Annotated in this window: 44 protein-coding genes and 2 pseudogenes (1 of these 46 running past the window's edge); 28 read left to right on the plus strand and 18 right to left on the minus strand. The window is 36.9% G+C overall.

The window, feature by feature from the left end; all coding sequences use genetic code 11:
* The 8 genes and pseudogenes from ACODST_RS16845 to ACODST_RS16880 form a co-directional block, all read left to right on the plus strand.
* Positions 1-281: pseudogene (locus tag ACODST_RS16845) on the plus strand (glucosamine-6-phosphate deaminase); the annotation flags it as partial.
* A 161-nt stretch (positions 282-442) separates the two neighbouring features.
* Positions 443-1,825, plus strand: coding sequence for a phosphoglucosamine mutase (gene glmM, locus ACODST_RS16850; RefSeq protein WP_488933271.1), 1,383 nt, complete (start codon positions 443-445; stop codon positions 1,823-1,825).
* Between the two features lie 613 nt (positions 1,826-2,438).
* Positions 2,439-5,687, plus strand: a complete 3,249-nt coding sequence (locus ACODST_RS16855; RefSeq protein WP_488933272.1) for a SusC/RagA family TonB-linked outer membrane protein — start codon at positions 2,439-2,441, stop codon at positions 5,685-5,687.
* A 10-nt stretch (positions 5,688-5,697) separates the two neighbouring features.
* A complete protein-coding gene (locus tag ACODST_RS16860; RefSeq protein ID WP_488933273.1) occupies positions 5,698-7,170 on the plus strand; it encodes a RagB/SusD family nutrient uptake outer membrane protein in 1,473 nt (490 codons plus the stop codon).
* Positions 7,171-7,235: 65 nt separating this feature from the next.
* Positions 7,236-8,597, plus strand: coding sequence for a DUF4832 domain-containing protein (locus tag ACODST_RS16865; protein ID WP_488933274.1), 1,362 nt, complete (start codon positions 7,236-7,238; stop codon positions 8,595-8,597).
* 26 nt (positions 8,598-8,623) lie between these two features.
* Complete coding sequence (locus tag ACODST_RS16870) at positions 8,624-9,496, plus strand: PKD domain-containing protein (protein ID WP_488933275.1); 873 nt, start codon at positions 8,624-8,626, stop codon at positions 9,494-9,496.
* A 157-nt stretch (positions 9,497-9,653) separates the two neighbouring features.
* On the plus strand, positions 9,654-10,751 hold the full coding sequence (locus tag ACODST_RS16875; protein WP_488933276.1) for an acyltransferase family protein: 1,098 nt from the start codon (positions 9,654-9,656) through the stop codon (positions 10,749-10,751).
* Positions 10,752-10,806: 55 nt separating this feature from the next.
* A complete protein-coding gene (locus ACODST_RS16880; protein WP_488933277.1) occupies positions 10,807-12,177 on the plus strand; it encodes a Gfo/Idh/MocA family protein in 1,371 nt (456 codons plus the stop codon).
* 93 nt (positions 12,178-12,270) lie between these two features.
* Here the strand turns inward: ACODST_RS16880 and ACODST_RS16885 are convergent, their stop codons facing one another.
* The 9 genes from ACODST_RS16885 to ACODST_RS16925 all read right to left on the minus strand — a co-directional run bounded on the left by ACODST_RS16885 (position 12,271) and on the right by ACODST_RS16925 (position 21,821).
* Positions 12,271-13,062, minus strand: coding sequence for an SDR family NAD(P)-dependent oxidoreductase (locus ACODST_RS16885; RefSeq protein WP_488933278.1), 792 nt, complete (start codon positions 13,060-13,062; stop codon positions 12,271-12,273).
* Positions 13,063-13,111: 49 nt separating this feature from the next.
* Positions 13,112-13,693, minus strand: a complete 582-nt coding sequence (locus ACODST_RS16890) for a TetR/AcrR family transcriptional regulator (protein ID WP_488933279.1) — start codon at positions 13,691-13,693, stop codon at positions 13,112-13,114.
* 82 nt (positions 13,694-13,775) lie between these two features.
* Positions 13,776-13,910 (minus strand): helix-turn-helix domain-containing protein, encoded by a 135-nt coding sequence (locus tag ACODST_RS16895; RefSeq protein ID WP_488933364.1) that lies wholly within the window; start codon positions 13,908-13,910, stop codon positions 13,776-13,778.
* A 128-nt stretch (positions 13,911-14,038) separates the two neighbouring features.
* Complete coding sequence (locus ACODST_RS16900; RefSeq protein WP_488933280.1) at positions 14,039-14,590, minus strand: HD domain-containing protein; 552 nt, start codon at positions 14,588-14,590, stop codon at positions 14,039-14,041.
* A gap of 73 nt (positions 14,591-14,663) precedes the next feature.
* Positions 14,664-15,035: a hypothetical protein gene (locus tag ACODST_RS16905; protein WP_488933281.1), complete on the minus strand. Its 372-nt coding sequence runs from the start codon at positions 15,033-15,035 to the stop codon at positions 14,664-14,666.
* Positions 15,036-15,047: 12 nt separating this feature from the next.
* Positions 15,048-18,653 (minus strand): DUF4132 domain-containing protein, encoded by a 3,606-nt coding sequence (locus ACODST_RS16910; RefSeq protein ID WP_488933282.1) that lies wholly within the window; start codon positions 18,651-18,653, stop codon positions 15,048-15,050.
* Positions 18,654-18,658: 5 nt separating this feature from the next.
* Positions 18,659-19,093 (minus strand): hypothetical protein, encoded by a 435-nt coding sequence (locus ACODST_RS16915; protein WP_488933283.1) that lies wholly within the window; start codon positions 19,091-19,093, stop codon positions 18,659-18,661.
* A 405-nt stretch (positions 19,094-19,498) separates the two neighbouring features.
* Entirely contained in the window at positions 19,499-21,190 is a 1,692-nt protein-coding gene (gene ilvD / locus ACODST_RS16920; RefSeq protein ID WP_488933284.1) for a dihydroxy-acid dehydratase, read from the minus strand.
* 61 nt (positions 21,191-21,251) lie between these two features.
* Entirely contained in the window at positions 21,252-21,821 is a 570-nt protein-coding gene (locus tag ACODST_RS16925; RefSeq protein WP_488933285.1) for a Crp/Fnr family transcriptional regulator, read from the minus strand.
* A 256-nt stretch (positions 21,822-22,077) separates the two neighbouring features.
* Here ACODST_RS16925 and ACODST_RS16930 point away from each other — a divergent pair, with 256 nt between their 5' ends.
* From ACODST_RS16930 to ACODST_RS16940, 3 genes and pseudogenes are all read left to right on the plus strand, one after another.
* Positions 22,078-22,455 carry a hypothetical protein gene (locus ACODST_RS16930; RefSeq protein ID WP_488933286.1) on the plus strand — a complete coding sequence of 126 codons (378 nt, stop codon included), beginning with the start codon at positions 22,078-22,080 and terminating at the stop codon, positions 22,453-22,455.
* Between the two features lie 121 nt (positions 22,456-22,576).
* Positions 22,577-23,023, plus strand: a pseudogene (locus ACODST_RS16935) (IS1595 family transposase); the annotation flags it as partial.
* A 129-nt stretch (positions 23,024-23,152) separates the two neighbouring features.
* Entirely contained in the window at positions 23,153-24,271 is a 1,119-nt protein-coding gene (locus tag ACODST_RS16940) for an acyltransferase family protein (protein ID WP_488933287.1), read from the plus strand.
* A 7-nt stretch (positions 24,272-24,278) separates the two neighbouring features.
* Here ACODST_RS16940 and ACODST_RS16945 read toward each other — a convergent pair whose 3' ends face one another.
* From ACODST_RS16945 to gndA, 5 genes are all read right to left on the minus strand, one after another.
* Positions 24,279-25,190, minus strand: coding sequence for a helix-turn-helix domain-containing protein (locus ACODST_RS16945; RefSeq protein ID WP_488933288.1), 912 nt, complete (start codon positions 25,188-25,190; stop codon positions 24,279-24,281).
* A gap of 95 nt (positions 25,191-25,285) precedes the next feature.
* On the minus strand, positions 25,286-26,101 hold the full coding sequence (locus tag ACODST_RS16950) for an SDR family oxidoreductase (RefSeq protein WP_488933289.1): 816 nt from the start codon (positions 26,099-26,101) through the stop codon (positions 25,286-25,288).
* 222 nt (positions 26,102-26,323) lie between these two features.
* Positions 26,324-27,040, minus strand: a complete 717-nt coding sequence (gene pgl / locus ACODST_RS16955; protein WP_488933290.1) for a 6-phosphogluconolactonase — start codon at positions 27,038-27,040, stop codon at positions 26,324-26,326.
* Positions 27,021-28,562 carry a glucose-6-phosphate dehydrogenase gene (gene zwf, locus ACODST_RS16960; protein WP_488933291.1) on the minus strand — a complete coding sequence of 514 codons (1,542 nt, stop codon included), beginning with the start codon at positions 28,560-28,562 and terminating at the stop codon, positions 27,021-27,023. Before zwf ends, pgl begins: the two co-directional genes overlap by 20 nt.
* 30 nt (positions 28,563-28,592) lie before the next feature.
* A complete protein-coding gene (gndA, locus tag ACODST_RS16965; protein ID WP_488933292.1) occupies positions 28,593-30,002 on the minus strand; it encodes an NADP-dependent phosphogluconate dehydrogenase in 1,410 nt (469 codons plus the stop codon).
* A gap of 508 nt (positions 30,003-30,510) precedes the next feature.
* On the opposite strand from gndA, the gene ACODST_RS16970 reads away from it, so the two are divergent.
* Positions 30,511-31,158, plus strand: coding sequence for a hypothetical protein (locus tag ACODST_RS16970; protein ID WP_488933293.1), 648 nt, complete (start codon positions 30,511-30,513; stop codon positions 31,156-31,158).
* Between the two features lie 156 nt (positions 31,159-31,314).
* Here the strand turns inward: ACODST_RS16970 and ACODST_RS16975 are convergent, their stop codons facing one another.
* Positions 31,315-32,208, minus strand: a complete 894-nt coding sequence (locus ACODST_RS16975; protein WP_488933294.1) for an AraC family transcriptional regulator — start codon at positions 32,206-32,208, stop codon at positions 31,315-31,317.
* 225 nt (positions 32,209-32,433) lie between these two features.
* Here ACODST_RS16975 and ACODST_RS16980 point away from each other — a divergent pair, with 225 nt between their 5' ends.
* From ACODST_RS16980 to ACODST_RS17030, 11 genes are all read left to right on the plus strand, one after another.
* Complete coding sequence (locus ACODST_RS16980) at positions 32,434-35,496, plus strand: SusC/RagA family TonB-linked outer membrane protein (protein WP_488933295.1); 3,063 nt, start codon at positions 32,434-32,436, stop codon at positions 35,494-35,496.
* A gap of 12 nt (positions 35,497-35,508) precedes the next feature.
* Entirely contained in the window at positions 35,509-37,002 is a 1,494-nt protein-coding gene (locus ACODST_RS16985) for a RagB/SusD family nutrient uptake outer membrane protein (RefSeq protein ID WP_488933296.1), read from the plus strand.
* A 17-nt stretch (positions 37,003-37,019) separates the two neighbouring features.
* Positions 37,020-37,958: a hypothetical protein gene (locus ACODST_RS16990; RefSeq protein WP_488933297.1), complete on the plus strand. Its 939-nt coding sequence runs from the start codon at positions 37,020-37,022 to the stop codon at positions 37,956-37,958.
* Between the two features lie 228 nt (positions 37,959-38,186).
* On the plus strand, positions 38,187-39,662 hold the full coding sequence (locus ACODST_RS16995; RefSeq protein WP_488933298.1) for a cellulase family glycosylhydrolase: 1,476 nt from the start codon (positions 38,187-38,189) through the stop codon (positions 39,660-39,662).
* A 17-nt stretch (positions 39,663-39,679) separates the two neighbouring features.
* Positions 39,680-40,870: a glycoside hydrolase family 26 protein gene (locus ACODST_RS17000; protein WP_488933299.1), complete on the plus strand. Its 1,191-nt coding sequence runs from the start codon at positions 39,680-39,682 to the stop codon at positions 40,868-40,870.
* Between the two features lie 22 nt (positions 40,871-40,892).
* Entirely contained in the window at positions 40,893-41,924 is a 1,032-nt protein-coding gene (locus tag ACODST_RS17005; RefSeq protein WP_488933300.1) for a glycoside hydrolase family 130 protein, read from the plus strand.
* On the plus strand, positions 41,908-43,437 hold the full coding sequence (locus tag ACODST_RS17010; protein ID WP_488933301.1) for a hypothetical protein: 1,530 nt from the start codon (positions 41,908-41,910) through the stop codon (positions 43,435-43,437). Before ACODST_RS17005 ends, ACODST_RS17010 begins: the two co-directional genes overlap by 17 nt.
* A gap of 2 nt (positions 43,438-43,439) precedes the next feature.
* The gene (locus ACODST_RS17015; RefSeq protein ID WP_488933302.1) at positions 43,440-45,077 is read left to right on the plus strand and encodes a sodium:solute symporter; all 1,638 of its coding nucleotides are present in this window, start codon (positions 43,440-43,442) and stop codon (positions 45,075-45,077) included.
* 195 nt (positions 45,078-45,272) lie between these two features.
* Complete coding sequence (bglX, locus tag ACODST_RS17020) at positions 45,273-47,507, plus strand: beta-glucosidase BglX (protein WP_488933303.1); 2,235 nt, start codon at positions 45,273-45,275, stop codon at positions 47,505-47,507.
* A gap of 4 nt (positions 47,508-47,511) precedes the next feature.
* Positions 47,512-48,789: a glycoside hydrolase 5 family protein gene (locus ACODST_RS17025; protein ID WP_488933304.1), complete on the plus strand. Its 1,278-nt coding sequence runs from the start codon at positions 47,512-47,514 to the stop codon at positions 48,787-48,789.
* Between the two features lie 16 nt (positions 48,790-48,805).
* On the plus strand, positions 48,806-49,825 hold the full coding sequence (locus ACODST_RS17030; protein ID WP_488933305.1) for a LacI family DNA-binding transcriptional regulator: 1,020 nt from the start codon (positions 48,806-48,808) through the stop codon (positions 49,823-49,825).
* Positions 49,826-49,954: 129 nt separating this feature from the next.
* On the opposite strand, the gene ACODST_RS17035 is transcribed toward ACODST_RS17030, so the two are convergent.
* Both ACODST_RS17035 and ACODST_RS17040 read right to left on the minus strand, forming a co-directional pair.
* Entirely contained in the window at positions 49,955-50,854 is a 900-nt protein-coding gene (locus ACODST_RS17035; protein ID WP_488933306.1) for a helix-turn-helix domain-containing protein, read from the minus strand.
* Positions 50,855-50,872: 18 nt separating this feature from the next.
* Positions 50,873-51,871, minus strand: coding sequence for an aldo/keto reductase (locus ACODST_RS17040; RefSeq protein ID WP_488933307.1), 999 nt, complete (start codon positions 51,869-51,871; stop codon positions 50,873-50,875).
* Positions 51,872-52,124: 253 nt separating this feature from the next.
* Between ACODST_RS17040 and ACODST_RS17045 the strand changes: the two genes are divergently transcribed.
* The 5 genes from ACODST_RS17045 to ACODST_RS17065 all read left to right on the plus strand — a co-directional run bounded on the left by ACODST_RS17045 (position 52,125) and on the right by ACODST_RS17065 (position 56,029).
* Positions 52,125-52,913: an SDR family NAD(P)-dependent oxidoreductase gene (locus ACODST_RS17045; protein ID WP_488933308.1), complete on the plus strand. Its 789-nt coding sequence runs from the start codon at positions 52,125-52,127 to the stop codon at positions 52,911-52,913.
* A gap of 230 nt (positions 52,914-53,143) precedes the next feature.
* Positions 53,144-53,950: a phytanoyl-CoA dioxygenase family protein gene (locus ACODST_RS17050; RefSeq protein WP_488933309.1), complete on the plus strand. Its 807-nt coding sequence runs from the start codon at positions 53,144-53,146 to the stop codon at positions 53,948-53,950.
* A gap of 154 nt (positions 53,951-54,104) precedes the next feature.
* The gene (locus ACODST_RS17055; RefSeq protein WP_488933310.1) at positions 54,105-54,791 is read left to right on the plus strand and encodes a CDP-alcohol phosphatidyltransferase family protein; all 687 of its coding nucleotides are present in this window, start codon (positions 54,105-54,107) and stop codon (positions 54,789-54,791) included.
* A 1-nt stretch (position 54,792) separates the two neighbouring features.
* A complete protein-coding gene (locus ACODST_RS17060; protein ID WP_488933311.1) occupies positions 54,793-55,224 on the plus strand; it encodes a GtrA family protein in 432 nt (143 codons plus the stop codon).
* Positions 55,225-55,450: 226 nt separating this feature from the next.
* The gene (locus tag ACODST_RS17065; protein ID WP_488933312.1) at positions 55,451-56,029 is read left to right on the plus strand and encodes a DUF4833 domain-containing protein; all 579 of its coding nucleotides are present in this window, start codon (positions 55,451-55,453) and stop codon (positions 56,027-56,029) included.
* Between the two features lie 509 nt (positions 56,030-56,538).
* Here the strand turns inward: ACODST_RS17065 and ACODST_RS17070 are convergent.
* Positions 56,539-57,671: the 3' portion of a type I restriction endonuclease subunit R gene (locus ACODST_RS17070; protein WP_488933313.1), read on the minus strand. It continues 1,897 nt past the right edge of the window; only the last 1,133 of its 3,030 coding nucleotides appear in the window; its start codon lies beyond the right edge, outside the window — the gene reads right to left on this strand; its stop codon occupies positions 56,539-56,541.

A 57,671-nucleotide genomic window follows, 5' to 3' on the forward strand; every position in this document is an offset into this window, starting at 1 on the left:
TGAACGACTGCTGGTTATGGCTTTATAGAGGCGCATGGCAGGAATGGGGTATCGACGAAGTAGAAATGGCAGTTCCGATGAGCCCGGATCAGGTTCTGGCCAAACGCCACGGAATCTTCAAACACCAGTCACAGAAAGACGGCGTGGTATTTCAGGGAACTGATGCAAGAGAGTTCTGGCAGAGAGCCGAGGATAGAAACAGAGAAACCGCTCAGGTATATCAGCAAATGGGACTGTCGAGTTATGCGGCTATGGAAGCTTTCGTGAGATGGCATTATTAGTGTTCAGTTTACAGTCGCAGTCTCAGTTTACAGCCGCGGTGTTCAGTGTTCAGTCACAGAAAGCTGGCCGTCAAATAACGTATGCAAACTGTGACTGTAAACTGAATACTGACCACTGAGACAACGACTGAAAACTAAAAAATATAAAATAACAGAAAAAAATGACTTTAATAAAATCAATTTCGGGAATAAGGGGCACTATTGGCGGTAGGGTAGATGAAAACCTGACTCCGGTAAATGCCGTGAAATTTGCCGCGGCTTACGGAATGTGGCTTAAAGAAGAAAATCCCAATAAACCGTTAACCGTCATGATAGGCCGTGATGCCAGGATTTCAGGGGAAATGATCAGTAATCTGGTTTCCAATACACTTACAGGTTTAGGAATTAATGTGGTAGACATTGGATTGTCAACTACACCAACGGTAGAAACAGCCGTGATATTAGATCATACCGACGGCGGGATTATCATAACCGCAAGCCATAACCCAAAACAGTGGAATGCCTTAAAACTGCTGAATCAAAAAGGAGAATTTCTGAATGCTGCTGCCGGAGAAAAAATACTGGAGATTGCGGCCAATGAAAACTTTTTGTTTGCAGACATAGATAACTTAGGCAGTTATGAAAAAAAAGAAGGTTATATCGAAAGACATATCGACGAAGTTTTAAAACTCGCCTTAGTTGATGTTGAAGCGATTAAAAAAGCCAATTTTAAAGTAGTGGTGGATGCCGTTAATTCGACGGGTGGAATTGCGATTCCGGCTTTACTGGAAAGACTTGGAGTGGAATGCATCCGTTTGTATTGTGAACCCAACGGCCATTTTCCGCATAATCCGGAGCCTTTAAAAGAACATTTGACCGATATCTCAGAATTGGTAGTAACCGAAAAAGCAGATCTGGGTATTGTAGTAGATCCGGATGTAGACCGTCTGGCTATTATCTGCGAAGACGGTTCGATGTTTGGCGAAGAATACACGCTTGTAGCCTGTGCCGATTATGTTTTAGGACAGACAAAAGGTAATACGGTTTCTAATTTGTCTTCTTCAAGAGCTTTACGCGATATTACTTTGAAACACGGCGGTCAATATGAAGCCAGTGCTGTTGGTGAAGTCAATGTAGTCGAAGTAATGAAAACAACAGACGCTGTTATAGGCGGAGAAGGGAATGGCGGGATTATTTATCCGGCAGCTCATTACGGACGTGATTCGCTAGTAGGCACAGCCCTGTTTTTGTCGCATCTGGCAAAAGAAAAAGTTTCCTGTAAAACACTTAGGGAAAGTTATCCGGAGTATTATATGAGCAAAAATAAAATCGAACTCACACCCGAAATTAATGTTGACGAAGTTCTGGAGAAAATAACGCAGAAATTTCAAAACAATAACCCTAATGGTATTGATGGTGTTAAAATAGATTTTGAAAAAGAATGGGTACATCTGAGAAAATCAAATACAGAACCTATTATCAGGATTTATACCGAAAGTGATTCACAGGAAACCGCCGATAAACTGGCCCAAAATTTTGTTACGGTGATTGAAGATTTACTGTAAGAATTGAAGTTGAAATAACGAAACAGGCACAATAAAGAATTTACTGGAAAAGAATTAAGTTGTTGATTTTAAAATAAGAATAAGAGCATTTTACTGCAATAAATAATTAAATGAATAGTAAGGCAAATGATTTTATTTTTAAGAAATAACAAAATTTTTTAAGCCATTTTTTAAATTCTTACATAAGAAAAAGTAAAAAAGGATAAGAATTTAACAATACTTTTTTTTAAAAATGTGCTCGAAAACACTTTTTTCATGTGCACGAACACATTTTTTTGATTTTGCCATTGTTTATTAAAAAATATTATTTAGTTTAGCCATAAGTAAGTCGAAAAACAGCCTTTTTTTATCCATTTTTTCAGCTGGAATTCAGATTAAAAACCACGAAAAAAAGGACTCTTTAAATACATCGATCAGCTGATTATTAAAAGAAAAAAAATACCAATTAGAAAAGACAACCAAAAACAAAACAAGAACAAAAAAACAGACAAAATTATGAAACCAAAAAAACGTGACTGATCCCTTTCGCTTTGTGTTTGATAAAATGCGTAACCAGATTTTTGCTCACACAAAGTATGCTTTTTACCATTAACCATTAACTAACCAAAACGATATGAAAAAAAGTAATAAGTTACCGGACAGTAACTATCAGGAATTAAAGTTTAATTTTAGGACCTTACTCACCGTCTTATTTTTGATAGTCTCTGTTGTTGAAGTAAATGCAGCTTCATTTACAGAAAACGGAGAAAAAACAGAAACAACAGGTACAAAATCAGAAGCAGATATTACCATAAAAGGAGTTGTTTTAGATGAACTTGGACAACCTATGATTGGAGTAACCATTGTACCAAAAGGTTCACCAAGAGGAACTACTACAGATTTTGACGGAACCTTTACCATCACAGTTCCTTCTACAACCGAAGCCCTTTTATTTTCTTACGTAGGATACGAGCCCAAAGAAGTAGCCATCGCAAACAACACGAACATGAAAGTGTCTATGGCGCCTTCATCCAAAAGCCTTAATGAGGTTGTGATTGTAGGATACGGAACCCAGAAAAAGAAAAACGTATTAGGAGCAATGTCTTCGATAAAAGGAGAAACATTAACCCTGTCTTCGGCTCCTTCTGTTTTAACAGCACTTCAGGGAAAAGTGGCCGGTTTACAAATTGTTCAGAACAGTGCACAGCCCGGAGGGGGATTTAATATCCAGATTCGTGGTGCGGGTTCCGTAAATGCCAGTAATGACCCTTTAGTAGTTATTGACGGATTTCCAATTACCAATCTGCAGCAGCCCGGAACCGGAAACCGTTACGACGGTGGAACACAAAGTATCTTAAATTCATTTAACCCCAACGATATTGAATCTATCGAGGTTTTAAAAGATGCGAGTGCTTCGGCCATCTACGGTGCCAGAGCAGCCAACGGGGTAATTATGATTACCACGAAAAAAGGAAAAGAAGGTGACGTAAGAGTGGATTATTCCGGTTCGTATTCGTACCAAAAATACAATGATGCCTATGATGTTCTGAACCTGCAGGAATGGATGCAGTTACGTAATGATGCGGCAAAAGAAAACTGGGAATTTATTAACAGAGTATATCCGTATTCTTCCAAAACACTGGAAGAAGCCAATGCAGCTCCGGTTAACGGAATTCCGTACAAAAGAATCTATTCTGATGAGCAGATCAGAAATGCCGGAAAAGGAACCGACTGGCTTGGACTGGTTACCCGTGATGGTATGATCGAGCAGAATAACCTTTCTCTAAGAGGCGGAACAAAATCAACGAAATACTTCTTATCCGGAAACTTATTTAACCAGGAAGGAGTTATTAGAAATTCCGGTTTAAAAAGAACCACACTTCATTTCAGTATCGATCAAAAGTTAACTGATTATGTGAATTTTGGAATGAACATGACCAAAAGCCGTATTAAAAACCAAAACTCACAGTTAGGCGGTGACCAGTTTGAAAATTCAGGAATCATCAGATCGGCCATTCAGCAGAGCCCAAACATTGCGGCGATTGATGAATATGGAAATTATCCGATCAATCCTGACAATGCCCTGGAGCCTAACCCGTATTCCTTGTTAACGATTACAGATCAGGGGGTGATTGACAGAACCATGACTAACTTTTATGCTGAAATAAAACCACTAAAAGGACTTACAGCAAGAGTTCAGGCCGGTTTTGACCAGGGGAATACCAGCAGAGGAACTTACCTGCCAAGAACGACACTATACGGCGCTTTGGAAAATGGTAAAGCCTCTTTTAATACGCAAAAAAAGGATGATGATTTATTAGACATTATCTTAACCTATAATACCAAGTTAGGAGACGACAATTCATTTACTTTTATGGCAGGTTATTCACAATCTACATTCAGAAATGAAACGGCATCTTTAGGAAACAGTAATTTTATTACCGATTCGTTTTTATGGAATAACATGAATGCCGGAGCCGGAACAAAATTAACCACATCATCTAAAAATGAAGATTCTTATCGTTCCTACTTTTCAAGGATAAACTATTCGTATAAAGATAAATACATGTTAACTTCTACGATTCGTCGTGATGGAGCCAGTATGTATGCAGAAAACAATAAATATGCTTTGTTTCCTTCTATTTCGGCGGGCTGGGATATATCAAGAGAATCGTTTATGAACGGTATCAGCGATTATGTATCACAGCTTAAAGTAAGATTTGGCTATGGTTCGGTTGGAAATTCATCCGGACTTTCTAAAGGAGCATTTTATGCTCAGCCGGCATACCTAAATCCGGATGAATCCATTTGGACAGGAGTATTTGCCAGCAGGTTAAACAATCCTGATTTGAAATGGGAAACCACAACCGAAAAGAATTTAGGTATTGATTTCGAAGTGCTTAACAGAAGAATTTCAGGTTCGGTTGAGATATACAACAGAGAAGTTTCAGATTTATTGGTAGAAAAACCAATTAACAGTTATAATGAAATAAACACTGTTTGGGCCAATATAGGAAGCACGCAGACAAAGGGTGTTGAGGTTACCGTGAGTACTGTAAACATTAACAATCCTGACTTTAAATGGAACACTACGTTTACCTATTCGCAATACAAAACGAACTGGAAAGAAAGAGCTCCGGACTGGAAACCTTCCGTATACATGGGATACAACGATCCGGTACGTGCACAATACAGCCAGATTGCCGATGGTGTAATGCAGATTGGAGAAGTAGTTCCGGCACAGCCTGATCTATATCCGGGGCAGATCAAAATCAAAGATCTTAACGGTTTTGTGAGAGATGCGGCAGGAAATCCGGTGACGGATGAAAACGGGGTATTTTTAAGAACAGGGGCTCCGGATGGAAAAATTGACGAAGCCGACACCGTTTTATTGGGTTCATCAGATCCTGATTTTACAGCAGGTTTAAGCAACACGATAATCTGGAAAAATTTCCAGTTGAATTTTCAGTTCAACGGAATGTTTGGACGTGAAATCGTAGATCAGACAGATTTTGCTTACGGTGTAACAGCAGTAGGAGTAGCACAGAACGGAAGAAATGCCTTAAGAAATGTATACAACAGATGGACACCGGATAATCCAACCAACACACGTCCGGGTTCGCATTTTGGATATACCCAGTATGGTTCAGGTGATTTCTTTATGCAGGATGCTTCATTTGTTCGCTTACAGAGTGTTTCTTTAAGCTACAATTTCCCTAAAAAATGGTTTGGTAAATACATGCAGGGCGCTGCTATCCGATTAGACGGGCAAAACCTTTTTACTATTACCAAATATGATGGTATCGATCCTGAAACAGACGGTTATGCAGCGGCTTATCCAAATGTTAAAACATACACAGTAGGAATTGATCTTAAGTTCTAATAAAAAAGATATGAAAAATTTAAAAAATTATACATTAGTTTTACTGTTACTGGTTTTTTCAGGCTGTAACGAAGATATAGAGTCGGTTAATTACGATGAAATTAACCCAAGTATTTTTCCAAGCTCAGAAGCAGATATTCAGGCTATAGTGGCTTCGGCTTATTATCCGCTGCGAGGATCTTACGGAAACGGAATTCATTCTACTTCAGAAAACGGATTAATGTTTATGCTGGATGCTACTACCGAAATTCTTCAGGGACCTTACGGTGTGCAGCAGGAAGCCTCATTACACAGTTACAAACCAAGTTCTGTTGCTTTTACCCGATTCTATGATGTATTCTATAACAAGATAAGCAGTATGACTTTGAGTATCGACCGAATCGAAAAGTCAAATGTAAGTGAACTGGTTAAAAAACAGGCTATTGCCGAAATTAGATGTGCCAGAGGATTATTGGCTTACGAGCTTTTTGACTTGTACGGACCGCTTGTAGTAGCTCCTCTTGAAATACTGCAGAATCCTTTAAAAGAAGAACCGCTGGCAAGACTTTCTAATGCAGCGATGGTAAGTTTTATCGAAAATGATCTTAAAGCGGCAGCCGAAGATTTAAAAGCACCTGCCGAAACGGCTTACGGACGATTCAGCAGCGGTATGGCCAGAATGGTATTGATACGTTTATACCTGCATGAAAAAAGATGGGCAGAAGTAGAAGAGCAGTCCAGTGCTATCATAGACATGAATTACTACGGATTAGAAGAAGATTACGCAGGTTTATGGGATGTAACTGCTCCGGTTGACAGCAAAGAAGTAATTTGGGCTGTTCCGGCAGATTATGCAGGTACCAGTGAAAACCAATGGCAGTTAATGGCACTGCCAAACAATTATCCGGGCCGAGGCGGTTACGGAACGATTCAGAGTTCATGGACTTTCTACGATTCTTTTGAAGCGACTGATATTCGTAAAACAGCACTTATTGCCGAATTTGCAGGAACAGACGGGGTAACCTATAACCGACAAAATCCGGCCAATTATATGCAGTTAGGACCAATTCCGTTAAAAATTCATCCGGATGCTGCCAGAACAACAGCCTTATCAACCGTAGATATAATTGTGTACCGTTATGCTGATGTGCTTTTATCAAAAGCAGAAGCACTGGTTAACAAAACCGGAACCCCAACTCAGGAAGCGATTGATTTAGTAAATATTGTGAGAAGAAGAGCAAAAATTAGTGAAATTCAGTTGGTTAATTATGCAACACTGGCTAAATTTAACGATATGATCCTTTTGGAAAGATCTCACGAATACTGGTGCGAAAACGGACAATACCGTTCTGATTTAATCCGACACGGGAAATTTACAGAACATGCGCTGGCTTTAAACGGTTCTGCCAGCCAGAGTGCCCCGTACAAAGCATTGTTCCCTTTTTCATTAGACCGAATCAGTGAAGGTAAAGGTAAATTTATTCAGAATCCTGGATATAATTAATTTAAAGACGGCTATCACATTGTGTGAAGGAATGAAACAAAACCTCATCATTTAATTAGACAAAAATGAAACATTTATTTATAGCATTCTGCCTTTTCATAAATCTGGCTTCAAGCTGTCAGAGCGACAGCGGCGGAAACAATGAAGAAGAAACAAACGGTCTTGAAAAAGTAACTTATACCGTTTCTAATGAAGTTTTTACCAATCCGGAACGTGGTTTTATGCATACCTGGCAGGTTAATTCAGAAGGAGCTGCTATGACTGCCGCTTCTTTGGGTAACCTTAAAAAAGAGAATGTAAGCCTTATTCTGCGTTTGTACTATTTAGAGAAATTTAAAACATCGGCTTTAAGCCAGACACAGCTGGATCTTATTAAAACAGATTTCAGCCGTTTAAGAGAAGCCGGTTTAAAATGCGTACTGCGTTTTGCTTATACAGATGCCCAGGATGGTACTGATGCTTCTGTAGCTGTAATTTCAGGACATTTAGACCAGCTGAAACCTATTCTGGAAGAAAACAAAGATGTAATTGCTTTTGTTCAGGCAGGTTTTGTGGGAGCGTGGGGCGAATGGTATTATACTACGAACCAGCTGACTACTCCGGCAAACAAAAAACTGATTCTGGACAAACTGCTGGCTTCTTTCCCAAAAGAAGTCAAATTACAGGTAAGAACTCCAAAAATCAAACAGGATTATATGAATACGTCTATCGCTATGGATGCAGCGACAGGTTACGGAACCTCGACTACAGCCCGTTTAGGTTTTCATAACGACTGTTTTATGGCCAGTGTCGATGATTACGGAACGTATATCAATGTTACTTCAGATAAAAATTACATAAGCAGTGAAGCACTGTATGTACCAACAGGAGGAGAAACCTGTCCGCCTGCAGATGTGCCTATTGCGAGCTGCAGTACCGCCGAGAAAGAAATGACCCTTTTGAAATGGACGTATTTAAACCTGGACTATTACGGACCGGTTTTACAGGAATGGCGTAACAATAACTGTTTTACTGATTTTGAAAGAAAGCTGGGTTATAGACTTTCGCTGGCGTCTTCTGAAGTTAAAAAAGAAATAGCCGTAAATGGTTCACTGGAACTGAATGCTTTGATCAACAATTCCGGTTTTGCCCCGGTTTACAATCCTAAAAAAGCATTTTTGATTCTGAGAGCAGCAAACGGTACGGTTTACAAGAAAGAATTGGCATTTGATGTTCGTAAAGTAGTGCCAAGAGTAGCTTATAACCTGAAAGAATCCGTGAGTTTATCTCAGATTCCGGCAGGAACATACGAACTGCTTTTAAAAATAGAAGACAGTTCTTCTAAACTGGCGGACAGACCTGATTATTGTATTCGCTTTGCCAATACAGGATTATGGGATGCAGCGACAGGATTTAATAAATTATCACAAACGGTTATCATTAAATAGTTCTTAAAACATTTAAATTAAAAACCATGAAAAAAATAAAACTAACGCAATATTTCACATTGCTTGCTGCTTTGTTACTGCTGGCTTCCTGTTCCAGTGACAGCTCATCAGACGACTCAGCAACAAAACCAACAGCCGATTTTTCATTTACCAATGACGGAAGCACCTTTACTTTTACCAACCTTTCGACAAACGGTACAAATTACAGATGGGATTTTGGAGATTTGTATTATGTATCTAACGAAAAAGATCCGGTTTATACCTATAAAATAGGAGGCGAAATCAGAGTGTCGCTGACGGTAACTAATGAGAAAGGCGAAGAAGCTTTTATCACTAAAACCATAACAGCGCCGAAAATCATCATTATAGACATTAGTATAGACGGAAAATTTACAGACTGGGATGATGTAGCCGTAACGGATCAGAATACATCCGGAAACGGTTCTATCCAGAAAATTAAAATCTGGGCAGGAGGAGCCAATGTCAATGTGTATTTAGAAGGAAATAAAAAAATGCTGATGGAACTGGTAGATATGTACATCAATACCGATGGTAACACCCAAACCGGATTCCTGCACAGTAACTGGCCGGAAGGTTCCGGAGCCGAATTTTTATTTGAAGGCCCGATGGTAACCAATGGCTGGGGGCAGTTTTATAACCATACCGATCCAAACGGAGGCTGGGGCTGGGGCGCTATAGCCGGTTCAGGAGCCAACCTGAAATCATCCGGAATTGTAAGCCTTTCAGATACTACGAATGCTATTGAGTTTAGTATTCCAAAATCACAATTAGGAACTATAGGAAGCTCAATTGGTATTGCCATTACCGAAATGACTTCAGGATGGGCGGCCGTAGCCAATTTCCCTGAAGGACCTAAATTCTCTACTTTAGAGTTGTAGTTTGTCATCGATAGCCGGTCAAAAAGTGCCATTAGGCAGAGAGTTTTTTGAAGATTAATTTTTTACGCCTAATGGCATGAGCTATCGAGTTTATATAATTTAATAATCCCGGTTGTTAAAAAATATCGGGATTATTATAAAAAAAGTAAAAGAAGAAATGACTAAAACAATAGCCAGCAACCGATTAATGTCTGTAGACGTACTGCGAGGATTTGATCTTTTAATGATCATAGTGGCCGACCGTTTTTTTTACAATCTCAATACAGCGGCCAATACTCCTTTTACCAAAGCTCTGGCAGACCAGTTTGAACATCCGGAATGGTTTGGATTTCATTTTTATGATATCATCATGCCTTTGTTTTTATTTGTCGTGGGTGTGGTAATTCCGTTTTCATTGGGAAAAAGAAGTACGGAACCCGGATCAGAACGTACTTTATACCGACATATTCTGAAACGATTTGTTGTTCTTTTTATTCTCGGCTGGATTGTACAGGGGAATTTACTGGCACTGGATATTTCAAAATTCCATATTTTCAGTAATACCCTTCAGGCCATTGCGGTAGGTTATGTGTTTTCCTGTATTGCTTATTTACATTTATCCCGAAAAGGAAGATATATCTTCTTTGTTTTCTGCCTGATACTCTATGCTGTATTATTATCTGTTCCGGCTTTCTTCGGGCATAGTTTTGAATTACTGCCGGAAAAAAATCTGGCAATATTTATTGATCAGCAGGTTTTTGGACGGTTTTACGATCAGACACAATATTCATGGCTGCTGACAGGTTTGGGATTTACGGCCACAACCTTATCCGGCTTGTTTGCGGGAGAATTACTTCTTTCGCCGCTGCCAAGAAAAAAAACAGCGCTTTATCTGCTTTTAATTGGCATAGCTGCTTTTCTTTTATCATTCCTAACAGGTATCTGGCATCCTGTTATCAAAAAAATATGGACCAGTTCATTTGTAATTTTTTCATCCGGAATCAGCTTTGTTTTATTAGCTTTATTTTACTGGCTTGTCGATGTAAAGGGATATACCCGATGGGCTTATCCGTTTCGGGTAATCGGGCTTAATGCCATCGCAGCTTATGTAGGTTCCCACGTATTGAATTTCTCTGAAATTGCCAAACAGGTTTTCTTTGGCTTTGAGCAGTTCACCGGAGCTTATTACGATGCCTTCTGCGATCTGGCTGGTTTTGGAATCCTTTATTTCCTGCTTTGGTACATGCATAAAAATAAAACCTATATAAAAGTTTAAAACAGAAATTGTTACAGAAAGAACGTTCAAACAAAATATCACTAAAACAAAAAAAATGAAAAGTTTAAAATTTTTAGTAATAGCATTTCTGCTATTCAGTGTCTGCGATATATCGGCACAGCTTATTAAAACAAAAACACCAAAAAGAGCTAAAGGACAAACTGATGTTTTACGTTTGGCAACACCCGCCATTCCGCATGTTCGTGTAGCAGTTATTGGTCTGGGAATGCGCGGTACCGGAGCAGTTGAACGTATTCCGCATGTTCCCGGAGTAGAAATTGTAGCCTTGTGCGATATGCTGGAAGAAAGAACAAAAGCGGCCAATGATACACTCGCTAAACTGGGGGCCCCAAAAGCACAGGAGTTTTTTGGTCCCGATGCCTGGAAAAAAGTAACCAAACTGGATAATGTCGATTTGGTTTATATTGTAACCGACTGGAAACATCACGCCAATATCGCAGTTCAGGCCATGAAAGACGGAAAACACGTAGCCGTAGAAGTTCCGGGAGCTTTAACCATGGACGAAATCTGGGATATTATCGATACCTCCGAAAAAACACGTAAACATTGTATGATGCTGGAAAACTGTGTATATGATTTCTTTGAACTGACCACTTTAAATATGGCGCAGCAGGGATTATTTGGAGAAATCCTTCACGCAGAAGGTTCTTATATTCATGGACTTCAGCCTTATTGGGGAAATTACTGGGACAACTGGAGAATGGATTACAACCGCAAACACAGAGGGGACATTTACCCGACGCACGGAATGGGACCGGCTTGTCTGGCTTTAAACATTCACAGAGGGGATAAAATGAATTTCCTGGTTTCAATGGACACAAAAGCAGTAGGAAACCCGGCCTTTATTAAAGAAAAAACAGGAGAAGTAGTAACCGATTTCAGAAATGGTGACCATACGATGACGATGATTCGTACCGAAATGGGAAAAACAATCCAGATCCAGCATGATGTTACAAGCCCGAGACCGTACAGCAGAATGTACCAGTTATCCGGAACCAAAGGTTTTGCCAATAAATATCCTGTTGAGGGGTACGCTATTGATGCTAAAGAAGCCGGAGCAGAAATATCCAAAAATTACCAAAACCTGAATGCAGAAGAATTTGTTTCTGAAGAGGTAAAGAAAATCTTAATGGAAAAATACAAAAATCCTATCGTAAAAGATATTGAAGAAATGGCTAAAAAAGTAGGAGGCCATGGCGGTATGGATTTTATTATGGATTACCGTATGTTCTACTGTCTGCAGAAAGGGCTTCCTCTGGATATGGATGTATACGATTTGGCCGAATGGTCCTGTTTAAGTCCGTTAACAGAGATCTCATTAGATCATAATTCCGCTCCGGTCGAAATTCCCGATTTTACCCGTGGAAGCTGGAATAAACTTAAAACCGTCGAATTTTCGAGATAAACTAAGTAATACGCAAAGTATTTTAGTTTTTTGTTGTTAATATATTTGTTAGTTATCAGGAAGCCCGTAAAAATACATTTACGGGCTTCTTATTTAAAGAATTCTTAAAACACCGCCATCGGCTCGTAAACTGGCACCATTAGTAGCTATTGAAAGCGGACTGGAAATATATACAGCCAGTGAGGCAATTTCTGAAGGATTTATAAAACGCTGTAATAACGAATGCGGATTGGTCTGCTGCATGATGGCACTTTTCATCTGTTCCGTTTCCAGATTCTGAAGGGCTGCGATATGTTCAACTGCAGAGGCAACACCGTCAGAATAAGCAGGGCCGCCCAAAATGGTATTAACCGTTACTTCTGTTCCTGCTGTTAGTTTTGATAAACCGTTACTCACAGCATTCATAGCTGCTTTAGTCATTCCGTAATGAATCATATTTCCCGGGATATTTACACCGGACTCACTGCTGATAAAAACAATCCGTCCTGTTTTTTTCTCCAGCATTTTCGGCAGTAGTTTTTTCGAAAGACGGATACTGCTCATCACATTGATTTCAAAAATCCTGGACCAGTCTTCATCTTCTAAATCTTCAAAGTTTTTTAAATCAAAAATCCCCACATTGTTGATTAAAATATCAATGTCATCCAGTTGGGCCAATAAGTTTTTTACTTCGTCCTGTTTACCAAAATCGGCAGCAATTCCCGAAACAATAGTTTTAGGAAATTCGGCCTGTAGTTTTTGTACGGCCAGCTGTGTCTTTTCGGGATCTCTTCCGTTCAGGATAATCGCTGCATTTTCATTGGCTAACTGCTGCGCAATGGCATAACCAATTCCTTGTGTTGAGCCGCTGATAAAGGCTTTTTTGCCGTCTAATTTTAAATCCATTTTGTAATATTTAATTTTGTAATGATTGATACATAAATAGTCAAAAAAATTAGCTGATGACAGCTAATTGCATTTCGATTTGATTTTGAAGTACCCTTTTGTCAGGATACATCCTTCTGAGTGTATTGAGTCCGCACCAGAAAGTAACGAGGTATTTTCCCAGTATTTCCGCCGCTGTTGTTGTTTTCAGTCTTCCTTCCAATTGTTCGTTTTTAATCGTCTGCGTAAACATTTCTTCGACTTCTTTTAAAATTTGTACCGCTTGCGCTTCCAGTTTATCATCAACAAAAGTCATTTCGACAACGGTATTGGCAATAATACAGCCTTTTAAATGTTCATTTTCATCGGCTGCGGCGATACTTCTGAAAAAATCTTTAATGAGTTCCAAAGGCAGTTCGGCCTGGCTGAGTTCCTTTTTAAAAGCATCAAAGGCCAGTCTTCGTTCTTCAATCGCTTTTTGAAAGACTTCTTTTTTTCCCCCTTTAAAAGTATTGTAAAAACTTCCGGCTCCGGCTCCGGTTGCTTTTTGAAGATCGCTTAACGAAGTGGCACTGTAACCTTTCTGCCAGAAAAGCTCCTGTGCCTTTTTTATAATATCGCTGTTTTCGTATATCGATGGTCTTCCGCGCATACTAAATTTATTTTTTGTAATGATCGGTACAAAAATAAATAAAAATAGCTTTATTCCAAATTTTAAATCAACTTTTCCCGAATCAGTTAAAAGACTGTTTGTATTGTAAAGGAGTTAAAGTCATTTCCTTTTTAAAGAATTTACTGAAAGACTGCGGGTATTCAAACCCCAGTGAAAAGACGATTTCGTTAACAGTCAGGTTAGTAGTCGTAAGCAGTTCTTTTGATTTTCAATCAGATAATCATGCAGGTACTGCTGGATATTTAGACCTGTAATGTTTCGGAGCAGGCTTAAGTAAATGTGGGAAAGATTTAATTCTTTAGATCAATTCAGACGCATTTTAAACTAAAAATGCCTCGTGTAAAGGTCTATTTTTTGTTTTAATCTTTCTGCCAGATAAGCATTTCCCTCTTTTAAGGTCTCGTAAACCAGCTGGGATTCTTTATGGTATTCTTTTTTCTTTTCGGTTGTCCAATAAAAAGGCGGGGCGTATAAATTACAGATTCGGTCTGCCATTTTAACCGACCAGACTTCTCTGGGCTGCTGTACGATTCTTTGAAGGCTGTCTTTCATCTGAAACTGTTTTTCAAGAGTTAAATCTTTGGTTAGAGCACTTACGCCAAGGGCTGTTTTTTCTCCAAATAATTCTTTAATCCTGTCAAAAGAAGCCTCGGTATCTTCTATTGAATCGTGAAGCAGGGCGCAGGCAATACAAAAATCGGCATCAAGATCTGTGTCATGATCTAGGGCCTGCAGCACTTCAAAAACCACACTTCCTATGTGATTGATATATTCTATTTGTAAACCTTCTTCATCTCCGCCATATTTTTGTCCTTCATGCAGTTTAGAAACTAAATGCCAGGTATTTTGTAAATTATCGATTGACCATTTTTTCATAAATATCTTAAAAATTTAAGTATTGTTATTCTTTTATAGGATTTCTGTCTTTACAATATACCGCTTTTTATTGTTATTCGATTTGTAAAACCCCAAAAATAAAACAGCTGTAATGATCTCTGTACTCATTAAAAGTAAAAATGATAAGATAAGAATTACTACATTCTTTAAAATTAAGAAACTGGCAGCGGTATAATACCTTATTTTCCTCAATTTCCAGATATTCCCTTTTAGTCATATGCTGTTCGAAAAGAGTTTCCTTACTGATTTGGCCGTTTTCTATTAGATTATATAAAGGAAAAGAGCCCGCATTGGATAAAACTACTTCATGTTTTATCTTTCCGTCGGCGCAGTAAAAACTAAAATTCAGTTCAGAAGTATGATAGTCAACACCAAAACTTCTTTCGGCTACTTGTATTTTTCTAATAATAGATAGTGTATTCAACTTTAAGGCTTTTTACAGGGTTTGTAAATACAGCATTTTTGCCAGGATAATATACAGGGTTTCATCATCTTCAATAGGAAGGCGCAGTTTTTTATCTGTTTTTAGTTTTTTCGTTTCCGGAATCAGATTAATATGTTTTTGAGTTTCATTTGTCTGAGCAAAACCACTGTTTAAATTAATTCTGTAACTTTCGGCTGTGCCTTTAACAATCACAAAATTACCGTCAAATTTTTCTATTTTTAGTTGTAAAACAGGAGCAATTCTTTCAATAATCTGTTTTCTTATTTTTGAGTTGGCATTATCAGAAAACAAACCTTTTTGATATTCTGTTCGATATGATTCATATTCTTGTTTGTTTTCAGATAATTCTATATTGTTGGCAATACTGGTTGTGGCAATAAAAAGGTCTATATCCCGGCATATTTCAGATAATGTTACTAATGGGATTTCTTTTAGTTTTATTTTTTCAAAGCTCTGTTTGAGTTTGTAATCATTGATTTTAGTTGAATTATCAGCAGTAAAATACAATTGTTTTGTTGGAATTGCAAAACTATAGCGGTCATAGTCACATGTCAGGTGAGCTGAAATATTTAAGGGTTTTACATATATTCTTGGCCAGTTTGCGCCTTCATGTTCATAAGTAAAAATCCATCCGGTACTATTGGCAACCGCCATTAATTTATTTACTTCCAAAAAATGATTTGCAAAACGGGGTGTTTCTAAAAGTTCCGATTCTGAAACAGAGAACGGATAATTTTCCCTGTAGACCTGCCTTTCACTTTGTATGATTTTATTATTCCATAAAAACGTCTGCCACGCACTGATATTCTGTTCCTGATTTGTTACGGGATGCCATAAACAAATTTCATCCAAAGCGCCGGGTTCAATAGTTTTGCCGTTTGAATCCAATAATTGCTGATTTAGCAGTATAAAATCAGTAGTATTGGACTTATTGGTCCATAGTAACCCTTCCAGGTGCGGAGAAATTAAATCATGATTTTTGAGGTATTTCTCCCAGTCAGCAAACTGCCAGACTCTGTCATAAAGCCAATATGTTTTTATTCGTTTTTTTAAATCGGTAAAAATGGTATTAATTTGTTTGATTTCTTCATTGATTTCTTTCAGGTCTTTAGCATAATCAGAAGTAAGTATTGATGGTGTTTGTTTGAAACTTTGTCCCTGAGAATCCTGCCATTCTTTTACGATTTTTTTATTTTTGAAAGAGATCGTAAGAGTATAATCAGCAATTTGAAAAGTTTTGCTTCCATTTTTAAAACCAAAATTAGGTATTGATTTATCAGCCAGCAGCTGCTCCGGAATAGTAGAGTTTTCTTTAAATTTATCAATGCTTTTTTCTAAGGCGGTAATAAACTTATTATATTTTGTTTTGTTTCGCATGATATTTAAAATACCAAAAGCCTCTTCTTTTTGTGTGGCGATAAGAGCTTCCAATGCCAGATTTCCGGTGACAGTGGATTTAGCGCCTACTCCGTACACTTTTGCATAAGAATGCTCTGTAATGCTTTTTAAAATACTTAATGATAAATCATTCGGGCTTATATAAGCGCAGGACCAGATTAAACCTTTCAGGGCGTTAGCATACGTATCAAAAAACCAGGATTCTTCTTTTATTGATGCTGAAATTAAGACTTGTAATTCTTTGAAATATTTTTCAGTTCCTAATTTCTCAATTGCTGTTGTTAGCTCAGAAAGCCAGGAATTAACTGGTTTTTTGCCTTTGGAACATTGGCAGATCACATGCATTATGCCGTACCAGTCTTCTTTAGAATTTAATTCGTCTATATATTTATCCTTAAACCATTTCCAGTTGATATCGTCTAAAAAAGCATTTGCGTTGCCAGAGCTGACTTCATTGGTATTACTTGCTGCTTTATGTTCTTCAAAAGAGATATTCGTAAAAGCAGAAAATTCCGGATTTATATTTTGAGAGTTCTGAATTGAATTTATAAAACCTTCATATCCGTTATAATAGAGGTCTTTTATATACCAGTTTTTAGTATTTTCATCGGTCAGATACTTTTGTGTAAAATAATCATACTCTTCTTTGTTCATGAAAGCGAGAGAAAATAATAAAGTCTGTTCACGATAATAACCATATTCGACTAGTTGTAATGGTATTGCAATTAACCTGTAGGCACTGTCTGACTTCGATAATAAAGCATTTATATCTTTAATAAAATCATATCTTGAGATTTCTATGTCTTCCCCCAGATGGTTAATGATGAAGATATTGTCGTGATCGTCTACATTGTAAGTTGGTTTATTAACTTTTTTTAAAGCAACGGGAATTAAAGTGTTTAAGTCGTCAATAAATTCCTTTATGGTTTTAAAAGATTTGTCTTTTTCATCATACTGTAAAGAGGAATATTCAAAACCATTGTTTACCTGAAAATAAAAACGGCTGAGTTTATTTAAAGTAAAGTTTTTTTCTGCCGGATCTTCAATGTTTTTTGCTGCTGTACGAAGTACAATAAGTCCGTTTTCATACGGATTGTTTTTTGTTTTTTTAAACAAAAGTGTCTCGTAGTCTTTTACCAGTGAATCCTTATAATGAAGCTGCTGAACCTGATTTTGCAGTAAAATGGTAAGATGGCTGAAGATAAGATGAAAATTATGTACTGATTTTTTTTCGAGTAAAAACTGAATTTTACCCTGCAGCCATGTTGGTGTGCAGATCAGGTTTTTGCATAATTCTCCCAATAATGCACTCCAGTATTTATCCTGTTCATACAATGACTGGTTTGCTAAAAAATAGAAGATATGATCTAAAATTAAAACTTCATTTCCTTTGGTTTTAGCAGTAAGAGTTTTTGCTTCTTCAAATTTCTCAAAAGTTACTTTGGCTCTTTTATCTACTTTTTTAAATTCTAAAAAGTCTTTCAGCAGGAGAAACATTTCTTTGGAAAAATGACCATTAAAGAGCTGATTGTATTCTGCAATACTATTCTCAAAGGCGGCAGTAATTTTTTCGTCATGGTCTGTTTTGAAAATGATTTCAGAATTTCCGTTTTCATAATCATATTTCTCGTAAGCTGATTTATAAAGCAGAAACAGTAAATGAGGTTTCTCTTCAAATTTTTGCTGGTTAACATAGTCAAAAATACGGGTGAAATAAGTTTCGTCAATATTGAATTTAAGCTGTTCAAAATTACACGGCAGATAGCTGTAATTTTGATCTATTCTGGAATGAATGGCGTGATAATATCGGGCGATCTGGCAGCCTATATTAAATGGTTTGTATACTTCAGGATTTCCTTTTCCTGTTTTTTCATAAGAACTGGTTACATTATTGAGAATGCTTCGGTCTTCCAGCTGAAAAAAACGCTTAAGCAGACTGGCATCAGGATGATGGTAAATTAAGTATCGAAAAGCATAGTCCGGATATTGTGATCTGCGGGTTTCGTGATAATGCTCCTGATACCAGGTATTTCCTTGTACAATTTCCTCAAAAACAGGATCAAAATATGCCTTTTCAAAATCCGAAATAATAATTTTACTTTCATTAAACCAGTCAAAAAGCAGGTTGTAAACTTCTTCAGAAATTTTATACTCTAATTTTGGGTTTTCTAATTTAAAAATCTGCTCTAAAATATTCATGGTGCTTATAAGGTTTTAAATGAAATGGATTGTAATTTGGAATTGTTTATAAAGGAAATGACAGAATGGGGAGTAATGGACAGCGGCTCTTCTATGTTTTCAATAATGGTGTTGTCTAAATAAACCAGCAGGTCTTTATTTTTAACTGCCGCCAAAAGTTTAAAAGTGAGTATTTCAGAATCATTGCTGTTTTTCCATTCCTCAAGTCGGGAAATGATGATTTCTTTTACCGCACTAACCTCACTGTCTTTTATTTCCTTCAGATTGGTGTATTCCAGTTCGTCCAGCAGCTGCTCTATTTCAAAAATGGGTTTATGTCCGTGCTCATGGTTTTCAAATAATTCGAAAATTAAATGCAGCAGGGATTTAAAGATATACGAAGTGACATTTTCGAGATAACGCTTCGTTTTTAATTGTTCTTTTATTTGCAGGCTTATCATTTTGGACAGGATTTAATGCTACGAAAGAGAAAAAGTTTTTTGCATAATATGAGTCCCGGAGGAAAGTATTCGAATTTTCGGGTTATTTTACTAACAATAACACCATAGGAAGCTCTAAAATTTCTGTCCATATTTTACTTTTTCATTTTCATCTGTTTTTTTCTGTTTGCAGAAAAAATTAAAAACTCATTTTAGACGCAGATATATTGGTTTTAGGCTGTTGAATAGCGTTAAATAAAAAAATAAATATAATAATCCTCCGGACAATTCCAATCACTGCTTTTTAATTTAACACTATTTTTATTAAATAATCGGGATTGCATTTCATTTTTACTAAACAAAAAAAAGGTACTGTCTCAATTTTAACGACAATACCTTTTTTGTTATTCCTTCTAAAAATAAAAATTATTCCAAATCAGTTCGTAATATGGCGCCATTGCTGGCATTGGTTACCAAAGCCCTGTATTGTTGAAGCCATCTTGAAGTAAGTTCTTTCTTTTTTGGCGTAAACACTGCTTTTCGGGCGGCTATCTGGTCATCTGTTAAATTAACGGACAAAATATACTGGTCTACATCGATATGAATTTCGTCACCATCGATTAAAAGGCCAATCATTCCCCCTTCAGCGGCTTCAGGAGAAACATGTCCTATTGAAGCACCTCTGGTGGCTCCGCTAAACCTTCCGTCAGTAATTAAAGCAACAGAACTTCCTAGTCCCATTCCCATAATCAAACTTGTCGGGGTCAGCATTTCCTGCATACCCGGACCGCCTTTTGGACCTTCGTACCGAATTACTACCACATCGCCCGCTTTAACCCTGCCCATCATGATACCTGCAATTGCTTCGGCCTGGCCGTCAAAACAAACTGCTTTTCCGGTAAAAACCCTTGCTCCGGTAAGTCCGGCTGTTTTAATTACAGCACCCTCTTCCGCCAGATTTCCGTATAAAATTGCCAGTCCGCCCACACTGCTGTACGGATTGTCAATAGTATGAATAATGGTAGTGTCCTTAATTTCGGCATGGTCTATTTTTTCCAGTAAAGTTTCACCGCCTATCGTCAGGTTATCTAGTAAAACACCAGAACCTCTTTTGTTGATTTCTTTCATTACGGCATTTACTCCTCCGGCCCGGTTAATGTCTTCCATATGAACTGTACTTAAACTTGGTGATATTTTGGCAATATGGGCTACATTTCCGGAAATGGTATTGATATCCTTTAGTTTAAAATCAACATGGGCTTCATTGGCTATTGCCAGCATATGTAAAACCGTATTCGTACTGCCTCCCATAGCCATATCAACTGCAAAAGCATTTCTTACGGCATTTTCATTCAGTATATTTCTCAATTTGAATTTTTCGATGGCCTGCTCGTCTTTCGCAATTTCACAGATTCTTCGGGCTGCCTGACGGTATAATTCTTCACGTTCCGGAGTTTGAGCCAGAATCGTACCATTTCCCGGTAAAGCAATTCCCATAGCTTCCATCAAAGTATTCATGGAATTGGCCGTAAACATTCCGGAACAGCTGCCGCCGCTCGGGCAGGCATTACATTCTATATCGTATAATTCTTCATCGGTAATTTTTCCGGCTTCGTGTTTGCCAACCGCTTCAAATGCCGAAGCCAGGTCAATTGGCGTTCCGTTTTGGGTGTAGCCTTTAGACATGGGACCGCCGCTTACAAAAATCGTAGGAACATCAACACGTAAAGCCCCCATAATCATACCCGGAACAATTTTATCGCAGTTGGGAATCGCAATCATAGCATCCAGTTTATGCGCATTCATGACACTTTCGATCGAGTTGGCAATAATTTCGCGGCTTGGCAGAGAATACAGCATTCCGTCATGCCCCATAGCGATTCCGTCGTCAATCCCGATGGTGTTAAACTCAAACGGGACACAGCCGTTGGCCCTGATTTCTTCTTTGATTATTTCAGAAACTTTATTAAGGAAAAAATGCCCCGGAATAATTTCAATAAAAGAATTGGCGACCCCGATAAAAGGTTTTCCAAAATCTTCATTTTTTAATCCGGTAGCCCGCAATAAGGATCTGTGGGGCGTTCGCTGAACCCCTTTTTTTACTTCATCACTTCTCATTTGTTTTTTGTTTTTTTTGAATTGTATTTTGAAAGCTTTGACGGCTTTAATTTTTCAGGGATTAGATCTGAGACTTTATCCTGCTGAGTGTTTCCGGCGAAATGTTGAGGTAAGCCGCCAGATTAACATTGGATAATCTTTGAACCAGTTCGGGATTATTTTTTAAAAGGCTTCGGTACCGTTCGCTGGCATTTTGCGTGAGCAGGCTGTTGAGCTTCGAAGTAATGACAGTTAAGCCGTATTCGAGTATATAAATATACATTTTGTCCCATTCCGGGATGGTTTTCTTTAAATGGAAAAAATCATGGCGGGAGATCACGAGCAGTTCGGAGTTTTCTACGGCTTCTATATATTCCGGCGAAGGTTCCAGGGAAATAAAACTTACGATCGATGTTAAAAAGGTATTTTCGAATGCCATAAACCGGGTCGAGATACTGTGGTCTTTATTACTGTAGTACAAACGCAGACATCCTTTTGAAATAAAAAAAAGCCGGTCAGCAGTCTGGTTTTTTTCTAATAACAGCTCATTTTTTGCAACTGTAACGGGTTTAAAATGAGACAGAACTTCAGCAAGCTGATCGTCTTTAATGTGAGTTGTTTTTTGTATAAGTGCTGCCAGTATCGCTTCCATTTTCTCAAATCCTTTTCAAAAAGCAAAAATATCTTAAATAGATTTTATAAACATTGACATTGATCAAAATCGTTATTTTTATTTAAAAAAAAGAAGCAGGAGCCCCTTATTTAATAAGGATCTTCAAAAAAAGGATAAGCTTAGAAAAAAAATAAATTTAGGTACGTATTACGGATAATTAAATAAAATCATATCTCTAATTTTGTGTAAAATCTAATACAAATGATTTTCGCAACCCCTAAATACCCTAAGAACTATGTCTGATTTTTTAAAACAATTTGGAGAAGATCTCAAAAAGAATGTACCCGGTTTTATAGCCGTTTCAGTAGCTGAGATCCAAAGTGGAATGTCCTATTATTCGCAGTCTGTGATCAGTAATTTTGATCCCGAACTAGCTTCTGCATATAATCTTGAAGTAGTTAAAGCAAAAATGAATGCTATAAAAGCCCTAAAGTTAGAAGGACAGGTAGTCGATAACATCATGATTACCCTTACGTCTCAAATTCATATTATTGACGTTTCGGATAGCGGAGAGTATTTTATTTATCTGGCTGTTGATTCTACGAAAGCTAATCTCGGAATGACAAAATCGATTCTGAATAAATACAAAAAAGAAATAAGCGAAAAATTGTAATTGTATTATTAGTTGTAATTGTAAGAGAGGATGTCCTTGTTTGGATAATCCTCTTTTTTATTGGATATGTTTTTTGTCTGTACAGATTGATTTATATTTATTCCGTAAATAAACTGGATACATGGAATTACGTAAGTATTTCGAAAAATACCACGACGAAGAAACCTGCATTGAAGAACTAAAGGAGAAACGCCTGCAAAACGGACTAATCTGCAAAAAGTGCCTGCACAGTCAGCATTCTTTCCGGAAAGTAGATCTGAAATTTCAATGCCGGAAATGCGGGAACCGAATTGGTCTGCGGTCCGGTACCGTTATGGAAAATTCGAAATTACCCGTTCGCTACTGGATGATCTGTATAGAGCTGATGACGCTTTCGAAACGCAGATTTTCCATATTACAGCTGCAATACCTTCTGGGACATAAACGTTATGAACCAATCTGGCTGATGGTTCAGAAAATTAAACTGGTCATGCAGAAAAGGGATATCAAATATACACTGCGTGCTTACTCTGAATTTGATCCTGAATTTCTGAAGGAAATAGAAAAACTGACCTATCCCAAAAAGAAATAATTTTAATCACAAAATACCCTCATTTAAAGATTTTCCTGATTTTGATTTCATAGTTTATTTGTATAATTTGCGATGGCAGCCCGAAAGGTTTTTGATCTTACCGGGCCTGATTTTACAATTATGGAAATGAATACAAGTACTACTCCTGCAGGAATCCTGCAAACAAAACAACATTTTGAAATTCTGGACGGATTAAGGGGCGTAGCAGCTCTGGCCGTAGTACTATTCCATTTTATGGAATGGATTTTTACTGATCCGGCTCAAAACTTTATCGGACATGGTTTTCTGGCTGTCGATTTCTTTTTCTGCCTTTCCGGATTTGTTATTGGTTATGCTTATGACGACCGAATTGCCAAAATGGGACTTCGCAGTTTTTTTATTTCACGTATTATCAGACTGCATCCTTTGGTTGTATTAGGTTCTGTATTAGGTTTGCTGGCTTTTCTGTTTGATCCTTTTGGCGGACATCTGGAATTGTACAGTACGGGTAAAATTATACTCACGTTTATCTGTTCGCTGTTTTTGATTCCGCTTCCGGTTATTGCCGATCGTGGTTTTAATCTTTTTAGTTTTAATGCCCCGGCCTGGTCATTATTCTGGGAATATATTGCCAATATAATGTATGCTTTTGTCTTGTACCGCATTGCCCGAAATTTACTGCTGATACTAACGATACTGGCGGCTTTTGCAATTTGTTATGTGGGCTTTAGTTCCGGGAATTTAATGGGCGGCTGGAGCGGTCCGACATTTTGGGATGGCTTTGCCCGTATCTCATATTCGTTTCTGGCGGGATTGTTAATTTATCGTTCCAACTGGATTATCAAAAATAAACTCGGATTTTTAAGTTTGTCGGTTTTATTACTGCTCGCTTTTATACTGCCGTTTTCAGAATGGAACTGGCTTACAGAACCGCTGGTGATTTTGTTTTACTTTCCGCTGCTGGTAGCGTTGGGTGCCGGATCTGTATTAAAACCGGGATTAAAGAGAATATGCGTGTTTTCGGGGCAGATCTCCTATCCGTTGTATATGACCCATTATGCCGTATTATGGATGTTTGGGAATTATTATACTAATTATAAACCTGATAGCTCAAAACTGACCTTTATTGTAATAAGCGGGGTAATCCTGCTGACCGGGGCAGCTTATCTGGTTATGGCGGCGTATGATATTCCGGTTCGAAAATATTTAAGCGATAAACGAAAAGCAAAGCTGGAAAAACAAAAGGCAGAAAGCAGTTCAGAATAACGGCTGCTCAATTTAAACTTCGAAACTCCAAAGGTGTTTTTCCGGTTCTCTGTTTGAAAAGTTTATTAAAGTACTGCGGGTATTCAAATCCTAAGGAATAGGCTATTTCACTAACCGATTTGTCTGTGTTTAACAAAATGTTTTTGGCTTCGTCTATCACATAAAAATGAATATGGTCCTGCGCATTTTTGCCCGTTTCTTTTTTTAGCAGATCACTGAGGTAACCAGGCGAAAGATGCACCTGCTCTGCGAGATATTTTACGGTTGGCAGACCTTTTTCGGAAATGGTATTGTCATGGAAGTAGTCGCTCAGTATTTTTTCAATCTGGGTTACTACAGAATTGTTGGAATTTTTTCGGGTAATAAACTGTCTTCCGTAAAAACGGGAACAATAATTTAATAACAGTTCAATGGTCGAAATAATAATGTCCTGACTATGAATGTCAATATTTTCGTTTAACTCCCCTTCAATTTTTTGCACACAGTCATAAAGAACCTGTTTTTCTTTTTCAGATAAATGAAGAGCTTCCTGTATATCATAAGAGAAAAAACTGTAATCCTTTAGTTTACCATTTAAAGTGGAAGACCGGATAAGATCAGGATGAAAAAACAAACCCCAGCCCATCATCGTACTCGAAACCTCTATATCATTGTCCATTTCAAGAACCTGATTAGGAGCAATACAAATTAAACTTCCGTCCTGAAAATCAATAATTTTTCGGCCGTATTTGATATTGTTTTTATTGTAGTTTTTAAAGATCAGTCCGTAAAAATCCGGAGAAAGTTTAGTGTCTTCGCTGATCTGTTCGTTTACCCGGCTAAAATCTACCACGGCAATAAGAGGATGCAGGACGGGCTGTTCGAGCTGAAAAAAACGGAACAAATCTGAAATGGTCTGTAAATGTATAAAAGCGGCCATAGGAGTAAGGTGTATGTAAAGATACTTTTTTTAATATACCTATGGAAACCGGTAGGATTTCCATAGGTTTGATTATAATGATATTGGATTGAAAATTAAAGCCCAAATTGTGCTTTCATACCGCCAATAAAAGTTTCATCGTCCAGTTGTTTTCTGTTTTCAATAATAACTTTGGCATCTTCTCCTGCATGATATCTCAGTTTATTTGAATTATCTGCAGCCGCTTCATAAATTACATTTGCTGCAACGGCTGCAGGCGAGGCTGTTTCAAATAAGGCCGGCAAACCAGTCATTACTTTTTCTACCATAGACTGATATTCGGTTTGGGTTTCATCATTGCTGAAATCAAAAGAACGTCCGGCAAAATCAGTTGCAATAGCGCCCGGTTCAATGATTTTGACTCTTCCGCCAAATTGTTCCACTTCATAACTCAGTGCTTCCGAAATACCTTCGACAGCAAATTTAGTTCCGTGATATAAAGAACCTAAAGGAAAAGTCATTTTTCCTCCAATGGAAGAAATAGAAATGATAACCCCGTTTTTGTTGTTACGAAAATGCGGCAGCAAAGCTTTGGTAACATCTATAAGCCCAATAACATTAGTATCAAACTGACGTATGATTTGTTCTCTTGAAAAAGATTCCAGAGTACCATAAGCACCGTATCCGGCATTGTTTACCAAAACGTCAATTTTTCCAAATTTTGCGATGCCCTGTTCAACAGCATTTTCAATTGTTTTCAGATCCAGTACATCCAGTTGGGTTACCAGTACATTAGGCAATGTTGTAAGTTCTGTTTCGTTTTCGGGATTACGCATAGTGGCGATAACATTCCAGCCTTTTGAATGGAATAATTTTGCGGTTTCTTTTCCTATACCACTGCTGGCGCCTGTAATTAAGATTGTTTTGTCCATTTTTTCAGATATTAAATTAATGGTGTAAAGGTCTTATAAGAAAGCAGTAACGGAATAAAACGAATTCGGGGTCTTTGTATTCTTTTTGCGGATTTTATGGATACTATAGATTTTGATCTTCCGGATTTCTATAGTTCTTGGAATGCTGGTTAATAAGCAGCAAACAAAAAGGGCCGTTTCTCTTTTGAAACAGCCCTTTATTGATGAGTTTTAGAAAATTTCTTAATTGGTTCCTGCGGCTACTTTATCTACCAGAAACAATAATTCACCCGAAACCGGTTTAATTAACTGCATAGGGTATAAAGCCGGGTTGTAGGCTCCGGTAGTGACTTCTTTTAAAGCGTGAATTTTCTTTTCTCCAAAGGCTACCACTACAATTTTTTCCGCCTTATTAATAAGCGGCGCCGTAAGCGTAATACGATACATTTTTTGAGGTTCCAGATAATAGGCATCAACCCATTTAGTTTCCTCATTTAGTACTGTTTGACCCGGAAACAGGGAAGCCGTATGTCCGTCATCGCCCATTCCTAATAAAATAAGGTCAAATTTTCCTTCGTCGCCTAACACTTTTCGAACAGATTTTTCATATTCCACTGCATAATCTTCCGGAGTGACACCGTCTTTATACATTTCGAATATGTTTTCCTGCGGAATAGGAACGTGGCTTAATAAAGTTGCATACGACATTTTAGCGTTGCTCAAATCATCGTTAAGCGGTACCCAGCGCTCGTCGCCCCAGAAAATAAATACTTTGCTCCAGTCAATTTTACTTTGATAAGCATCAGAAGCTAATAATTTATAGATGCCTGCCGGAGAAGAACCTCCTGTAAGAACAGCAGTAAACTGGCCTTTTGCAGCAATAGCTTTCTGAGCCGATTCTGTAAAAAGGTCTGCTGCTTTAGTATTAATTTCGTCCGTGTTATTGTATATCTGTACCATTTAAAATTTCTTCTTCTTTTTTAACGTTTTGTGTGTTCGGAATCCAGGCATGCCCCTGACGTGCCAGTAATTCGTCGGCTTCTTCAGGTCCCCAGCTTCCGGCTTTGTAATTAGGAAAATTAGTCGGAACCGTATTTTTCCATACCTGCTGAATGGTGTCGATCGCGTCCCAGGCTTCTTCTACCTGATCCCAGCGCATAAACAGGGTAGGATCTCCTGCCAGAGCATCTGCCAGTAAAGTTTCATAAGCTTCCGGTGACATCGTGGAGCAGGCAAAATAATCAAAAACCATTTCGGCTGGTCTTAAAGACATAGACAAACCAGGTTTTTTAGTCATGAACTGCAGTTTAATGTCCATTGCAGGCTGAATGTTAATAATCAGTCGGTTAGGAGTCATGCCGCCTTTACCATACGAAAATGCAGAGTGGGGAACCGGTTTAAACTGGATAATAATAGAAGATTGTTTTTCTTCCATTCTTTTTCCGGAACGCAGGTAAAACGGAATCCCCTGCCATCTCCAGTTGTCCAGATAAATTTTCATGGCTACATACGTTTCGGTATTCGAATCCGGTGCAATACCTTTGTCTTCGCGGTATCCCGGAACCGGTTTACCGTTGATCGCTCCCGCATCGTACTGGCCTCTTACAATATAATGATCCACTTCGTCCGGTTTGATACGACGAATTGATTTTAAAACATCTGCTTTACGATTTCGGATATCGTCTGCCGCTAACGAAGCAGGTGCTTCCATAGCCGTCATACATAAAATCTGGAACAAATGGTTCTGAATCATATCTTTTAAAGCGCCGACACCTTCATAGAATCCGCCGCGTTCTTCAACGCCTACTTCTTCTGCTACCGTAATCTGAACAAAATCAATAAAATTGCGGCTCCACAAAGGTTCAAACATTGAATTTCCAAAACGGAAAGCCAGAATGTTTTGTACTGTTTCTTTTCCTAAATAATGATCGATTCGGTAAATCTGCTCTTCTTTAAATGTCTGCGAAAGCATTTCGTTTAGTTCAATCGCCGAAGTTTTATCGTAACCAAATGGTTTTTCAATAATGATACGATCCTGTTTTGGATTGGCCGCAAGACCAATTTTCTTGATATTACTCGAAATGGTCGAGATAAAAGAAGGGGTAATCGACAGATAGAAAAGACGATTCGCACGTTCTCCAAATGAAGTATCCAGATTGTTGATTTTATCGTTTAATCCAACGTACGATTCTTCTTTGTCAATGTCAAGACTGTGGTACGTGATATGTGAAAGAAACTTTTCAGTCTCAGGATCATTAATTCCTTTTTTTCTTGAAAAAAGATTTAGATTTTCTAAAACATAACTGCGAAAATCTTCATTGGTTTTTTCAGCTCTTCCAAGAGCGATAATCTGGAACTTTTCAGACAAACGTCCGTCAAGGTACAGATTCTGAAAAGCGGGAAAGAGTTTTCTCTTTGCCAGGTCTCCGGTTCCTCCAAAAATAACAATGATTGTTGGATTCTTTAGTTTATTTTTAGTCATTGTGTAGTTTAGTTGTGTTGCTTTAAGTTGTTATTCAGCCCATTGTGTATGGAAAACGCCGGTAGTATCAATACGTTCGTAAGTATGTGCACCAAAGAAATCCCGTTGTGCCTGAATCAGATTGGTTGGTAAATTTGCAGATCGGTAAGCATCAAAATACGCTAACGAGTTCATTAATCCTGATACCGGAAGTCCTTTTTGAACCGCAAACTGAATCACAGCGCGCATTCCTGCCTGGTTTTCTGTTAATTTTGAAGCAATTCCGTTATCCAGCAATAAGTTGGGTAAATCTGATTTTGCCACATATGCTTTTCTGAAATCTTCTAAAATAGTCGCACGAATAATACAGCCGCCGCGCCAGATTTTAGCCACCGTTTCGAGATTTAATCCGTAGTTGTATTCTTTGGAAGCCGTATGAAGCTGTGCTAATCCCTGTGCATAAGTAACCACAATAGAAAAATATAAAGCTGATTTTAAAGCCGCAATAGCTTCGTTTGTATTCACATCAGCAGTATTGGCATTCCAGACTAATTTATCAGCAGCTTCAATTCTTTCCGGTTTGGTCTTCGACATATCGCGCATGTTCACCGCTGCATCGATAGTGGGTACGGGAACTTGCAGATCCATTGCGTTTTGTGAAGTCCATTTTCCTGTTCCTTTTGATTTTGCCCAATCCGAAATTTTATGGATCAGAAGGCTTCCGTCTTCGTCTTGTTGTTTTAAAATTTTTCCGGTGATTTCAATCAGGTAAGATCTCAAATCATCCGTCTGGTTCCATTCCTCAAAAGTTTTCTGAATCGTTGCATCGTCCAGTTTATAACCTCTTTTCATTAAGTCATAAATCTCAGAAATCAACTGCATGATTCCGTATTCGATTCCGTTATGTACCATTTTTACATAGTTACCTGCAGAACCGTTTCCAAGATATTCTACACAAGGTTCACCTTCAACTTTGGCAGCAATCGCTTCAAAAATTGGACGCAGTCTTTCATAGGCTTTCTGATCACCTCCCGGCATCATAGCAGGACCGAAACGGGCTCCTTTTTCACCACCTGAAATTCCCATTCCGAAAAAATGGATTCCTTTTTCAGACAATTCCAGGAATCTTCTGTCGGTATCTGTAAAATAAGTGTTTCCACCGTCGATTATAATGTCTCCTTTATCTAAGTGAGGCAGTAAGCTGGCAATAGCGCTGTCAACCGGTTTTCCGGCAGGAACCAATAACATAATGGCTCTTGGCTGCTGAATAAGCTCTACAAAATGTTTTACATCTGTCGTAGCTTCAACATTGTGACTGGCATCGGCTTCTTGTTGAAGAGAGTTAACTTTTTCGGTGTCTAAGTCTAAACCTGCAGCCGCAAAGTTATGGCTGGCGATATTTAAAAGTAAGTTACGGCCCATTACACCGAGTCCTACAATTCCAAAATCAAATTTGCTCATAGTTTTCAATTAACTAAAATTATTAGAAGAATGTTTTTCTGAGAAAATGTAAGAAAAAAATAAGTAACACTTTTTTATTCAGTTTTTTACAGAAAAACGAAGTTTATTTAAATCTTATACTTTAAGATTTTGAGCGCTAAGTTAGAGAAAAATGATGAAAATGGAGGTGTAAAATAGTCCGTTTTAAGGGTTTATTGTGATACTTTTTTAGGTGTTAAAAATACACTTACAAGGTTGTTTCTGAACTATATCGTTATAATTGAGGGAAGTGTTTTTTACAGTTTTTTTTCAATGGGATTTTTCCTGCTTTACGGATATGCGGACTTAAAAGCTGTGGGAAAGTTTAAAATTTTACAAATGAATATTTTATGAAACAGAAGCAAAGTAATCTCCAATTGAAAAAAAAACAACTGATTGTATTCGTTAGAATTTATTCCAGTATTTATACCTGTAAGGATTTCTTTGTTTATCCTTTATTTTGAATTGGGAATAATTTTAAAAAAAACTTATGGCAAAAATAACATCAGCCTTAATTAAGGAGGATCTCTCTGATGAACAGAAAAAAGAATGTCAGGCACATTTAGAAACACTTGCGGCTTTGGGAAAATCAAAATGTGATTTTTATGAAGTGGATATTCGCAGAACTCTAAATGATGTGAAAGATATTATGTATAGAGTGGTGCCTGTAAGCAGTATTCAGTCGTTTATATATGATTTTAGAGCTTATACAAAAGAGGAAGAAAAAAATATTAGTTTGGCTGTCAGTGATGCACTTAATGGATTTGTCGAGGCCAATGCAAAAGCGGCTTGTGAAAAAATTGTATCGGGATTTATTGCCGATCTTTTAAAAAAATCTGGTGTTGAGGAGCAATTTTGGAGATATTTTGTAATTCTTGAAGGCGATTTAATAATACGATTTGATTTTAGAGGCTGGGCAAAAAAAGTGAATTCAGAAGTATTGAAAAACAAATGCGATAAAGTAACCGCTTTTGTTTTGTACAGGTCAGTTGTAGATATGGGGCGTATGGGTTTAAATGATTTTATATCCGTTTATTATTATGCTGTAATGGCTGAAAATCCTGAATACAGCAGGGGGCAGATCATTGAAAAGTGCCAGGAGATTTATAAAAAGATTACTAAATGGGACGGCAGGTAAATCAGAAACGTGTTTTTTGAGTTTTCTTTCTGATCTGTCAGATGAGACTTTTTTGCAAAAAGGCTGTAAAGTTTTATTTATAGTTTTTTTGCAAATTTTAGCAGACAGCAGATACAAGTAAGTTTGTAGGTGCTTATAACCCCACATTACCTTTTTTTAATGCTTCGTGATCAATTTACTCTGATCCCTAAATTCACTTGGTGTAAAACCCATTTTACGTTTAAAAGTCCGGTTGAAGTTTGAAATATTATTAAAGCCACTGTCATAACAGATTTCTTTAATAGATTGTTCCGACTCAAATAATAATCTGGCAGCAAGGCCAAGTCGCAGATCGGTTACATAATCTGAGAAAGAGCTGTTGGTGCATTTTTTGAAATAATGACTAAAGGCGGATTCCGACATATTGACCAAATCGGCCACTTCTTTTAATTGAATTTTATTTTGAAGATTGTCTTTAATAAAATCATTTACCTTTTCTATTCGCTGACTTTCAGAAAAACTGTAATAATCTACATAAGAATGAGAGGCAAGACTTTTTGTGTTTTTGGCAATCGCTAAATCATGCAGAATAGATAAAAAATCAAGTAACGAATTAAAATCCTGTGAATCTGATAACTGCAGGATTTTTGGTTTCAGTGCTTCGATGGTTTCTTTAGAAAAAGCAATTCCTCTTTTGGATCTTTCCAATAATTCCCTGATCGGGATAGCCAGTTTTCTGTTTAAGGTTTTTTCCGAAAACAAATCTTCGTGAAACTGTATTGTAACTACATGAGCATCGTTGTTGTCCTTTATTCCCGTCCATAAGTGTGGTGTATTAGGGCCAATTAATGCCAGATCACAATCAGTATATTCTACAACTGAGTCTCCAATAATTCTTTTTCCTGATGAATTCAAAACCAGGTTTAATTCTATCTCAGGATGAAAATGCAGCGGAAAATCGAATTTAGCCTGCATATGATTTAATACGATAAAGAAGTCATCGTCTGAAATAGGTACTAATTCTCTTAGTATATTGCGTTTTTCGTTCATAATAGTATTACTTGATTTCATTAGGTGAATAATAAACTTGGTCAAAAATAAATAATATTTTTCTGTTATACGTAATTATTTGAGGTTTAAAAAATAATTTATTCATATAAAGACTATGTTTTTTATTGAAAGTATTATTTATAATTCATGAAAGTATTATTATTTGATGGTATTTACAAAACCGTTACGAAAACGAAGTAGTTAATTTGTCCTGAAACTATTAACTAATCTTTAACCAATCAAACAATGAAAAAAAAATGGACAAAAAGTTTACTTTTCTGTATGCTGCTTGTTAGCACATTTGCAGCTTACAGTCAGAATATAATTAAAGGTACCGTGGCAGACGAAACCGGTCTCACAATACCCGGAGTAAATATTACAGTAGAAGGTTCTGCTAAAAGTACCTCTACAGATTTTGACGGAAAATTTGAAATCAATGCTCCTGCAAACGCAGTTTTATCTTTTTCTTTTATGGGTTTTGATACCCAAAAGATTTCTGCGGCAGGCAAAACAAATTTAAATGTTGTTTTAAAAGCAGCTTCACAGAACCTGAAAGAAGTAGTCGTTATTGGATACGGCTCGGTTAAAAAGGCAGATCTTACCGGTTCTGTAAGTACCATTAAAACCAAAGTACTTGAAGATATTCCTTCCAATTCAGTAGAACAGGTTTTACAAGGTCGTGTAGCTGGTCTTCAGGTCACAACTTCTCAAGACCCAGGTTCGACTTCGACAGTTAGAATCAGAGGAGGAAGTTCTCTTCGAGGTTCTAATGCACCGCTTGTGGTATTAGACGGCTTTCCGCTTGGAGATGCCGGTGATTTAAAACAGGTAAACGTTGCTGATATCGAAAAAGTGGATGTATTAAAAGATGCTTCAGCTTCTGCCATATATGGTTCCAGAGGAGCAAACGGAGTTATCATTATTACAACTAAATCAGCTAAAAAAGGAAAAACGCAGATTTTAGTACAGCAGCAGTCAAGCGTTTCTGCATTTAATTCAAAATTGAATTTATGGAGAGATCCTGTTTTAATGGCGCAGTTAAGCAATGAAGGCCGAATTAACGGCGGACAGACACCGCTTTATATTGGTGCTAATAATTCGAATGGCGTTTATTATCCGTCAATTCAGGAATTACAGTCGGGATCATGGCCTTATTTTACCAAATGGGATGATGTGACTTTCAGGGATATGCCTTTGGGAAACAATACTATTGTGAGCGTAAACAGTGGAACAGATAAAACCAGTTTCAACTTAAGCGGGAATTATTACAGTGAGCAGGGTGTTTTTGTAAAAGACGGTTACAGCAAAGGCGGTTACAACCTTCGAATCAAACATGATGTTTTTGACAATTTTACTGTAAGATTCTCTAATATCGTAAGCAAAGGAAAAAGAGATGCAAACGGAGGTTTGGCGTATTGGAGAAATCCTATTTTCCCAATTTACGATGCCAATGGTGATTATTATATGATTGGCCAGAACGATTACACGCATCCTGTTGCGATTACAAATCTTCGTCAAAATGAAATTAAAACGATTGATGTAATTAGTTCCGCTTCTTTAGAATGGCAGATTATCCCTTCTTTAAGATTGACTTCGAGACTAAATTATAAATATGGATCATCGGTTAACGACCGATATTATCCAAGTAAATATACAGAAACCGGAGATTTTAATAACGGAGCTGGATATATCAACAATTGGGAAGGACAGAATTTTGTTTCGGAGACTTTTGCCAATTACAACAAAACGTTCGGGAAACATGATTTAGGTGTTACAGGTGGTTATACGTATGAAAGTTATGTATCCAGAAGTTCAGGATTGGGTGCATTTGATTTTGTGAATGAAACACTTGGAAACGAAAATATGAGTGCCGGAAATCCGGAAAGAAATACGGTTTCTAACGGAAAAGTACAGACCAAATTAGTATCCGGAATTTTCAGACTGAATTATGGTTACAATGATAAATACCTTGTGACAGTTACAGCCCGTGCAGATGGTTCTTCCAAATTTGGTAAAAACAATCAATGGGCGTATTTCCCTTCGGGAGCTTTAAGCTGGAAAGCGCACAATGAAGAGTTTATTAAGAATTTAAAGTTTTTTGACGAACTGAAATTCCGTGCCAGTTATGGTATTTCAGGAAATCAGGGAATTAATCCCTATCAGACATTAAGCCGTTATGGCGTGAGTCAGTATTATGATAACGGAAGCTGGGTTTCAGCAATTGGACCTGGATATGTGGTAGGCACAACCGGACAAGACGGAATCGAAAAACTTTGGGGAGGAATTCCGAATCCGGATTTAAAATGGGAAACAACCGCTCAAAGTGATTTTGGGGTTGATATGTCTATTTTGAAAAACCGCCTTCATATTGTTTTTGACTATTATAATAAACGAACCAAAGATCTTTTAAGAGAAAGAATCCTGACGCCTTCATCCGGTTATGACAGAATCTGGGTAAACGATGGAGAATTGACAAACAAAGGATTTGAACTTTCGCTTGACGGAGAAATTTTCAAAAATCAGGATTGGACCATTAGTGCTCAGGCCGTTTATTCTAAAAATAAAAATGAAATCGTGAGTCTTGGTTCTGTAGAACAATCCGGTTTAAATGTCGATCCAAATACAGGAATGCAGTACGAATATTCCGGGAACAGCTTGGAGCAGTTCAGACAATTCCCGAATTTATTGGCGATTGGTCAGCCGGTAAATGTTTTCTACGGCTATAAAACAAACGGAATAGTTCAGAATTTACAGGAAGGAATCAATGCAGGTTTAGACGGACAATTGGCGCAGGCAGGACAATTCAAATATGTAGATATTAACGGAGATGGTGTGGTTGATACCAAAGACCAAACTATAATTGGAAACCCAAATCCTGATTTTATGGCGAGTTTAAACTTAAGCGTAAAATACAAACAGCTTGATTTCAGCGTGTTTTTGAATGGATTTTTCGGACAGGATGTTTTGGATACGCAGGCTTTCAATCAGCCAAGCAATCAGCCTTTGCGATGGACTTTGGATAATCCAACAAATGATTACCCAAGTTTAAGAGACGGTAGAACTGTAAAATTCTCTGACTGGTGGGTTAAAGACGGATCTTTTGTGCGAATCCAGAATGTGACTTTGGGGTATACTTTAAAACCTTCAAAAAGTGCTTTTCAAAGTGTGAGATTGTATCTGAATGCAAGCAATTTATACACGTTTACCAAATTTGACGGTTACGATCCTGAAGTAGGAACAGACGGAATTTACTGGGGCGGTTACCCTAGACTGAGCAGATGGACTTTAGGATTAGACTTAACTTTTTAAAACAGTATCAAAATGAAATCAAGATATAAAATACTTACAATGGCTCTTATTATGAGCGCCTTTGCTTGTGACTTAAATGAAGAACCTTACGGATTTTACTCGGAAGAAAACTTCTATAAAACTGCTTCTGATGCCGAATCAGCTGTAGATTATGCTTACGATGCTTTGACTTTCTTAGAATATTCAAGAGCGATATTTTATGTAGGCGATCTTCCAACAGAAGAATGCGGACCAAAAGGCGATGAAACGGCCGATAACCAAAATTTAGATAAATGGCAGGTAAGCACTTTTAATACCAACCGAATGCTGGGGAATTATTTTAAATATGCCTATATCGCTATTAACAGAGCAAATGCTGTAATAAAAAATGTTCCGGACGGGAAATTTGATCAGGAGTTAAAAGATAAATTTCTTGGTGAAGCGTATTTTTTAAGAGCATGGAATTATTTCAATCTCGTTAAAAACTTCGGACGTGTTCCTATGCATACTTCTGTGGTAGAAACCGTAAGTCAAACCGCTGCCCCTATGGCAAAAAACTTAGATGAAGTTTATGATTTTATTATTGCCGATTCCGAAAAAGCAATTGAATTATTAAAAATAAACCAGGCTTTGGGTCGTGCTGATAAAGTGGCCGCACAGGCCTTATTGGCAAAAGTGTATCTGTATATCGCTTCGTCAAAAGAGCATAATGTGCCTGAATACACAGCAATGACTAAAGATGTTGCAACGATGTATCAGCAGGCAGCAAAATACTCCAATGATGTGATTACAGGACAAAGTGTTTACGGTTTCGAAAATAATCTGTTAACGATTTATGATGTTGAAAAGCCATTAGGAAAAGAAAATATCTTTTTGCTTTCAATGGACAGAACAGGAGCAACGGAAGGGGATTATTCTAAAATTTCAAAATTGTTTATTCCGTATATCGACGGAGCAACCATTTATTTGAAAAACCCTGATAATACTTTTTCAAAATCACATGATGGTTGGAGCGTTTTCCAGACTTTGACTGGTTTCTACAACAGTTTTGATAATGCAGATAAAAGAAAAACAGACTTATTTGTAACCACTACTTATGATGCTTCAGGTGTAGTTTCTGCGCAATATCCTGGGAAAATTGTATATCCGTTTACACGAAAATACATTGACCCAAACTTCATTGGAGATAAAACCAGCACAAAACCATTTTTAATTCGCTACAGCGAAGTGGCTTTAACTTACGCCGAAGCAGTTGGCCCAACGACACAAGGTTATGCTTTAGTCAATCAAATTAGAAACAGGGCTGGTTTAGGTAATCTGGCTCCGGGTTTAAGTCTGGAGAATTTCAGATTAGCAGTTTGGAATGAACGTGCCTTAGAGCTGGCTTTTGAAGGAAACCGTTTGTATGATTTGCGTCGTTTCAACAGAGTTGCTCAGGTTGTTCCTGAAGCTGCCGGAATTACAGCAGAACAGGCAGCGTTTTATCCAATACCACAGACAGAAATAGATTTAAACACAGGTTTATAATTCTTAAAAATAAAATTATGAAAAAAATACTATACGTCTTGTTTGCTTCTATTGCTTTGATGCAGACAAGCTGTCAAAAAGATCCTTTAGAAGATATTGAAGAAGGAAACTGGAACAATGAACGAAATGTTCTGGAAATCAAATTTGAAAATCAGGTAGGGAACGCACAGGTTGTTCGTGTAGACGATCAAACCGGAACAATCAACTTAGCGATTAATGTAGATGCCGTTCCTAATTTGAGCAGCATTGTGATTAAAGAAATCGTATTGTCTTACGGTGCAAAATCATCTGTAAAAGAAGGCGAAGCATTAAATTTTGAAAATGCGCAGAACAGCGCAGAACTGACAGTAACTTCTCCAACAGGAAAATCAAGAAAATATACTGTTACGGCAAGTTCGTTTAGAGAATCTCTTGTTGGAACTTATGATATTGACAATTTAATTGTGTACGGAGGAACTGGCCCGGAATATGGCGGAGGAGCCGTTTTAGCCATGACCGATAAACCCTGGATTTGGTCAGCAACAGAAGGACCGGACAAAGAATTAGACAATCAGCTGATTTTTGAAATGGATGGAATTACCGAAGATGGAAATACGTACGGAACGGTAACCAACACAGCCGGTGCCGACGGTAAATATGCGGACTTTGTATTCGTTGGAACACCTGTAACTGATGTTAAAAAATTCTACCGACAAATTCCCGCAGGAGAAGGAAAATGGCTGAGAAATTATGCGACGGGAACGATCACTTTCACTTTTGCTGACGGAACGACCAAAGTGGGAACTTTTGAGAATGCAGGAACGGAAAATCTTGGAAACGGAAGCACAAAAACCATTGTACACAATGCATTTGCTTTCAACTTAAACGGTACTGACGATTGGGATAAAATTTATACGGATTACGACAAATTCGTTAAAAAGCCAAGACGTTTCTGGATTGACGTAACCAAAAAATAATAAAGTAACCCGTTGGGTGAAATTAATTTAAACACATAGAGACATAGATTTAGAAGGTGCAAAAAAGGCGTTTCACTTGTTTTAAATAAACATAGTTAGCTATGTGTTAGAAACTAGTTTCTTTTTAGCTTCTTTTCTAGAAATAAAATCTATGTTTCTATGTGTTGAATAAAAAAACATGAATTACACCCAACGGGTTAATAAAGTATAAATGTCATAAAACTTTTTATGAGACAAACAGTTTCTAAAATTATAGTATCATTTTGGTTAGTGACAACAGTAATCAGTTGCTCGGCTTTGCCCGATGCAACTGTTGCTGTTGATAGCACAGCCATTATAAACCCAAATTACATTGGTAACGGAGTCCAGTGGGATCCGTACCAGTTAGATTATGGTGAAAAACAATTGAAAATTTCTTCGGAAGACTGGCAGAAACTCTATTCCCGTCTTGACTTTATGAAACCCCAATTCATAAGAGTCATGATCAATACCACGTCGGTGATTGAAAACGGCGTGCTAAACGAGACAAAAAATTACGAAAACATTGCCCCAATTTTGGAATACTGCCAGTCCCGTAATGTAAAAGTAGTTTTAGGGGACTGGGGAGACAGAATGGTGAACAGTAAAACCAATACCATCTCAGAAAATAATCTAAAATTAGCAGCAAAATATCTTGATTTTCTGGTAAACCAAAAAGGCTTTTCCTGTATTCATTATTACAATATGATTAATGAACCTAACGGATTCTGGTCTTCAACAGATGAAAATTACGAGCTTTGGAAAAATGCGGCAAGTTATTTTTGGTCCGAGTTAAAAGCTTTAAATATCGATCAAAAAGTTTCTTTATTAGGACCGGATATTGCCATTTGGAAAGCCGATAAAGTAGACTGGATTTCCAACTCGGTTCGAGATCTGGATCATGCCATTGGCGTTTACGATATTCATACGTATCCGTCAAAAATTACGGTTAATTCCGGCGAATATACTTCTATTTTAAAAGCGTATAAAGATGCTGTTCCTGCTGGGAAACCAATAGTAATGGGCGAAATCGGATTCAAGTTTGTCGAAAAACAAGATGAAGCTTTATTGAATGAAAATATCGCAAGGGCAAAAGCAAAACCGTATGCTTCTGTCGAAGATTCTCAAATGTTTGTTTATGATTATGTCTATGGTTCTGATATGACCGATGCTTTAATCCAAACCATTAACGCAGGTTATTCGGGTTCCGTTGCCTGGATGCTGGATGATGCGATGCACGCTAAAGAACAAAAAAACAAACTCAAAGTCTGGGGGTTCTGGAACATTCTTGGAGATGAATATTTTGGAGAAGAAGAAGAGAAAGTCCGCCCTTGGTTTTATTCCTGGTCTTTATTGACAAAATATATGCCTTCGGGATCTCAGGTTCATAAAGTTTCGGTTGATGGAAATCCAAACTTAAAAGCGATTTCGGTTACAAAAGACGGAAAAAGCATGATTGCCATTGTCAATGTTTTTTCAAAAGATTTAAAAATAAACCTGACTTCAAAAGACTTACCTGTTTTAAATCAGGTTAAAAAGTTTGTTTACGCCAAAGGTAAATTAAAACTCGAAGGCGATCATATTCTGCTTCCAAATGAAACCAATCTCACTTTGGATTTAAGCCAAAAAACAACGGAAACAATTCCTGCAGAAGGACTTTTGGTTCTAACCAATTTCGATTATTAACCTTAAAAAAGAAAACAATGAAATCATTATATACAATTCTGATTGCCATGAGTTTGTCCTGTATTGGATGTTCTTCTGATGATAAAAAGGATTCAGGCGGAAATGAACCCGAAGTTCCAACTTCGGTAGAATTAAAGCTGAGCGATCCAAATGCAACTGCCGAAACCAAAGCGCTTTATTCGAACTTATGGAGAATTCAGGAAAAGGGAACCATGTTTGGTCATCACGACGATTTATTATACGGAAGAAACTGGATGACACAAGCCGGACGTTCAGATATTAAAGAGGTCTGTGGTGATTATCCAGCCGTTTTCAGCGTTGATTTTGCTGAAATTATGGATGACAGAAGTACAACATCAACTTTAAATAATGACAGAGCAAGAGTAATAAAAGAAGCCAGAGAAAGAGGCGAAGTGATTACAGCTTGTTGTCATTTAAACAATCCTTTAACGGGTGGTGACAGTTGGGATAATTCTAAAAATACCGTTGCAAAAGAAATCTTAACCGAAGGAAGTGCAACTAATATCAAGTTCAATTCCTGGCTGGATAAATTGGCTGTTTTTGCCAATAATTTAAAAGACAAGAATGGAAAAGTAATTCCGATTATTTTTCGTCCGTTTCATGAACATACACAAACCTGGTCTTGGTGGGGTTCGGGCGCGACAACGCAGGAAGAATTCATTAATTTATGGAAATACACCATTGATTATCTGAAAAATAAAAAGCAGGTTCACAGTTTTATTTATGCCATTTCTCCACAATTGGATTCGCAGGGAACTGCAGATAGTTTCTTGTTCAGATGGCCTGGTGACAATTATGTGGACTTTATTGGCTGGGACAGTTATCACGGAACTAATACAAGCGCTTTCAGTACCAATCTTAGAAATCTGGCGACGCTTTCGCAGCAAAAATTAAAACCCTGCGGCGTAACTGAAACAGGAGTAGAAGGCATTGTGAAAAACGGTGCGCCTTATGATACCTATTGGACAAATGAAATTTCAGTTCCGCTTACGGGGAAAAAAGTTAGCATGGTCGTAATGTGGCGCAACAAATATGATCCGTTGCATGAAGGAACGCATTTTTATGCACCTTTTGAAGGACATAGTTCTGCAGCCAATTTCAAACTGCTTTATGCAAGTCCGAATATGATCTTCAGTAAAAAACTGCCTGATATGTATACTATGGCGGCCAACACAACAGTAAAATAAAAACCAAAACACAATAATCAAAATGAAATTAAGTAAGTGCACCCAAAATCCAGTTTTAAGTCCAAACCCAAACAATTATTGGGAAAACCTAGTGGTATGTAATCCGGGCGTATGGTATGAAAACGGAACTTTTTATATGCTTTACAGAGCAGCAGGAGATGATGAAGATCATTTAATCCGAGTTGGTTTGGCAACGAGTACAGATGGTATTAATTTTAAAAGAGAATCAGACGAACCCGTTTTTGGACCGAGCAGCAACGGACCAGATATGGGCGGTGTGGAAGATCCGAGAATCATCAAATTTGGAAATGAATATTATGTAACCTATGCTTACAGACCTTATCCTCCGGGACGTTACTGGACATTCCCGCACGATGTGATTAATCTTCCTGAAACTGGACCAGATGCACCCGCAGTCTACAAACACAATATTGCAAATTCCGGATTGGCTGTAACCAATGATTTTAAGAGTTTTAGAAGATTAGGCCGAATCACGACTTCCAACTTAGACGATCGTGATGTGATTTTATTCCCGGAAAAAATCAACGGAAAATATGCGATGCTGCACCGTCCAAAACAATGGATTGGCGCAGAATATGGCTGTGATTATCCTGCAATATGGATTCGTTACTCAGATGATTTAATGGTTTGGGAAGAAAAAAGTACACTTTTGTTAAGCGGAAGAAATGGAACCTGGGAAGAAAAAATTGGAGGAAGCACACCGCCTTTACGCACAGATGATGGCTGGTTATTAATTTACCACGGAGTAGAAAACGGTGGAAACGGTTATTACAGAGTTGGCGTGGCTTTATTGGATTTGGAAGATCCAACAAAAGTAACCGCACGTTTGGAAGACTGGATTATGGAACCGGAACACGACTACGAAATTGAAGGTTTTTACAAAGGCTGTGTTTTTCCTACAGGAAACATGATTGTCGATAATATTTTATATGTTTATTACGGCGCAGCCGATAAATATGTTGGTTTAGCAACCTGCAACATAAATGACTTACTAAAAACCTTAAAAGATTCCCAAAATGAAAATTCAAAATAGCATTGCACTTTGCTGCGTATTACTTGGTTTTTCCGCACAAAGCCAAAATTCAATTCCGATAGTTTCCATTAATCCAGATGAAGTGATTTCAAATGAATTTATCGGAAGCGGAATTGAGTTTTCGGCCTATCCGCATGCTGATACCAAAGATTCAGAATGGGGAAAATTAATGACAGACGAAAAATGGCAGTTGGTTTTTGATCGTGTTTCATTCATCAAACCTAAAATTGCCAGAGTAATGGATCAGGCTAACTGGAGATATTTAAAAGGTTTTGATACGTCTGGAAATCCAATCGTTGATTTCAAAAGTGATCAGATGAAAGCTTTATACAAACTCTTGGATTACTGCGAAAAAAATAAAATCGCTGTGATTTTAGGAGAATGGGGACAACCGTATAAAGTTCATGACACACATTTAAATCTGCAAAATAGTTTTACAGGTGCCAATGATCCAAAATGGATTGATTTGATTGTGAAAAACCTGAACCATTTAATTAAAGTAAAAAAATACAGCTGTATTAAATATTATAATTTGGTAAACGAACCAAACGGCGACTGGGCAACCACTGACGGCGATTTTGACCAATGGAAAGAAGGAATTCAATTACTTCATAAAGCCATTAAAAAAGAAGGATTGGACAAACATATTTCCATTATAGGGCCAGATGCGACTTCTTTTAATAACCGAAAATCAAAATACAAAGGTTTAGACTGGGCCAGACAAACGGCTTTACAGATTCCTGATTTGGTTGAAGCTTATGATGTTCACGATTATCCATCGAAGGAAAGCATTCGCTCAGGAGAATTTCAAAAGACATTTAGTGAATTGGTTCGTTTTACTGATTCGGTTCATAAAAAGCCTTTTATTTTAGGGGAATTAGGTCTTAAAGGAGATCCTTCTTCAAAAGAGCATTTGGGCGATAAATTTACAAGTGAGGACAGTCAGCTTTCGGTTTACGATTATGATTACGGAGTCGATATGGCTGATGCTTTAATTCAATCTATAAACAGCGGTTTCGATGCTGTAATTGCATGGGATTTGGATGACGCCATGCACACCAAAGATGATAAAGGCGATAAATATCAATTGAAACGCTGGGGAATGTTCAACAGTTTAGGAAAAGAACTGACAGATAACAAAGCAGATGAAGATCTGCGTCCGTGGTTTTATACGTGGTCGATTATGACACGCTATTTTACGGGTGATATGAAAATCGTAAAAATGGATGATTTGAATATCGATAAGGTTCGTACGCTGACAGGAATAACAAAATCGGGAGATATTACCATAGCAATTGTCAACAACAGCGATAAAGAAACCACTTTTAAAATTGATACAAAAAAGCTTAAAGCAAAATCAGTTCTGAATCAATATTTGTACAGCGAAAATAAACGCCCAGTTGATGCCAGAGGATTTCCAGTTCCGTCAGAAAAAATCAATGTGAAAGCTAATACAATTCAAGTTTCAATTCCTGCAAAAAGCGTAATTCTTTATACTTCATACCAGCTGTAATTATGATAAATTTAAATATAATTGACTTAGTCGTCTTAGTGTTATACATCATCTTTATTGTTTGGTGGGGACTAAAAAACAGCAAATCAAGCGATTCAGATGCTTATTTTCTGGCTGGACGAGATTTAAAATGGCCAATGGTGGGTTTGTCGCTTTTTGCTGCCAGTATTTCGAGTTCGACATTAATGGGAAATTCAGGAGAAGGATTTATTAACGGAATTGCCGTTTTCAATTACAACTGGATTTCGATTTTGGTAATGGTTTTCTTCGCCATCTTTTTTCTTCCCTTTTATATCAAATCAGGAATTTTTACGATGCCTGAGTTTTTAGAAAGACGATTTGATGTGAGATCACGAACTTACTTTTCTTTCATCACAATTGTTGGAAATATCTTTTTAGATGCAGCAGCAACTTTATATGCCGGAGCTCTAATTATCAATATGATTTTTCCTGGTGCCGATATGATGCTGATTATTATCGGAATGGCAATTGTGGCAGGAAGTTATACGATTATCGGCGGACTTTCATCTGTAATTAATACCGAAGTAATTCAGGCGTTTATTCTGATAATTGGGTCTACTTTATTAGCCTTTTTTGCGATGCACAGCATTGGCGGTTGGGACGCTTTTTATACGCAGTTTCAGGATGGAGTTTGGTTAAAACTGACAAGACCTATGGATGACCCGACAGTTCCCTGGTTGGGAATGTGGGTTGGAATCCCGATTCTTGGATTTTATTTTTGGGGAAACAATCAAGTTATGGTGCAGCGTGTTTTATCTGCAAAATCAATAGATCATGGTCGAAAAGGTGTTTTATTGGTTGGATTTCTGTATTTATTTACCCTTTTCATCTTTATTTTTCCAGGCGTAATTGCAAGAGGAATTAATTTGTTTGGAGTGGAAAACCTGCCTCATGAAATCATCAGCGGAAGCGAATTGAAATCAAAATACGGAATCAATACCGATCAGGTTTATCCAAGATTGATTAACAAAGTGCTTCCAGTTGGTTTAATTGGAATTATATTATCAGCCATGATTTCAGCTTTGACTTCCGCCTTGAGCGCAACTTTAAATTCGGTTTCCACTTTATTTACAATGGATTTTTACAGCAAATTTGATAAAAATGCATCAAGCGAAAAAAAGGTAAAAGTGGGTAAAATCACGGCAGTTGTAACTTTGATTATTGCCATTTTATGGGCGCCTTATATTGGTAAATTTGATTCACTGATTGCCTATTACCAGGAGATACTATCTTATTTAGCGCCTCCTGTTGTCGGGACATTTTTCATGGGATTATTCTGGAAACGTTCCAATGCCATAGGAGCTTTCAGCGGACTAATGTCTGGACTTTTTATAGCCGTGATTATTATGCTTGCTAAATATGTTTTAGGTTTTGAAATGGGTCTTCATTTTCTCTTGCTTGCGCCAATTATTTTGGTTTTAAGCCTTTTCGTAAATGTTGGTGTAAGTTTATCTACTGATCCTCCTTTAGAAGAAAAAGTAAAAGAAAACACTTGGACAAAAGCCATTTGGATTGAAGAAACTGCCGCTTTAAAAAATGTAGTTTGGTACAAAAACTTCCGCATTCAGGCGCTTTTATTAATCTTAGCCTGTTTCGGAATGTATGCTGCGTTTTTCTAAATAGAAAGCGTTTTTTTAAACACATAGAACATAGATTTTACTTTATCAAAAGAGATTATAAAAGAAACTAGTTTCTAACACATAGACACAAAACTATGTGTTTTATTACAAGTGAAACGCTCTTTTTAAGTATCTAAAATCCTATGTTTCTATGTGTTTAAAAACTGCGTTCAGCAAATCAATAAAATTATGTAAATGAAAAAGTTACACTATATAGCATTTCTATTAATCTTTTTTGGATATAATATAAATGCCCAGAATTCCGATGCCCAAATCGAAAAAAAGATCGATCTTCTTTTAAAGAAAATGACTCTAAAAGAAAAAATCGGTCAGATGAATCAGTTGTCTGCGGATGATATGGAAACCAATTTTAAGGTAATTCAGCAGGGTATGGCAGGTTCTGTTTTAAGTATTACCAATCCTGAAATTGCCAACAAGGCACAGAAAATTGCTGTCGAACAAACCAGATTAGGTATTCCTTTGATTTTTGGCCGAGATGTGATTCATGGCTTCAAAACGATTTTTCCAATTCCGTTAGGACAGGCAGCAAGTTTTAATCCCGACTTAGTAGAAAAAGCAGCTCGTATTGCGGCTGTTGAAGCTTCGGAAACGGGAATTCGCTGGACGTTTGCGCCAATGATCGATATTGCCCGAGATCCTCGCTGGGGAAGAATTGCCGAAAGCTGTGGCGAAGATCCGTATTTAACTTCAGTAATGGGAGTGGCAATGATTAAGGGATTTCAAGGAAAAGATTTATCTGATCCAAGTTCGATTGCGGCTTGCGCCAAACATTTTGCAGGATACGGTGCGGCAGAAGGCGGACGTGATTACAATACTACTGCGATTACCGAAAGGCAATTTCGAAATGTCTATTTGGTTCCGTTTGAAGAAGCGGTAAAAAAAGCAAATTTAGCAACCATCATGACCGCTTTTAATGCCAATGACGGAATCCCTTCTTCGGGAAATGAATTTTTATTGAAGCAGATTCTTCGCAAAGAATGGAATTTTAAAGGTTTTGTAGTTTCTGACTGGGCTTCGATTACCGAAATGGTTGATCATGGGTTTTGCACTGACAACAAAGAAGCAGCAGAAAAAGCGATCAATGCCGGAGTTGATATGGAAATGGTCAGCGGGACTTATGTGGCTTATATCGAAACTTTATTACAGGAAAAGAAAATTTCGATTGAAACCATTAATGAAGAAGTACGTAATATTTTAAGAGTAAAATTCAAGCTGGGACTTTTTGAAAATCCGTATGTAAAAGGAAATACTAAAGACGTTTTTTATAAAGAAGAACATTTGAAACTGGCAGAAAAACTAGCAGAAGAATCTATCGTATTATTAAAAAATGAACCTCAAATTTTACCTCTCAATAAACCGAAAACAATAGCTGTTTTTGGCCCGCTGGCCGATGCATCACACGAACAATTGGGAACCTGGGTTTTTGATGGAGAAAAAAATCATACGATAACGCCGCTGAAAGCTTTAAAGGAACAATACGGAAAAGACATTAATATTGTTTACGAACCTGTTTTAAAATATTCAAGAGATAAAGATTCTATCGATTTTGATAAAGCCAGAAAAATAGCTAAAGAAGCAGATGTTGTTTTATTATTTGTAGGCGAAGAATCGATACTTTCTGGTGAAGCGCACAGCCTTTCTAATTTGAATTTGCAGGGAATTCAGTCCCAACTTTTATCGGCTTTAGCCAAAACAAAAACGCCTTTAGTAACTGTTATAATGGCAGGAAGACCATTAACGATTGAAAAAGAAGTAAATCTTTCGAATGCTGTTTTATACGCTTGGCATCCGGGAACTATGGGCGGTTCAGCTATTGCGAATATTTTGTTTGGAAAAGCAAATCCATCAGCAAAATTGCCTGTGACTTTCCCAAAAAATGTCGGACAAATTCCGATGTATTACAATCACTTAAATACAGGTCGTCCAGCAAATGGAAGTGAATTGAATTTGAATAATATTCCTGTTGAAGCTTCACAGACTTCACTCGGAAACAAATCTTATTATTTGGACAGCAGTAATAAACCGCTTTTTCCTTTTGGTTTTGGATTGTCTTACACAAGTTTTGAGTATGGAAAATTGAAGCTTTCTAAAACTGTTTTGAAGAAAGAGGAAATATTGGAGATTTCATTCATATTGAAAAATACAGGAAAATTCGAAGGAAATGAAATTGTTCAACTTTATGTTAGAGATATTTCGGCTTCGATTGCGCTTCCTGTAAAAGAACTTAAAAGTTTTCAACGAATTGATTTAAAACCTAACGAAGAAAGAGAAGTAAAATTCAAACTTCCGATAGCTGATTTAGCATTTTACGGAATCGATATGAAGAAAAAAGTAGAGTCAGGAAAATTTGATTTGTGGATAGGACCTAATAGCGAAAAAGGGGAAAAAGTGTCATTTGAAGTTCAATAAAAACATGAAAAATAAAATATACATTGTAATTGTACTGCTGTTTCAATTTTTTGCCAACGCTCAAAGTTTTATAAAAGTAGAAAACGGCAGATTGATAAAAGATGGAAAACCCTATCATTATGTAGGAACCAACTTTTGGTACGGAATGAATCTGGCCGTTTCCAACAAAGAGAGATTAATCCAAGAACTAGATCGATTAAACAAACTCGGAGTCAAAAATCTTAGAATTATGGCTGGTTCAGAAGGAAGTCTGGAAACGCCTTGGTCGGTTCAGCCAACTATGCAGAAAGAACCTGGAATTTATAATGAAGAACTCTGGAAAGGGCTTGATTTTTTATTGGCCGAAATGAAAAAAAGAGAAATGACGGCTGTAGTTTGTTTGAATAATTTCTGGCCTTGGTCGGGAGGTTTTGCGCAATATGTTTCATGGGCAAATCAAAACGAATCCATTCCGTATCCGCCACCTGCTGAAAATGGAGACTGGAGAACCTATCAGCAGTATTCAGCACGTTTTTACAGCAACAAAACGGCGAAGAAATGGTTTGAAAATCATATTGAAAAAGTGATAAATAGAGTAAATTCAATCCATAAAATTCCGTACAAAAAAGATACAACGATTATGGCATGGCAGTTGGCTAATGAACCGGAAGGAAGTAATAATGTGGAAGATTATAGAAAATGGATTCATGAAACAGCGAAATATATTAAGAAATTAGATTCTAATCATTTGGTTTCTATTGGTTCAGAAGGGAATACACCTTCTCCCGCAAACGGAACAAATTTTGAAATGGATCATCAAAGCCAATATATTGATTACTGCACTTTTCATCTTTGGGTGCAGAATTGGGGTTGGTATGATCCGCTTAAAGCGAAAGAAACGTATGATTTCGCTGTAGAAAAAGCCAACAATTATATTGATGAACATGTTAAAATTGCTCAAAAATTAAACAAGCCAATTGTGCTGGAAGAATTCGGAATTTCAAGAGATGATAATAGTTATGATGCAAATTCGTCTGTTACGGTTAGAGATAAATATTACGCTTTTATTTTTGATAAGATTTATAATTTAGGTCAAAAAATACCGCAAGTCGTTGGTATAAATTTTTGGGCTTGGGGAGGCGAGGGCAGACCTAAAAAGCCAATGAGTATTTGGAAACTGGGAGATGATTTAATTGGGGATCCTCCTCATGAATATCAGGGATGGTATTCGGTTTACGATACGGATGGAAGTACTCAGAAAGTTATTAGGGAATTTGCTTTTCAATACAATTCATTACAATAGTCTTATAACTTTTCCGATGAAAAATAAAGCGGTTTCTATCCAGAATATTGCTGACGAACTGAAGATTTCAATATCGACTGTTTCTTTTGTGCTGAACGGGAAAGCGAAGGAAAAGCATATATCGGCATCTCTGACGCAAAAGGTATTAGATTATGCACAATTGGTAAATTACAAACCCAATCGTATGGCACAAAGTCTTCGTACCGGAAAATCAAATATTCTGGTTTTTATGGTGGAGGATATTTCAGATCGTTTCTTTTCTAAACTGGCCCGCAATTTTGAAAATCTGGCTTATCAGGAAGGTTATAAAATAATTTTTTGCAGTAACGAAAATGCTGATGAGAAATCAAATGAACTGATCGATCTTTTTGGTAATTGGCAGGTGGATGGATTTATTATTGTGCCTTCAGCCGGTATCAGGAATACTATTGAAAATCTCATTAGTAAAAATGTTCCTGTAATCTTATTGGGAAGTTGTTTTGAGAATCTGCAGTGCTGCAGTATTTCTATTGATAATGTAAAGGCTTCTTTTGATGCTGTACTACATTTGATAAACAGCCAATTTAAAAATATCGGATTTGTTACTATTCTCTGCGATCAAAAAGAACTCAAAGATCGTTTATACGGTTACGAAAAAGCAATACTGTCAGCAGGACTGAAACTGTATATTTTGGAAATTCCGGACGATAAAATCCTGAAAGAGAAAGATAAGAAGAACATTCAGGACTTCTTTAGTTCCCATACTGACTTAGATGCTGTCTTTTTTCCCGATCTGGCTATTATGCGAACCATAATACAGTTTTGTAAGCAACGACCTGACTTTCAGATCCTGGTTTTTGATGATCATCATGCTTCTGAAAACTACACTGATTCAATTATCCGTATTCAACAGCCTTTAGAAAAAATGAGTTTTAAATTAATGGAATTGATGTTGCTGCTATTAAAAAAAGAAGATGTTTCCAAAGACATTCAAAAAATCATAATGAAAGCAGAATTTATTACTGGAGAATCATCTGTACGAAAAAAACGCCTGTAAACAAATAGTTTACAGGCGTTTTTGGACTTGACGAAATTACAATCGGACACCTCATTTCGATCTTAATTTTTGTAAATAAGAGTCATAAAGAAGTACTGATTTGTAGTGAATTGTTTTACAATTTAGCTCCTAATTATTTTTAATTTTTTCACGAAATTCAAGAGGAGCCATGTGCGTTCTTTTTTTAAAAAACGTGCTGAAGGATTGTGGATGTTCAAAACCAAGATCATAAGCAATTTCACTTACGGACAAAGTAGTTGCTGATAATTTCTCTTTGGCTTTATTGGTAATCTTTTCGTAAATATGCTCTTTTGTATTTCGGCCGGTATGTATTTTCAGGAAATCGCTGAGATAATTGGGGGAAAGATGCAGGGCTTCGGCAATTAAACTGACGCTTAGAAGACTTTTTTCTACCGTTTCGTTATTGTAATACTCATTGATGAATCTTTCAAATTTTGTAAGCAGAGCATGACTATTGTTTTTTCGGGTTAAAAATTGTCTTTCATAAAACCGGCTTGAATAATTTAGAAGTAAATCGATCTGCGATAAGATAATATCCTGAGTGTGGCGGTCAATGTGCTGACATTCTCTGTCAATTCGGTCCAGAATTTCGATGAGGTATTTTTCTTCCTGCTCAGATAAATGCAGGGCTTCATTTACGGCATAGGAGAAAAAACCAAAATCAAAGATTCTTTCTGCAAGCGGATGTTTTAAAAGAAAATCTTCATGAAATATCAACAAATAGCCGGCACCGCATTCCATATTGTGAAAATCAAGATACTGTACCTGATTCGGTGCAGTAAAACTAAGTACGCCTTTGTCATAATCATAATGGCCCTGACCATATCTGATTTTTCCTTTCGCCTCTCTTTTTAAAGCGACACAATAAAATTTATTGACAAAACCTTTCCAAATTTCATCTTCCAGAAAAATGCTTTCAGCTAAATTAATCACACTCACCATTGGATGTTTAGGTTCCGGAAGAGAAAGCAAGCGGTGAAAAGCAGATACAGATGCAATTGTGTTCATAACAGCGTCTTTTTAAGTTTAATCTAGTAACCCCATACTGAATTCATCATACGGAGCTCCGGTATCTGTGCCTAAAGGTACAATACTTTCGAGTTTTAAAAGTTCATCATGACTCAATTCTATGTTTGCGGATGCTATATTTTGTTCCAGATATTTTCTGCGTTTGGTTCCCGGAATTGGTACAATTCCCTTGCTGATGATCCATGCCAGAGCCAGCTGAGATGAGGTTACCTTTTTTTCTTCGGCCATTATTTCAATTGCTTTTACCAGATCAATATTTTTATGGAAATAATTTTCCTGAAAGCGCGGAATGGCCCTGCGGAAATCATTTTCAGGAAGATCATCAATGGAACGGATTTGTCCGGATAAAAAACCTCGTCCCAGTGGAGAATAGGCCACAAAACCGATTCCCAATTCTTCAAGTGTTTTTAATATCCCTCTTTCTTCGGCAGTTCTTTCAAAGAGAGAATATTCACTTTGAACAGCTGTAATGGGATGAACAAGGTGCGCTTTTTTAATAGTTTCAGAAGATACTTCCGAAAGTCCTATATATTTGACTTTACCTTCCTTTACAAGATCGCTCATAGCCTCAACCGTTTCTTCTATCGGAGTATTTTTGTCCAGGCGGTGCATATAATAAAGATCAATGTAATCGGTGTTCAGATTTTTTAGCGAACGTTCTACCGCTTTTTTAATGTATTTTTTGCTTCCATTGATAGCCCACGTAACTTTTCCGCTGTCATCGATTTCCCAGCCAAATTTTGTAGCCAGAATATATTTATCACGTTCTTTACCAATAGCTTTTGCTATAAGCTGTTCATTTTTTAAAGGTCCGTACAAATCTGCGGTGTCCAGAAAATTACCACCAAGTTCAAGCGAGCGGTGGATTGTAAGGATTGCTTCTTTCTCATCTGCAGGACCATACATATTTCCTTCTTCAAAACCCGTCATCCCCATACATCCTAAACCTATAGAAGGAATAATTAATCCCTGATTTCCTAATTTAATCTGTTTCATCTTTTATAATTTTTGTTGCATACAAATTTCGAAAGAAAGGAGGCAGGGAGAGGTTTGCAGATTACGGTAAGTTGTATGCAAATTACCGTTGATTAAAAAAGGACATCGTGTATTTGAATAATCACTAATTGTGTTTTTATGTAATCTTCCCTATTTAGTTTTAAATAAAAAAGATACATAATATAGTTTATAGGATCTTTGTGGCTTGATGGGATTACAATTAATCTTTATATTTGATCATCAAATTAATAAAATGAGCGAAAAAATGAAACCCTATGCCTTAATAACTGGCGCCAGCAAAGGAATTGGAAAATCTATTGCTTATGAATTGGCTAAACAAGGTTATCCGCTATTGCTTGCTGCAAGAAGTGAGGAGGAGTTAAAAGCATTATCTGATGATCTTCAGATCAAATACGGAATCAAGGCTCATATTTTATCAATTGATCTTTCGGCAGATGGTGCATCACATAAAGTAACCGATTGGGTAAAGATCAATAACTATCCGATTGGTGTTTTAGTTAACAATGCCGGTTATGGTGTATGGGGCGATTTTAGTAAGTCTTCTCTAGCCGATCAGCTTGGTATGATGCAGCTTAACATGAATGTAGTTGTAGAACTTTGCCATTTATTAGTACCTGTACTTTCACAGGAAAAACAAGCTTACATTTTAAACATATCAAGTACTGCTGCATACCAGGCCGTGCCTACGCTGGCTGTTTATTCTGCTACAAAAGCTTTTGTTTTATCGTTTACCCGTGCCCTGCGTTTCGAACTCGCCCAAACTTCAATTTCAGTAACTTGTTTTAGCCCGGGTCCGGTGGATACTGGTTTTGCTGCAAGAGCGGGTTTAAGTGCTTTAAACAAAATGGCTGAAAAATTTAATATGCAGCCAGATGAAGTGGCAAAAATGGCCGTAAAAGCCATGTTTAGCAAAAAATCAGAAGTTATTCCGGGATTTACAAATATTATTTCAGTCTACGCTAATCGTATACTGCCAAAGGCTTTTATCGAAAAAACGGCTGCCGGGATTTACAAAATTTAATTTTTTTTTACAAAAAACAGAAAATATTTTTTGTAAAAGAGAAAATATATATTATGTTTGTATTAAATTCTACTAATTCTATAGAGTATGTCAGATAAAAGAAAAAATAGGTTTGATTTTCCTAAAGGCCGAATGCACAAAAACATGCTAATGTATTGTTGTTGCTGTTGTTGCAGTCTTTTAGATAAAATTACAAACACTATTCTTTCATTTATTAAATCTATATTATCATGGGATCATCTTATAAAACCTTTACCCTTACTGAGCAATTAACTAATGAGCAAATAAACTTTTTTAATGAACATGGTTTTATCCATTTCAAAAAATTTATAAATCCGGAAACCGTTTCATCAATCATTGACGCCTCCAAACAAGTGGAGCAAAAATGGATTGAGGATGATCTTAAAAAAGTAAATGGTGTTCCAATTAAATTTGGAAAAGATTTAGATGGCTCTGCTATTGTACAACGTTTTGCTTTTATCAATCAACATCATCAAGCTTTAAGCGGTCTTCTGCTTGATCCAAGATTTAATGGGTTATTACCATTGGCAGGCGAGGGTGCAAGATTAGGTACTGAAGAAAAAGACGGAATGGTTTTCAATCATTATATCAATGGGCCGGAAAGCAAGTTTACTAAAATGGGCTGGCATACAGATGGCCTGAGAGATATTTTTTATGGTGCAAAATTAAACCCAATGCTGAATGTGGGGATTCACCTAAGTACTTTAAAACCCGAAAACGGCGGACTTAAAATCATTCCGGGTACTCACAAACAGAGTATTTATCAAATGCTTTTCCGTAAAAAATACTTTTTAGATCATCAGGCCGATCCGGAGGAAGTTTCCATCAATCCGGAAGCCGGAGATTTGACCATTCACGATGGACGTTTATGGCACAGAGTGGCAGAATCCTCTATTCGCGGTGAAGAAAGCAGAAGAAGGGTTATTTATATTCCCATTATAGCAGGAAAATACGCTCCTAAAAATGAGAACAGTCCAACGGTTTTCTATCAGCGTTTTGCGGGCATTGTTAAATAATTATGCTGTTTATTATTGCATTTAGTTATCTGGTTAGATCAGGTAAGCTAAAAAGTACCACAGATTTTTTAAAAAATGCCCAAAGAAGAGTAAAGTTAAAAATTACAAAACTAGAATTGGCTATACTATCCGGCTTACAAATATTACGCTATTAATGGGAAAAGAAACAGAGGTTGAAGATAATGGAGCAATTGTACAAAGAACATTCTCTGACCGTAAGCGAACTAATTTTTTAAAAAGGGCAGAACAATTAACGATTGTGTTTTTGCTGCCAAAAGTGCCTCAATTCATTTCGCCAAACCTGCTTACTTTAATAGGTGCACTGGGTTCCGGATTCGTTTTTTTAGCTTTTGTTTTAGGTGCTTATGTAGCAAATTGGTATTTGCTTTTCGGTATTATTGGTTTGATTATAAATTGGTTAGGCGATTCTTTGGATGGAAGGTTAGCTTACTACAGAAATATTCCGCGCCGCTGGTATGGTTTTGCACTCGATATTATTGCCGACTGGATCGGTATTGTATTTATAAGCTTTGGCTGCTACATTTATGCTGAAAATGACACACAAATAGTAGCCTTTGCTTTTGTTGCCTTGTATGGATGGTCTATTATCATCAGTCAGTTACGGTACAAAATTACAAATGAATACAGTATAGATTCAGGATTTGTCGGTCCGACGGAACTTCGATTTATTATTGCTCTAATTTTAATCATAGAAGTTTTATTTCAGGGATCAATTGCATATTTGGCTGGTTTAGTCACTATTGTATTGTTTATTATCAATGTTATAGACAGCTTAAAACTTTTAAAACTGGGGGATATAAAAGATAAAAACCAAGACTGACATGTTCAGGAAAGAAGCCATTTTTACTTTTCTGCAGGCACAAGTGGCGGCATTTATAGGCGGCATTACCGATTATGGTTTAATGATTTTATTGACAGAAGTATGTAAGCTGCATTTTACTTCTTCTATTCTAATCTCCGGAACCATTGGTGCCATTATCAACTTCAGCATCAATAGATTTTGGGTATTTAAAAAGCAGTGTGGTTACAGCAGTCGTATCAATAATCAGCTTTTTAAATTTGCATTGGTTGTATTGGGAAGCATTTCTTTAAAATCATTTGGCACACTCGTCTTTCAGCAAGTATTTCAAATCGATTACAGAATAGGAAGATTAATCACGGATAGTTTTGTTTCTTATGGATTTAATTATCCGCTCATTAAATATTGGGTTTTTAAGGTAAAAGAAAAACAGAACGTAATCGAATCAAATTAATCCCTTGGGTGTAAATCAAAAAAAGTAATTCAACACATAGTCCCGATCCCGAACATTCGGGACGGGATAGATTTTTATATAAAAGAAGAAATTAAAAAGAAACTAGTTTCTTACACATAGCTATGTTTGTTTTAAACTAAGTGAAACGCCTTTTTTAAGCGTCTCGTATCTATGTTTCTATGTGTTAAAAATAATGCACCCAAAACTTCATATAAATATTTCGTTTATGAATAAATTATCATTTAAATATTTTATAAAACCACTAATCGTTATAACGATTTTAGTAAATATAATTTCCGGAAATCTATCGGCACAATCCCAAAATCCATCGCCGTTACATTTCCCAACGCCTAAAAATATAGATAATATGCTGTTTTACATTCAGCGTGACCCAAATGTAAACACGGCTGTTTATGCTATAAACTATGAGGAAAATGGAAAAATAGACAAAAGTAATCCTATAAAAGCGTATTGGATTCGATATGCTGAAAAGGGAGAAAAAAAAGATTTTAACTACATACAACGCAAATTTGCATACGGAATAGAAACTAAAATCATAAATAATGACGAATTTGAGTTTCAGTTTGTATCGTATAAAAAGCTCCCCTTAACCTTAAAAAAGATAGATTCAGATCAAAAATATCGTGTTTTTGTCAATGTAAATGAGAAAAAAATACAGCTGGAAAAAATATTTGTGCGCATCGAAGGAGGTTCTTTCTGGCTGCCAAATGTAAAGTACGCCGAAGTTACCGGAATTGATGTTTCCTCAAATAAAACAATTACGGAGAGGATGTTGTTGAAATAAAGCAGTTAAATTCTTAGAAGTATAAAGAAAGCCTGTAAACAAGTAGTTTACAGGCTTTCTTGTGGAGTTGGTGAGATTTCAATTGAAAAGCTAATTCCTATTTTAATGTTTATTGATAGACTTGGAAAAGAGCTATGAGGCTTTATATTTAAAGAGTTTTTAGCTTTTGATGCTTAAGAGATTTTTAGTGTTTTTTTCTATTTTGGATGTTTTTTTTCGAAAAAAGAAATTTTTTTAAAAGTAGAAACATTCTAAGTGAATGTTTCAAGGTGTTCGACAGTTGAACACCTTGAAAGGTGATAATTTTTAGGCTTGGAATAAATATAAACTCTATCGACTCCTGCTTCTTTGCATCCATTAATAAAGAAATAAATCATAAGATCTGTATGACTTTATTCCTTTCAGCACAGCATACAGTCTCTCGTAATAATTACTGAAGTTTAATTAATCTTTTCTTTTAAACGAAGTCTGTGTTGTCAAACTTGTAAGTTCTTTTTTTTAGCATACATTTAGATACTAAGAATTCTCTTTAAGGTATCTTGCATTGCTATTCTAAAAGCATCATCTTGAGTTACTTTCTTATATAAATCAAGCTCCATCTTGCGCTGTTGCGCCATTACATCGTCAAATATTTTTTTGAAAGCAATTTCTCTATTTTGAGTATCTGTGTTTTCGGAGTATTTTTCGATAAAGTCTGGATGTGCCTGAATATTTTTAGCTAAACTTACAAATTTGACTCTTTGCTCTTCTGGTGTTGCTTCCCATCCTTGAAACCATTTTTCATTGAAACTATTTATAATTAAATCCAATGGGTTTTCTTCCTTATCACCTCCGTGAGCACCTCTTGGATTCGGATTCTGTGGTTCAAGTTCAGTTTCAGAATCATCCAGACTTATTGTTGTGTTTAATTTTACACGTTCTAAACCGTAAGTTGATAAATCAACTGAATTTAAAAGTTCATCTAAAGCATCTATGCTTGTATCAATAATAATCAATTTTGGAATCAAGAATTTTAAAAACCAAAATAGCTTCTCCCAATTCACAACTTCATAAGGTAAAATAGAAGCCATCTGACCATATATCTTGACAAATTGTTTTGCTTTAATTTTAAAATCAGCCTTTTCACTTTCTTCTAATTCTAACTGAGAATTAAATCTATCAGCCACTAAGTCAATTATAGGGCTTAGTAGTTGAGCATCTACCTTTTTGAAATATTTATCTACAAAATCTTCTACTTCGCTCCATTCATAAACTCCTACATTATCTAAAACGGCTTTTATTTCATGCAAAACATTTACATCAGTTGCTTTGTTGAGCGATGTTGCAGTATAGAAAGGATCAAAAGCTTCTTTCATGTCTTCTGAAGAATTAAAAAAATCAAGTACAAATAAATCTTCAGTTTTTTTACCTAATTTATTAGCAGAACGATTTAGACGTGAAAGCGCTTGAACAGCCAAAACTCCCTGCAACTTTTTATCTACGTACATTGCATTTAACTTAGGCTGGTCAAAGCCTGTTAAATATTTATTAGCGACAACTAAAATCTTATATTCGTCGCTATCAAATTTATCCTTTGTATCTTTTTCTGCAAAACCATTAATACTTTCCTCAGTGTATTCTATTCCGTAAATTGTTTTTTTGC

This window comes from Flavobacterium sp. FG19, assembly GCF_057809475.1.

Bases quoted from the DNA above. Each gene is read 5' to 3' on its own strand.
- ACODST_RS16950 (WP_488933289.1), bottom strand. From the start codon at position 26,101: ATGGACAAAACAATCTTAATTACAGGCGCCAGCAGTGGTATAGGAAAA.
- ACODST_RS17050 (WP_488933309.1), top strand. From the start codon at position 53,144: ATGGGATCATCTTATAAAACCTTTACCCTTACTGAGCAATTAACTAAT.
- ilvD (WP_488933284.1), bottom strand. From the start codon at position 21,190: ATGAGAAGTGATGAAGTAAAAAAAGGGGTTCAGCGAACGCCCCACAGA.
- ACODST_RS17040 (WP_488933307.1), bottom strand. From the start codon at position 51,871: ATGAAACAGATTAAATTAGGAAATCAGGGATTAATTATTCCTTCTATA.
- ACODST_RS17015 (WP_488933302.1), top strand. From the start codon at position 43,440: ATGATAAATTTAAATATAATTGACTTAGTCGTCTTAGTGTTATACATC.
- ACODST_RS16875 (WP_488933276.1), top strand. From the start codon at position 9,654: ATGACTAAAACAATAGCCAGCAACCGATTAATGTCTGTAGACGTACTG.
- ACODST_RS16865 (WP_488933274.1), top strand. From the start codon at position 7,236: ATGAAACATTTATTTATAGCATTCTGCCTTTTCATAAATCTGGCTTCA.
- ACODST_RS16980 (WP_488933295.1), top strand. From the start codon at position 32,434: ATGAAAAAAAAATGGACAAAAAGTTTACTTTTCTGTATGCTGCTTGTT.
- ACODST_RS17065 (WP_488933312.1), top strand. From the start codon at position 55,451: ATGAATAAATTATCATTTAAATATTTTATAAAACCACTAATCGTTATA.
- pgl (WP_488933290.1), bottom strand. From the start codon at position 27,040: ATGGTACAGATATACAATAACACGGACGAAATTAATACTAAAGCAGCA.
- ACODST_RS17000 (WP_488933299.1), top strand. From the start codon at position 39,680: ATGAAATCATTATATACAATTCTGATTGCCATGAGTTTGTCCTGTATT.
- ACODST_RS16915 (WP_488933283.1), bottom strand. From the start codon at position 19,093: ATGATAAGCCTGCAAATAAAAGAACAATTAAAAACGAAGCGTTATCTC.
- ACODST_RS16970 (WP_488933293.1), top strand. From the start codon at position 30,511: ATGGCAAAAATAACATCAGCCTTAATTAAGGAGGATCTCTCTGATGAA.
- ACODST_RS17025 (WP_488933304.1), top strand. From the start codon at position 47,512: ATGAAAAATAAAATATACATTGTAATTGTACTGCTGTTTCAATTTTTT.
- ACODST_RS16890 (WP_488933279.1), bottom strand. From the start codon at position 13,693: ATGCGCGGAAGACCATCGATATACGAAAACAGCGATATTATAAAAAAG.
- ACODST_RS16975 (WP_488933294.1), bottom strand. From the start codon at position 32,208: ATGAAATCAAGTAATACTATTATGAACGAAAAACGCAATATACTAAGA.
- ACODST_RS16930 (WP_488933286.1), top strand. From the start codon at position 22,078: ATGTCTGATTTTTTAAAACAATTTGGAGAAGATCTCAAAAAGAATGTA.
- ACODST_RS16940 (WP_488933287.1), top strand. From the start codon at position 23,153: ATGAATACAAGTACTACTCCTGCAGGAATCCTGCAAACAAAACAACAT.
- ACODST_RS17010 (WP_488933301.1), top strand. From the start codon at position 41,908: ATGAAAATTCAAAATAGCATTGCACTTTGCTGCGTATTACTTGGTTTT.
- glmM (WP_488933271.1), top strand. From the start codon at position 443: ATGACTTTAATAAAATCAATTTCGGGAATAAGGGGCACTATTGGCGGT.
- ACODST_RS16945 (WP_488933288.1), bottom strand. From the start codon at position 25,190: ATGGCCGCTTTTATACATTTACAGACCATTTCAGATTTGTTCCGTTTT.
- zwf (WP_488933291.1), bottom strand. From the start codon at position 28,562: ATGACTAAAAATAAACTAAAGAATCCAACAATCATTGTTATTTTTGGA.
- ACODST_RS16900 (WP_488933280.1), bottom strand. From the start codon at position 14,590: ATGAAAAAATGGTCAATCGATAATTTACAAAATACCTGGCATTTAGTT.
- ACODST_RS16910 (WP_488933282.1), bottom strand. From the start codon at position 18,653: ATGAATATTTTAGAGCAGATTTTTAAATTAGAAAACCCAAAATTAGAG.
- ACODST_RS16870 (WP_488933275.1), top strand. From the start codon at position 8,624: ATGAAAAAAATAAAACTAACGCAATATTTCACATTGCTTGCTGCTTTG.
- ACODST_RS17060 (WP_488933311.1), top strand. From the start codon at position 54,793: ATGTTCAGGAAAGAAGCCATTTTTACTTTTCTGCAGGCACAAGTGGCG.
- ACODST_RS16885 (WP_488933278.1), bottom strand. From the start codon at position 13,062: ATGGATTTAAAATTAGACGGCAAAAAAGCCTTTATCAGCGGCTCAACA.
- ACODST_RS16985 (WP_488933296.1), top strand. From the start codon at position 35,509: ATGAAATCAAGATATAAAATACTTACAATGGCTCTTATTATGAGCGCC.
- bglX (WP_488933303.1), top strand. From the start codon at position 45,273: ATGAAAAAGTTACACTATATAGCATTTCTATTAATCTTTTTTGGATAT.
- ACODST_RS16995 (WP_488933298.1), top strand. From the start codon at position 38,187: ATGAGACAAACAGTTTCTAAAATTATAGTATCATTTTGGTTAGTGACA.
- ACODST_RS16880 (WP_488933277.1), top strand. From the start codon at position 10,807: ATGAAAAGTTTAAAATTTTTAGTAATAGCATTTCTGCTATTCAGTGTC.
- ACODST_RS17045 (WP_488933308.1), top strand. From the start codon at position 52,125: ATGAGCGAAAAAATGAAACCCTATGCCTTAATAACTGGCGCCAGCAAA.
- ACODST_RS17005 (WP_488933300.1), top strand. From the start codon at position 40,893: ATGAAATTAAGTAAGTGCACCCAAAATCCAGTTTTAAGTCCAAACCCA.
- gndA (WP_488933292.1), bottom strand. From the start codon at position 30,002: ATGAGCAAATTTGATTTTGGAATTGTAGGACTCGGTGTAATGGGCCGT.
- ACODST_RS17035 (WP_488933306.1), bottom strand. From the start codon at position 50,854: ATGAACACAATTGCATCTGTATCTGCTTTTCACCGCTTGCTTTCTCTT.
- ACODST_RS17030 (WP_488933305.1), top strand. From the start codon at position 48,806: ATGAAAAATAAAGCGGTTTCTATCCAGAATATTGCTGACGAACTGAAG.
- ACODST_RS16860 (WP_488933273.1), top strand. From the start codon at position 5,698: ATGAAAAATTTAAAAAATTATACATTAGTTTTACTGTTACTGGTTTTT.
- ACODST_RS16990 (WP_488933297.1), top strand. From the start codon at position 37,020: ATGAAAAAAATACTATACGTCTTGTTTGCTTCTATTGCTTTGATGCAG.
- ACODST_RS16925 (WP_488933285.1), bottom strand. From the start codon at position 21,821: ATGGAAGCGATACTGGCAGCACTTATACAAAAAACAACTCACATTAAA.
- ACODST_RS16855 (WP_488933272.1), top strand. From the start codon at position 2,439: ATGAAAAAAAGTAATAAGTTACCGGACAGTAACTATCAGGAATTAAAG.
- ACODST_RS17055 (WP_488933310.1), top strand. From the start codon at position 54,105: ATGGGAAAAGAAACAGAGGTTGAAGATAATGGAGCAATTGTACAAAGA.